Source organism: Limnohabitans sp. INBF003 (genome assembly GCF_055396645.1).
On the sequence record NZ_AP029222.1, the window covers coordinates 1,124,858 to 1,182,528 of the forward strand.

Annotated in this window: 26 protein-coding genes, 1 tRNA gene, 3 pseudogenes and 1 riboswitch (2 of these 31 running past the window's edge); of the genes and pseudogenes, 14 read left to right on the forward strand and 16 right to left on the reverse strand. The window is 61.6% G+C overall.

Annotated features, from left to right (window positions below; translation table 11 throughout):
- The 3 genes in view from ACZ5VE_RS05230 to ACZ5VE_RS05240 are tightly spaced (at most 59 nt apart) and all read right to left on the reverse strand, a layout consistent with a single transcriptional unit that may run on beyond the window.
- Window positions 1-28,004: the 5' portion of an Ig-like domain-containing protein gene (locus ACZ5VE_RS05230; RefSeq protein WP_464456982.1), read on the reverse strand. 20,755 nt of this gene lie to the left of the window's left edge; 28,004 of the gene's 48,759 nt are visible here — the first part of the coding sequence; it begins with the start codon at window positions 28,002-28,004; its stop codon lies off the left edge, out of view.
- 59 nt (window positions 28,005-28,063) lie between these two features.
- A complete protein-coding gene (locus ACZ5VE_RS05235) occupies window positions 28,064-28,822 on the reverse strand; it encodes an efflux RND transporter periplasmic adaptor subunit (protein WP_464456983.1) in 759 nt (252 codons plus the stop codon).
- Window positions 28,809-30,278, reverse strand: coding sequence for a TolC family protein (locus ACZ5VE_RS05240; RefSeq protein ID WP_464456984.1), 1,470 nt, complete (start codon window positions 30,276-30,278; stop codon window positions 28,809-28,811). Before ACZ5VE_RS05240 ends, ACZ5VE_RS05235 begins: the two co-directional genes overlap by 14 nt.
- A gap of 468 nt (window positions 30,279-30,746) precedes the next feature.
- Between ACZ5VE_RS05240 and ACZ5VE_RS05245 the strand changes: the two genes are divergently transcribed.
- Window positions 30,747-30,929, forward strand: coding sequence for a hypothetical protein (locus tag ACZ5VE_RS05245; RefSeq protein ID WP_464456985.1), 183 nt, complete (start codon window positions 30,747-30,749; stop codon window positions 30,927-30,929).
- Between the two features lie 139 nt (window positions 30,930-31,068).
- Here ACZ5VE_RS05245 and istB read toward each other — a convergent pair whose 3' ends face one another.
- Complete coding sequence (istB, locus tag ACZ5VE_RS05250; protein WP_464457442.1) at window positions 31,069-31,716, reverse strand: IS21-like element helper ATPase IstB; 648 nt, start codon at window positions 31,714-31,716, stop codon at window positions 31,069-31,071.
- A gap of 120 nt (window positions 31,717-31,836) precedes the next feature.
- Here istB and ACZ5VE_RS05255 point away from each other — a divergent pair, with 120 nt between their 5' ends.
- From ACZ5VE_RS05255 to ACZ5VE_RS05270, 4 genes and pseudogenes are all read left to right on the forward strand, one after another.
- Window positions 31,837-34,752 (forward strand): Tn3-like element IS1071 family transposase, encoded by a 2,916-nt coding sequence (locus tag ACZ5VE_RS05255; protein WP_003049965.1) that lies wholly within the window; start codon window positions 31,837-31,839, stop codon window positions 34,750-34,752.
- A 131-nt stretch (window positions 34,753-34,883) separates the two neighbouring features.
- Window positions 34,884-35,489: pseudogene (locus tag ACZ5VE_RS05260) on the forward strand (FAD-dependent oxidoreductase); the annotation flags it as partial.
- Between the two features lie 108 nt (window positions 35,490-35,597).
- Window positions 35,598-37,157: a transposase gene (locus ACZ5VE_RS05265; protein WP_464456986.1), complete on the forward strand. Its 1,560-nt coding sequence runs from the start codon at window positions 35,598-35,600 to the stop codon at window positions 37,155-37,157.
- Window positions 37,158-37,369: 212 nt separating this feature from the next.
- Window positions 37,370-38,848 (forward strand): transposase, encoded by a 1,479-nt coding sequence (locus ACZ5VE_RS05270; protein WP_464457443.1) that lies wholly within the window; start codon window positions 37,370-37,372, stop codon window positions 38,846-38,848.
- A 200-nt stretch (window positions 38,849-39,048) separates the two neighbouring features.
- Here the strand turns inward: ACZ5VE_RS05270 and ACZ5VE_RS05275 are convergent.
- Window positions 39,049-39,315, reverse strand: a pseudogene (locus ACZ5VE_RS05275) (NAD(P)/FAD-dependent oxidoreductase); the annotation flags it as partial.
- Window positions 39,316-39,387: 72 nt separating this feature from the next.
- Here ACZ5VE_RS05275 and ACZ5VE_RS05280 point away from each other — a divergent pair.
- Together ACZ5VE_RS05280 and ACZ5VE_RS05285 are read left to right on the forward strand one after the other, a co-directional pair.
- Window positions 39,388-40,617, forward strand: coding sequence for a sterol desaturase family protein (locus ACZ5VE_RS05280; protein WP_464456987.1), 1,230 nt, complete (start codon window positions 39,388-39,390; stop codon window positions 40,615-40,617).
- Window positions 40,614-41,204, forward strand: coding sequence for a hypothetical protein (locus tag ACZ5VE_RS05285; RefSeq protein WP_464456988.1), 591 nt, complete (start codon window positions 40,614-40,616; stop codon window positions 41,202-41,204). Before ACZ5VE_RS05280 ends, ACZ5VE_RS05285 begins: the two co-directional genes overlap by 4 nt.
- 4 nt (window positions 41,205-41,208) lie before the next feature.
- On the opposite strand, the gene cobA is transcribed toward ACZ5VE_RS05285, so the two are convergent.
- Genes cobA through ACZ5VE_RS05300 form a run of 3 tightly spaced genes read right to left on the reverse strand, consistent with a single transcriptional unit; the run spans window position 41,209 to window position 43,147 of the window.
- On the reverse strand, window positions 41,209-42,015 hold the full coding sequence (cobA, locus tag ACZ5VE_RS05290) for a uroporphyrinogen-III C-methyltransferase (protein WP_464456989.1): 807 nt from the start codon (window positions 42,013-42,015) through the stop codon (window positions 41,209-41,211).
- Window positions 42,012-42,917 (reverse strand): DNA-binding protein YbiB, encoded by a 906-nt coding sequence (ybiB, locus tag ACZ5VE_RS05295; protein ID WP_464456990.1) that lies wholly within the window; start codon window positions 42,915-42,917, stop codon window positions 42,012-42,014. Before ybiB ends, cobA begins: the two co-directional genes overlap by 4 nt.
- A gap of 23 nt (window positions 42,918-42,940) precedes the next feature.
- Window positions 42,941-43,147 carry a hypothetical protein gene (locus ACZ5VE_RS05300; protein WP_464456991.1) on the reverse strand — a complete coding sequence of 69 codons (207 nt, stop codon included), beginning with the start codon at window positions 43,145-43,147 and terminating at the stop codon, window positions 42,941-42,943.
- Here ACZ5VE_RS05300 and ACZ5VE_RS05305 point away from each other — a divergent pair.
- The 3 genes and pseudogenes from ACZ5VE_RS05305 to ACZ5VE_RS05315 form a co-directional block, all read left to right on the forward strand.
- Window positions 43,100-43,498, forward strand: a pseudogene (locus ACZ5VE_RS05305) (transposase zinc-binding domain-containing protein); the annotation flags it as partial. The gene ACZ5VE_RS05300 and the pseudogene ACZ5VE_RS05305 overlap by 48 nt on opposite strands.
- A gap of 144 nt (window positions 43,499-43,642) precedes the next feature.
- Window positions 43,643-46,558, forward strand: coding sequence for a Tn3-like element IS1071 family transposase (locus ACZ5VE_RS05310; protein ID WP_003049965.1), 2,916 nt, complete (start codon window positions 43,643-43,645; stop codon window positions 46,556-46,558).
- Window positions 46,559-46,733: 175 nt separating this feature from the next.
- Window positions 46,734-46,982: a hypothetical protein gene (locus ACZ5VE_RS05315; RefSeq protein ID WP_464456992.1), complete on the forward strand. Its 249-nt coding sequence runs from the start codon at window positions 46,734-46,736 to the stop codon at window positions 46,980-46,982.
- A 31-nt stretch (window positions 46,983-47,013) separates the two neighbouring features.
- Here the strand turns inward: ACZ5VE_RS05315 and ACZ5VE_RS05320 are convergent, their stop codons facing one another.
- Window positions 47,014-47,394, reverse strand: coding sequence for a c-type cytochrome (locus ACZ5VE_RS05320; protein WP_283224973.1), 381 nt, complete (start codon window positions 47,392-47,394; stop codon window positions 47,014-47,016).
- Between the two features lie 58 nt (window positions 47,395-47,452).
- On the reverse strand, window positions 47,453-49,675 hold the full coding sequence (locus ACZ5VE_RS05325) for a heavy metal translocating P-type ATPase (RefSeq protein WP_283224974.1): 2,223 nt from the start codon (window positions 49,673-49,675) through the stop codon (window positions 47,453-47,455).
- A gap of 153 nt (window positions 49,676-49,828) precedes the next feature.
- On the opposite strand from ACZ5VE_RS05325, the gene ACZ5VE_RS05330 reads away from it, so the two are divergent.
- The 4 genes from ACZ5VE_RS05330 (at window position 49,829) to ACZ5VE_RS05345 (ending at window position 51,473) form a co-directional block, all read left to right on the forward strand.
- Window positions 49,829-50,026, forward strand: a complete 198-nt coding sequence (locus ACZ5VE_RS05330) for a heavy-metal-associated domain-containing protein (protein ID WP_283224975.1) — start codon at window positions 49,829-49,831, stop codon at window positions 50,024-50,026.
- Window positions 50,010-50,513, forward strand: a complete 504-nt coding sequence (gene cueR / locus ACZ5VE_RS05335) for a Cu(I)-responsive transcriptional regulator (RefSeq protein WP_291940523.1) — start codon at window positions 50,010-50,012, stop codon at window positions 50,511-50,513. The genes ACZ5VE_RS05330 and cueR overlap by 17 nt, the downstream gene beginning before the upstream one ends.
- Before the next feature lie 187 nt (window positions 50,514-50,700).
- Window positions 50,701-51,252 (forward strand): response regulator transcription factor, encoded by a 552-nt coding sequence (locus tag ACZ5VE_RS05340; protein ID WP_464457444.1) that lies wholly within the window; start codon window positions 50,701-50,703, stop codon window positions 51,250-51,252.
- The gene (locus ACZ5VE_RS05345) at window positions 51,249-51,473 is read left to right on the forward strand and encodes a hypothetical protein (RefSeq protein ID WP_464456993.1); all 225 of its coding nucleotides are present in this window, start codon (window positions 51,249-51,251) and stop codon (window positions 51,471-51,473) included. The genes ACZ5VE_RS05340 and ACZ5VE_RS05345 overlap by 4 nt, the downstream gene beginning before the upstream one ends.
- A gap of 114 nt (window positions 51,474-51,587) precedes the next feature.
- Here the strand turns inward: ACZ5VE_RS05345 and ACZ5VE_RS05350 are convergent.
- The 6 genes from ACZ5VE_RS05350 to thiM all read right to left on the reverse strand — a co-directional run bounded on the left by ACZ5VE_RS05350 (window position 51,588) and on the right by thiM (window position 57,574).
- Window positions 51,588-51,663: transfer RNA gene (locus tag ACZ5VE_RS05350), tRNA-Asn, on the reverse strand.
- A 79-nt stretch (window positions 51,664-51,742) separates the two neighbouring features.
- The gene (locus ACZ5VE_RS05355; protein ID WP_464456994.1) at window positions 51,743-53,929 is read right to left on the reverse strand and encodes a TonB-dependent siderophore receptor; all 2,187 of its coding nucleotides are present in this window, start codon (window positions 53,927-53,929) and stop codon (window positions 51,743-51,745) included.
- Entirely contained in the window at window positions 53,926-55,203 is a 1,278-nt protein-coding gene (locus ACZ5VE_RS05360) for a purine-cytosine permease family protein (protein WP_464456995.1), read from the reverse strand. Before ACZ5VE_RS05360 ends, ACZ5VE_RS05355 begins: the two co-directional genes overlap by 4 nt.
- Before the next feature lie 13 nt (window positions 55,204-55,216).
- Entirely contained in the window at window positions 55,217-56,059 is an 843-nt protein-coding gene (gene thiD, locus ACZ5VE_RS05365; protein WP_464456996.1) for a bifunctional hydroxymethylpyrimidine kinase/phosphomethylpyrimidine kinase, read from the reverse strand.
- Between the two features lie 2 nt (window positions 56,060-56,061).
- Window positions 56,062-56,715: a thiamine phosphate synthase gene (thiE, locus tag ACZ5VE_RS05370; protein ID WP_464456997.1), complete on the reverse strand. Its 654-nt coding sequence runs from the start codon at window positions 56,713-56,715 to the stop codon at window positions 56,062-56,064.
- A gap of 16 nt (window positions 56,716-56,731) precedes the next feature.
- Complete coding sequence (gene thiM / locus ACZ5VE_RS05375; RefSeq protein WP_464456998.1) at window positions 56,732-57,574, reverse strand: hydroxyethylthiazole kinase; 843 nt, start codon at window positions 57,572-57,574, stop codon at window positions 56,732-56,734.
- A gap of 78 nt (window positions 57,575-57,652) precedes the next feature.
- A riboswitch (TPP riboswitch) is annotated at window positions 57,653-57,671 on the reverse strand (it continues 84 nt past the right edge of the window).

Consider the following 57,671-nt stretch of genomic DNA (forward strand, 5'->3'; position numbering starts at 1 on the left):
GTGGGGCCTTGCAGGCTGGTCGCTTCCGGGGCGATCGGGTCGATCACCACATAGAAGTTTTCACCGGTGTCACTGCGGTCGCCCGCAGCGCTGATGGCCACGGCCACGAAGCTGTGGGTGCCGGTGGGCAGGTTTTGCGTCACATCAAAGCTGAACGCGCCGTTGCTGACACTGACCGTGCCCTGCAACTGGCCTGCCCGGTAAATTTCGACCCATGCCGCGCTAGGGGCTGTGCCCGTCAGTGTGGGTTGCAGTTGGTGGGTGATCTGGTCACTGCCGCTGCGACCTGTGTCGGTGCTCAAGGTCAAGGCGGTGAGCGCGGGGGCATCGGGAATGACCGTGCTCAGCGCGAAATCCTGCGTGACCACGGTCGCATTGCCCGCAGCATCGGTGGCCGTCACGCGGACCTGCTTGTTGCCGTCTGCGCCCAAAAGCGCCAGGCTGCTGCTGTCCAGCGGCAAAGTCCAGCGGCCTGCGGCATCGGCTGTGGTTTGCAAGCTGGCCACCACGGTGCCCCCCACGCTGGAAAGGATCTCCACGCGAACAGGCAGATTGGCTTCTGCCGAGCCACTGAGCAAGATGCCTGCAGCTTTTTCGGTCGCATTGACCTGGTTGTCCACGGCCACGGCAGAGACAGCCACGGCGGGGCCTTGGGTGTCGATCTCCAGCTTCAGGGCCGCGCTGCTGGCGCTGACGTTGCCCGCCACATCGGTGGCGATGGCCGTCAGGGTGTGGCTGCCATCGGGCAGGGCAGAGCCCAAACTCAGGCGCCATTCGCCAGCCGCGTTGGCCACGCAGGTGCCCAGCACGGTCGTGCCTGAACGCAAGCTCACGGTGGCGCCAGCTTCTGCCATGCCGTCAAAGGTGGGCAGGTTGTTCTGGGTCAGGTTGTCGCTGTTGCTGTCGCCAGTGTCGGTGCTGAAACCGCTGATGCGCGGTGCAAACGGTGAAGTGTTGTCCACGGTCACCGTCAAGCTGCTGCCTGCGGTGCTGGTGTTGCCCGCCACATCCACCAGGCTGGCGGTGAGGCTGCTGCTGCCAGCAGGCAAAGGCTGGAGTGGCGAGATCACCACGCTGCCGGCCGCGACCATGGCATCGGTCAAGACCATGCTGGCGATTGGCGTGCCTGCGGCGTACAGACGGATTTCGTCCCCGGCCACGGCGTTGGTGCCTGTCAATGCGATGGCGAAGCTGGCCGAGCCTGTGCGGGTGATGTTGTCGGTGTTGCTGTCGCCGCTGTCGTCGGCGGCCACCAGGTCGGGCGTGATGCTGCCCGGAGCCAGCCTGTCGATCACGAGCGTGAGTGCAGGGGAGGCGGGGCTGTAGGTGGTGCCACTGCGCACTGCGCAGGCCACCACGTTGTAGCTGCCCGTGGCCAGGTCGGCGCTGGCATTCACCGTGACGCTGCTGGCAAAACCAGCCGCCAAAGTGAGCGAGCCCAGGACCGTGTTGGACGTGGTGTCAAACAGTTGAATCACGTCGCCTGCTGCCAATGCACTGCCACTGAAGCTGGTACCGGTCAGATTGACCGCAAAGCCCGGACGGGCCACAGCGGTTCGGTTGTCGCTGCTGCTGGTGCCGCTGTCTTGTGCGGTCGCCAGGTCTGGTGCGCCGGGCGCGCCCGGGACGCGGGTGTCCACCTGCAATGCCAGAGATTCCACAGCGCCGCTGGCCACGTTGGTGGCCGTGTTGCCATAGGTGTCGGTCAGCCGTGATTTGAGCGTGTAAAGACCATCGGCCAGACTGCTCAGGGCAAAGGTGTAGCTGGCGGCACCAATGTCGCCTGCATTCAGTGTGCGGCTTGCCAACACGCTGCCCGAAGCGTCGATCAATTCCAGAACATCGCCACTGACCGCAGCGCGCCCGGCCGAGCCGGACAAGGCCACGGAAATGCGAGGCGAAGCAATGGATGTGAGGTTGTCGGTGGTCGAGCTGCCGTTGTCATCAAGGGTCAGCAAGTCCGGCAAGCCGGGTGTGGCCAAAGCGGTGGTGAAGATGCTGATGGTTCGGTTGACGCTGGCGGTGTTGCCTGCAGCATCGGTGGCGGTCAGGCTCAAGGCCTTGCCCGTGCCTTCGCCCAAAGCCGCGTAATCGTCGGCCGTCAGGGTGTAAGACCAGGTATTGCCATTGAGCGTGGGCGTGACCGAGCGCTGGCTGTTGCCCGAGCCCAGGCTCAAGGCGATTTGCGCACCGGCTTCGGTGCTGCCGGTCAGGGTGATGCCGGTGGCTTTTTCGGCCGCGTTGATGACATCGTTGACCGCCACAGCGGCAAAGCTGGAGGTGGGCGCGACGTTGTCGAAAGTGAATGCCAAGGCGGTGCCCCAGCTGCTCAGATTGCCTGCCGCGTCAGAGGCTTTGCCTCTGACCGTGTAGCTGCCTGCTGTGGTCAACGGGGTGTTGAGTGTGGCAGTCCAGTTGCCATTGGCATCGGCTGTGACGGTCGCGAACGCGCTGGTGCTGGTGCCCAAATAGAGGGTCACGGAGCTGTCGGGTTCGGCTGTGCCGCTGAACACAGGCAGCGCGTTGCGCGTGAGCTTGTCGGTGCTGCTGACACCCGTGTCGGTGGCCACTGACAAATTGGCCACGGTCGGTGGCAGTGGGGGCACGGTGTCGACGGTGAAGAGTTGGGTTCGCAAAGACCCCAGGTTGCCTGCCGCATCTTCTACTTGCAAGCCGAGGTTGTGCTGGCCATCGGCCAGAATTTTGCTGGCGTCTGCGAAGCTCCAGACCCCGCTGCTGTTGGCCGTGACCATGGCCAATGGCTGACCATCCAGCCGCAGCCAGACATGGCTGCCGGCTTCGGCTTGCCCGGTCAGGCTCAGTGTGGCGGTCTTGGTCAGCTCCGCATCGGCGGTGCCGTTCAGCACCAGTGCGGTGACCGCATTGGGCGCGGCCTGGTCAATCGTCAGCGCGAAAGCCGATGTCAATCCACTGGCGTTGCCCGCCAGATCGGTGGCTTTGGCAAACAAAGTGTGGTTGCCCGCAGGCATCGCCAAGGGCGTCAGGTCCAGCTGCCAATGACCAAAATCATCGGCCACCACGCTGCCCACCTGATAGGGGGCCGTGCTGCCATTCAGGTAAACGCTGACCAGGGCATTGGCTTGGGCCGTGCCGCTCAGCTCGATGGCATTCAGGCGCGTCAAGGCGTCTGTGCTGCTGAAACCGGTGTCCGGTGTGATGCCCGAAATCACGGGCGTGGCGGGTGCCACGTTGTCCACCACCAGCGCGAAGGGCATTGACGGTTTGCTTTCGTTGTCAACCATGTCCAGCGACACGGCACTGAACACATAGGTGCCGTCGGCCAAAGTCACCACTGCGGTGTTGGCGGTGTAGCTGAAATTCCACAGGCCATTGCGGTCGGCCGTGGCGGTGCCCAGCGCACCGACCACACCTTCGCGGTAGATTTTCACTCGGCTGTAGGGTTCGGCTTTGCCTTCCAGAACCACAGCTCGGGTCCGGGTGACGGCATCGTTGGCGCTGCGGCCCGTGTCCGCAAAAACCCCTGTGATCTTGGGTGACTCGGGGACTTTGGTGTCAATGGTCAGGTTCAGCGCAGCGGTCTCTGCCGTGATGTTGCCCGCCAGATCGGTGGCGGTCAGAACCACGGCGTAGCTGCCGTCGGCCAGGTTGCAGCCGTTGGTGTCGAATTGCCAGGTGCCATCGTTGAGCGTGGTGGTGGTGCCCAAAAAGACATCGTTGGCGACGATGCGGATCACGCTGCCCGCTTCGGCCGTGCCCTGCAATTGCGGACGGCTGGTCTTGGAGTAAAAACTCACAAAGCCATTGATGTCGGTCGTGCCTCGGCTGTCCACTGTGGCCCAGGCGGGCAAGGTCGGGGCGACCGTGTCCAGCACCACGTTCAGAAGGCCTGACCAACTGGACACCAAAGAGGCATTGGTCCCGGTGACACTGCCTGCAGGCGCTTCCACGCGGGCCTTGATGCCGAAGCTGTAGCCGCTGGCCGTGGCCAGGTTGGCGTGGGTGATGTTAGGCAGGGTGACGATGGCCATGCCGCTGGCCACTTGCAAGGCGCTCAAGGTGACCGTGGTGAGAGGCGTGTCATCGGCCAGTGCGATCGTCAGTGTGTCGCCTGCAGAAATGCCGACCGGCAAGCCGATGGACACGCGCATGCTGTTGGTGCGCGTGTTGTTGTCGTTCGATGCGCGGCCGGTGTCATCTTCTGCCAGCAGATCGGGTGTGCCAGGTGTGGCAGGCGTGTTCAGGTTATCAACCCGGTCAGACGTGACGTAGAAATTGCTGGCGTCGTTGCCTGCATCGTCTTGCAAGGCCGTGCTGTCGTTGTTCAGACTCGGGTCGGTGTAGGCCAGCGTGATTTGCTGACCCCGGTACACCGCTTGTGCGAGTTGAAGGGTGATTTTTGTGCGGTCGTTGGTGTCGACTGTCACGGCGCTGACCGTGACCAGTTGGCCGTTGACTGCCACAGAAAATGCAGAGGCCGGCAGGCTGGTTTGAACCTGCTCGCTCATGGTCAGTGTCAGCGCCGTGCCATCGAACGAGACACCGCCCACCAGGGTGGGGGCGATGCGGTCTGACGGGGCGGTCGTGACGCTGGCGTTGTTCACGTTCAGTGTCAGTGTGGCCGTGCTGGCTTGGAGTTCGGCGTCGGTGGCCGACAGGTTGCCAGCAAAGTCCACTGCGCGGACCACCAGGGTGTGGTTACCTTTCACCAGCTCGGAGCCGGTGTAGGTGAAGTACCAGTTGTCGGCTTTGACACTGGCCTTGCCCAGCAAAATCAAGCTGCCATCGCTGAGCCGGTCAAAGACTTCAACGTACGCCACGCTCAGGGTGGAGTCAGCTGTTGCGGCGGCAGCAATCGAGCCTTGCAGCGTGAACAAGCGGTTGGCTGTGGTGGTGGCGGTGCGTGCCGCCAAACTGGCGACCGTGGAGGACGATGTGCCATCCGCTGTCACCAGATAAGGGACATAAGAGTCACGGGCCGGACGCGCATCCACTTGCAAGTTGGCAGCGCCGCCGGTGATGGCCCCCAACGAGAGGCCTTTGTAGGCACCGACGTTGCCCATCACATCGGTGATGCGGCTGGAGGCCCACAGGCGCATGTTGGGCAGCACGTTGGTGACCGCAAAATTCACATACCCAGCGCCCAGATCGGTGCTGTTCAGTGTTCGGGTCATCGCCTCGTACACGTAAGCAGCCGGGTTGACCGTGGTGCCGGTGTAGCTGGACGAGTAGCGCACATAAAACTCGACCGTGTCCCCCACACGCACATCGGTGGGCAGGTTCACTCGGAAGGTCGGCGTGGCATCGGCCGTGATGCGGTCGGTGGCGAAATAGCCGCTGTCATCGGCATTGAGCATCACCACCGAGCGAGGGGTCGGCGCGAGCTTGTCAATCGTCAAGGGCAGGGTGATGGCGCTGAAATTGCCGGCCTTGTCTTGTTGCACGACGATGTAATTGGCCGTGCCGACCGCCTGACTGATCAGGGCAAAGCTGTAGCTGCCGACATTGGGGTCGGCTGTGGCCGTGCTGGCCGTGATGTAGGTCACGCCTGTGTTGACCTTGACCAGCTCATTGGGTTCCGGAATGCCGTTGCCGTTGCTGTCGCGGTAGACCTCGATGCGAGCACCCATTTCGGCGGTGCCCGTGATCACGGGCAGGTTGTTTTTGGTGAGCGAGTCACCCAAGGTGCCGGTGTCGGTGGCGGCCGTGATGCTGCCCGTGAGGACGGCAGACGGACTGCTGTCCACCACCATGGGCAGGCGCGTGGTCGAGATGGCGCTGGTGTTGCCTGCGGCATCGGTGGTGCGGATGCCGATGCTGTGCGTGCCATCGGCCAAAGGCGTGCCACGGTAGGTGAAGTTCCAGACGCGGCTGGCGTTGATGCTGGCATAACCCAACGAGGTGGTCACACCGTTGAACACGTCAACCACTTCGACCTGAACGATGTCTGCGCTCAGCGGGTAGCCGGTGTTGTTGGCAAAGCTCAGGCTGGTGCCAAAGCGCACGATGTTGTCGGTGCCGCTCACGCCGGTGTCGTCGGCGTTGAGCAGGTTGATGTAGGTTGGTGGCGTGGGCGCCGTGGCATCGACCACCAATGCATTGGCCATGCTCACGCCCGTGCTGCGGTTGCCCGCGCGGTCGGTGTACCAGGCCGTGATGGCCGTCGCACCTGAATAGTTGGCAGCGCTCAATGCGCTGCTGGTCATGTCCACAAAACCTGCAGAGATGTCGTTGGCCGACAGGGTGATTTGTGCGATCAGGTAGCTGGCGCTGTAGCTGGTGTAACGCGTGATTTCGATCACATCACCGGCCGCGGCATTGCGGGGCAGCGCGACACGGAAGCTTTGCGTCGTGTTGGTGGTGTAGCCGTCGTAGGGGCTGAGGCCCGTGTCGTTGTTGGCCGACAGGGTGTTGGGCAGCAGTGCAATCGCCAAATTCGGGCTGGCCGTCCGGTCAAGCACGAAATTCAGCGGGGACGAAGACACGGTGCTGTTGCCTGCAGCGTCGGTGGTCACTGCACGCAGGTTGTATTCACCGTCTGTCAGGTAAACCAGGTCGTAGCTGAAGGCACCACTGGCATTGATGACCGGCGTGGCCACGGCACTGGCGCTGGCCACGGTGTAGAGCGTCATGGTCGGCTCGCCCGGGTCTTGTACGCCGTTGTTGTTGATGTCGTTGAAGACCATCAGGCGGCTGCCCGCCTCACCGGTGCCGCTGAGGGTGATGTAGTGCGGGCTGACCGTGAACCGGACGTTGCCATTGACATACTTCATGTCGGCACTGTCCACGGTCATGGTGGGCACCACGGGGGCTGTGGTGTCGATGGTCACGGGTGCCATGCCCGCCCATGCGCTGACATTGCCAGCGGTGTCCACGGCCTTGGCCATGAAGTAATGGCGTCCGTTGGGCAGGGTGCTGCTGTCCGACGTCCAGGAGAAGCTGCCATTGCTGGCGATGCCGGTGCGGCCCAAATAGGTGGGGGCGCTGTAGCCTCCGGACAAGCGAAGCACACCATAACCAGTGGCTGTGCTGGAGGTCGCCAATGTTTGAACGGTTGCGGTGCTCCAGGCGCTGTTGGCCTCGGATTCGGAGCCCGCAAAATTGCCAGCTTTGTATTTGGCATCGATGGCCCGTGCCATCAGGTTTCGATTGGCGTCCGTCGACAGTTCAACGCGAACCATCTTGGTGTAAACGGTGTCGAAAAAGGCAATGAACCACTGGTTGGTGGTTCCCGCGACGCGCCAGGCTGTGCCAGGGCAGGCGCCAATCGATGCGCCGTCCAGCTGTCCGCCGCTCAGCAGGATGTCGGGGATGTTGATGTTGGCGGGCAGGGTGATGCCGGTGCTGACAGCGGTGGTGGTCAGGAAGCCGGTGAATGTGTAGGCCGCGGCATTCTCGAGCTCTGCTGGTGCCCGGTAGATGTCGACCCATGCGGCCGAGGTGTCGGCTGTGCCGGTCAGGGTGATCTGGTTGTTTTTGCTTGTGATGTTGTCGGCGCTGCTCGGGCCAAAGTCATCGGAGCGCAACAAGCCCATGCCCGCAGGGGTGGTGGGGGCGGAGGTGTCCGACGACACGCTCGGCAGCGCCATCAGGCTGCCTGCGTTGCCTGCGGGGGCGGTGTAGCGGTACTGGTTGGTGCCATCACCCAAGCCCGTGACGGTCACGTCAACCCAGCCATCGGTGATGTTTTGTGCGCTCAGGGTCACGCTGCCAGCCATGGCTGTGCCAGTGACGGTGCTGCTGTTGTAAATCTGAACCACGCCACCGGCTGCGACCGCATTGGCTGCTGTGTTCAGGTTCAGGCGCAGCACTTGCTGGTAGGTGTTGCCGGTGCCATCGTTGCTCAGGTAACCGCTGTCCACCTGTGCCGCACTGAGCGATTTGGCTTGTGTGAGGCGGATGTTGTCAAAGTGTGCGCGTTGCTCGCCCTCCGACGCGAGCACGATGCGCATCGATTTGCCCACCAGTGCGGTGGCCACCGCAGTGTCGATCACCAAGGTGCTGGCATCTTTGAAACTGCCTGCGGGGGTGAAGTTGAAGGCATTGACCGATCCCAAGCCACTGGCGTGGCTGGTGCCGTCGGTGGCGATCAACTTGTAGGCAGAAATATTGCCTGCGGTCGTGTAAGTGGCGCTCCTGTTGCCCACCGAGACCGTGAGCCGGTACACCGTGTTGGCTTCAAAGGTGATGCCCAGGTCTTGATAGACAGAGCGTGCCGATGCAATCGTCAGCACGTCTGTGCCGCCGCCTGTGATGGTGTTGAAGTACTCCTCGGCAGCGTCTGTTGCCACGCCCGAAGACAGTGTCCACTCTGGCCCGATGACGTTGGTCCATTGACCTGCAGGCAGATTGGGCGACTGGATCTCGAACGAGGGATCGCGCACGTTGATCAGCTGCTGTCCGGTGGAGAGGCTGGCCCCGGTGATTGCGGGCGTGATGGCCGCGTTGGTGACCGTGACGGCGCTTCGTGTGCTTTCTTGCCCAGCATTGCCTGCGTTGTCGACCATGTAGGCCTGAACGCCCAGCGTCTGGCCCGGTAACAAGGCTTTGTCGGTGCGCACCTGAACGGTGGCGTAGCCATTGGCCAGGTCGTTGGCGTTGATGCGCTGACGTCCCAATTCGATGCTGCCATTGACCAACACGATCTGATCGCCCACGCCGCTGTCTGCGGGCAGGTTGATCCTGAAGCTGGGTGTGCTGGAGACGGTCAGGGTGTCGGTATCGAGCGTGTTGTCGGCATTCAGCAACTGCGGCTGTCCAGGCACCAGAGGTGCCGAGCGGTCGTGGTTGATCTCAAGTGCAGACGTGCTGGCCCCCAAAATTTGGCCAGCGGCATCGAAGGCGACCGCCCGCAGGCGGTTGATGCCGCCGGGCAGGGTGATTTGTTGGACGGCAAACAGACCGCGTGCATCGGTGGTAATGACCGTGTTGGCGTTCAGGCGCTCGTCCAGGTCGATCACACCGTTGTTGTTGCGGTCGTTGTAAAGCCAGACAGTGGCATTGGCGGCCATGCGGCCGGAGATGCGCACCACACTGTCGGTGTCGGTCAACACGCTGTCGTTGGGGTTGCGGGTGTCGTCCGAGGAGCTGACGCTGACAGGTTCAATCCACAAGGCGTTTTCGTAGGCGCGCACCGCGGCCAACGATGCCGACTCCACCGTCAGCACCAGTGCGGTCGAATGGGCGCTGGCGTTGCCTGCGGCGTCCACGGCGCGGGCCATGAAGGCATAAAGGCCATCGGCCAAGGCCTCTCCGGTGTACGTCCAGGTCCAGCTGGTGGCCGTGTCCACCACGGGGGCGCTGCCCATCAGGGTGTTGCCCAAATAGATGTCAACACGTGCCGCTTGTGCCGTGGTGACTGTGCCAGTCAGGCTGAAAGAAGTGTTGCGGGTGGTGATGTTGTCGTTGGTGATGGCACGCGAGTCGTCCGCCGCCAGCAGGCCGATGGTCGGCACATTGGGTGCCGTCACGTCGATCACGGCGCGGTCCAGCACGCGTGCGCCGCTCAGGTTGCCCGACAGGTCTTCGATGCGTGCGCTGATGGCGTTGGCGTAAACCCCTTCTGCCAGCATCCCCGGCAGGGTGCCCACCACCCGGATATCGGTGCTTGGGTTGGCACCGATGTCCACGACCGTGTTGCCGCCAAAAACCAATTGGCTCACAGCCGCAGGCAAGCCGGCTGTCCCTGCCACTTGGGTCGCTGTCAGCTGGGCATCCCAGGCGCGGTAAGACAGGATGTCACCCGTGAAATAGGTATTGTTGGCGTAACCCAAGCGCTGGTTGGTGTCCCAGTTGTAGTCCGAGGCGACCCTGGCACCCGACAGCACCAGCACGCCATCGACATAAATGCGTTGACCCCCTGGACCGAGGGTGAACACCACTTTGTGTTCGCGTCCATCGTTGAGGTTCAGACCCGTGCTGGTCAGTGTTTCAGACGTGTAGACGTAAGAGGCAATGTTGCCGTTGGTCGTGACCCAAAGACCACGGTCATAAGCACCGCTGGGGCTTTGCACCCCGAACAAACCACCGCCGGTGGTCGTCTTGAAGACAATTTCTCGGCTGACCAGTGTCTCGGGTTCGTTGCGGGTGATGTCGAGGTAGCCCGCACCCGTCAAGCGCAAGGCACTTGAAGGGGTGAAGTCCACATAACCTGCCACGATGTCGGCCCCCGTCAGGGTCAGGGTGCCGATGTTGGAGGTGGTGTTGTTGGCCGAGTACAGACGGACTTTGTCCCCCACTACCACGCCTTCGGGCAGGCTGACGCGCCAGGTCGGGGCCTGGTTGCTGGTGGTGTTGTCGGCATTGAACAGGCCCGTGTCGCTGCTGCTGAGCAGGTCGATGCGGGTAGGCACCGGCACCAGGTTGTCCACCTTGACGCTGCTGGCGGCGGACAAGCGCACATTGCCTGCGGCGTCGGTGGCCAGTGCGTAAAGCGTGTGTGTGCCCACGGGCAAGGCCATGTTGGCCAGCGTGTAGGTGGTGCTGCTCAGGGTGGCGGTGCCCAGCAGCTCGCCATCGTCCAGGCGTGCGTTGCCATTGCGGTCACGGAAAATTTGCACCGTGCTGCCCGCTTCGGTGGTGCCTGTGACGGTGATGGCGCTGGTCAGGCGGGTGATGCCGTCGTTGTTCACAGCGCCGGTGTCGGACGCCGCATGGAGGACTGGTGCGGTGACGTTGGGCGCGGTGGTGTCGGCGCTGGCCACCAGGGTGGATTGGGTGACCACGACTTGCTGCTCTTGCGAGAGCAGGCTCAGGTTGCCCGCACGGTCAAACTGCATGGCCCGAATGCTGTAGCTGCCTTGCGGCAGCGTGATGGCTTGGGTGAACACGCCGTTGCTGGCATTGGCCGTGGTGTTCCACGAGCGCTCACCCACGTCCAGGTTGCCATTGCCATTCGCATCTGCGAAGAGGAGCACACGGGCACCCGGGTCGGCAAAGCCGCTCAAAGTGGTGCTGCCGGTGTTGGTGAAAGTGCGGATCACAGGGTCGGCTGTGCCGCTGCGAGACAGCACCACGTTGTTGAAGTCGGCGTGGTTGTTGGTGCGGCTGTCCTGGCCTACGCCAAAGACGGTGCGCACACCCAGACCCATATCTGCGGCTTGTGCCGTGTAGCTCAAGGTGAAGTTTTTGAAGCTGCCATCCGAACCGAGTTCGGCCTCGCTGATGAAGCGTTTGGCCAGCACCACACCATCGGTTCGTTCGATGGCGATGTAAGTGCCGTTGGACAACATGTGTGCGCTGGCATTGCCACCACGGTTGCCCAGATCGACCGACAGCGTGAAGGTTTCGCCGCTTTGAGCCAACAAGGCATTGTTCTGGACGAAGCGGACTTCGCCGGATGTGGTGCCCCCGGCATAGGCAATGTTGCCAATGTTCAGGTAACCAGTGCCTGTGTACCAAGCCGAGGCCAGGTTGCTGGCGGGTCGCCAGTAGCCAGCTACGCCGGTGTTGCCGGTGATGGTCCATCCGGCCAGCACGTTGCCTCCGGTGTTGATGGCGGTGCCTTCGGTCAGAGGCTGAGCGTCAAAATCGCCGTTGCCTGTCCAGGTGGCGCGGGCTGGTCCGTTGGTGTCAAAAGTCACCCACAGCGGTGCGCTGAAGTCGGACCGGTTGCCCGCCATGTCGATGGCGCGGGCGTAGAACGCACGGGTGCCATTGGCATAAGGGGCGCTGGTGTAGTTGAACGTCCATGTCAGGGTGTCGAGGTTGACTTCGGCCATGCCCAGAGGGGTGGTGCGGTCGGTGTCGTCATACAGCTCAATGCCCACGATGTTGCCAGCCAAGCTGCCGCTGATCACAAAATTCGTGTTCCAGCGGGTGATGTTGTCGGTGTTGGTGCCGGTGCTGTCGCTGCCCGCCACACCTGTGCTGAAACTGTCGGAATCGGCGATCAGATCGAGGCCGGTCGGCACGGCCGGTAAACCCAACAGTGTCAGGTCGGGCAGGGTGTAGAAGGCACCTTCGTTGCCGGCTTTGTCGGTCACCTGGACCCGAATGAGGTTGGTGTAACTGCCTGACACGAGGGTGCCAGCTGCCACGACGAGGTCGGCATAGCCGGCAGACACTTGTGCGTTGGTCAGCGTGATGCGCGACAGCAGCGTGGTGTTGTTGTACAGGGCGACACTGTCACCGGCAACCGCGTCGCTGGCCAATGTCACGCGCAGGTTGAGTGGTCGGCCCGCTGCGGTGATGTGGTCGTCGTTTCGCAAGCCCGTGTCGCTGGAAGCCAGCAAGGCCAAACCCGTGGGGGCGTTGGGGACTTGCAGGTCAATGGTTATTTCTACGGCTTCGCTGGCTGCACTGGGGTTGCCCGCATTGTCAAAAGCCAAGGCCCGCAGACGGTGTATGCCTGCACCGAGGCTGATGCCGGTGAAGCTGAAGGCGCCATTGGTGGCGCTGGCGATCACTTCGGTGATTTCTTCGCCCGCATTGAGGATGCCGTTGTTGTTCAGGTCATTGAACAAGACCACGCGTGAATTGACCTCGGCCGAGCCGCTGAAGACCAAAGCGGTGGCGGTGCGGGTCAAACCGTCGGTGGTGCTGACGCCCACATCCATGCCGGAACCCAGGGCCAGGGAAGGGGTTTCGCTTTGGTTGTCAATGGTCACCTTCAAGGTGGCGGCCGCCCCTTCGTTGCCTGCCATGTCCACCCCGCGGACCGTGAACGTGTGCAGGCCTGCTGTGAGGTTGCCCGTGCTGAAGCCGAAGGTGCTGACCCCCAGATTCGCGCCGGACAGTGTGCCGATCAGCACCGTTTTGACACCGGTGAATGAACCTTCCAGGGCTTCTACGCCGAAGCCGGTGGCCGCTGCCGATGTGGCCACGCTGGTGGTGGCCGTTGGGCGTGCCCAGGCCGCATTGAGCACGGTGCCGTTGAGCGTGTGATCGCCTGTGCGGTACGCCGCAGCCGACGTGGCCGCTTGCAATTGCCCGTTCACGTCCAGCGACAGCCAGACTTCGACCATCTGGGTCTGGTCCAGCTCGCTGTTGTAAACGCCCATGAGCCAGCGGTCTGAGCTGCCGGTTTTGGCGGTCACCACGTCTGCGGGCAATGAGCCTGTGATCCCCAGGCCGTTCAGGGTGGCGGCCAAGAGACTGACGTTGCGCACATCGGGCGGGTAAATGCCCAATGCGGTGGCGCTGGTGCTCAGGAAGGTGCTGTTGTCAAAGAGTTCGACAACCGAGGGGTCGGTGGCCGTGTCATAGATGTTGACCGTGACCGCGTCAGCGGGCAGATTGCCCGTCAAGGTCAAGGCGTTGTTTTTCGACGTGATGTTGTCGGTGTTGCTGATGCCTTGGTCATCTTTGCTGGCCAGGTCAAAGCCTGTTGGTGCAGCAGGGCCGCTGGTGTCGACGACGGTGGTGTAAGGGGTGGGTGATTTTTCACCTTCGTTGCCCGCCATGTCCAGAATCGACGCGGTGAAGTTGTAGCTGCCATCGGCCAGCGGCATGGTGCTGGGGATGGTGATGTCGACACTGCGGGCCGCCACTTGCGAGGCGTTCAGACCCATCGAGAAAATCAAGGTGGCTCCGTTGTACAGACGGATTTGTTCACCGACCTGTGCATCGGCAGGCAATGACACGCGCAGCGTGGGGGTGTTGTCCAGGCTGACGCGGTCGGCTGTGCTGACCCCCGTGGGCGAGCCGGACACCGGGGTGTCGCTGGCGGCCAGCAATTCGACCACGCCGGGCTGTCCTGGTGGCGTGGTTTTGACGGTCACGGTCAATGCCTCGGAGACTTCGCCCATGGGCAGGCCCGTGGTGGCGTTGTAGGCATAAGCGCGGATGACGTTGGCACCGCTGCGCAGGGCCACAGACGCCACACTGAAAGCACCGGTGGTGCTGTTGGCCAAGACCGGCGAGCCCAGGGCTTCGCCGGAGGAGTATTGACCGTTGCCATCGCGGTCAACGAACAACTGCACGGTGGCACCCGGCAGCACCATGCCGTTGATGGTCACGCTGCCCAAGTTGGTGATGCCGTCGTTTTTGCTCAGCCCGGTCTCGGATGCCGGGGCCAGCTGCAATTTGCCTTGCTGCAGAAACGGGGTCTGTTCAGTCGGGTTGACGGTGAGCTGGATCACGTTGGAGCCGACGCTGATGTTGCCCGCTGCGTCAACGGATTTGGCCGTGATCCAATGCACACCTGCTGCCAGCTCGGGGCCGTCGTAGGTGAAGCTGAAGGTGGTGCCAGAGCCGGGGGCTGCGCTGCCGATGTAGGTGTCACCGTCGTACAGGTCGATGCGGCGCACTTCGGCCACGATGTTGGCCCCAGTGATGGTGAAGCCTGTGGGTTTGGCGGTGACTTTGTCGCTGCTGCTGCTGCCGGTGTCGTCTTGCGTGAGCAAGGACACGGTGTTGGGGGCGGCAGGGGCGGTGCGGTCAACGGTTAACCAGGGCAAGTTGCCGCGGGTGGTGGATATCGGGCTGGCGTTGCCTGCGGCATCGGTGATGCGCGCAAAAATGCCCCAGCCTGCTGCTGTGCCGTTGTAGTCACCCGAAAGTACCGTGGTGCTGGTCAGGTCCACCCAACCCCGAGACAGGTCCAACGCATCCAGACGCGTCAATCCGATTTGGTAAGCCAGGGTTCCGTTGCTGTAGCGGTACAGCTGGACGAGATCGCCCTCGACCACTTCGGGTGGCAAGCTGATGCGGAAAGTTGGCTTGGCGATCGATGTGATGGCATCGTTGCTGTACAGGCCATTGTCTTGGCCGGGTGCCAAAGTGACCCCCAAAGGTTGGGGCGCACCGGTGTCAATGCGGACATTCAACACATCGCTGGCCAGGCTGGTGTTGCCTGCCGTGTCGGTCTGGATGATGCGCAGACTGTGGTCGCCTTGACTCAATGAGGTGCTCAGTGTGAGTGCAAACGTGCCATTGGCGGCCACCAAGCCGTTGGTGATGTCGAGTTCTTCGCCCGTGTCCAAACGGCCATTGCCGTTGCGGTCATCAAACACACGCAAAGTGGCTCCGGGTTCGCCACGGCCTTGCAGACGCACGTTGTCCTTGATGCGGGTCAGGCCATCGCCTCGCGCACCGGTGTCGCTGGCGGCGACCAGCATCACGCCTTGGGGCGCTGCCACCGCGCTGTCGATGGTGATGGTCAGCGCGGTCGAGACCACGCTGCGCAGGCCAACACGGTCTTCTGCGATGGCGGTGATCTGGTAGGTGCCATTGGCCAGGGGGGCCGCGTTGGCACCGTAGGTGAAGGCCCAGGTGTTGTCGCTGTTCACGCCGGTGCTGCCCAGCAAGTTGCCATTGGCATACAGCCAAACCTGGGTGGTGTTCTGGTCTGCCGTGATGGTGCCTGTGATCAGGAAACCGTTCGCGCGTCGGATCAGGTTGTCGCTGGCGTGGTTGCTGTAGTAGGTGTTGCCGCGGTCATCGCCCGCAGCCAAATCCAAGGCGGCGGGGGCGCTCGGTGCAACGCTGTCGACGGTCAGTGCCGCGAGCACGGTTTTGGCGCTCTCTTGGGTGCCTGCGCTGGACAGCCGCAAGATGCTGGCCTGAACCGCTGTGGCGCTGCTGTAGGTGGTGCCCGCCTGGGCAGCGCCTGCGATCAGCGGAGTTTGTGGCTGCAGCCGCAGCCAGCCGTTGCCGATGTCTTGCGCCGTCAGGGTGACGCGGTTGATCTCGGTGGTGCCTTGCAGCAGCCGGACCACGTCGCCTGCCACCACTTGCGCGGTGTTCAAACCGACCTGGAAGACCGGTGCAGTTTGCGTGGTGGTGGCGTCGCTGTTCAGATAGCCGCTGTCGGATGTGGCGAGCATGCGCACATAAGTGGGGGCCAAGGGGTCGGTGACCACGGGTGTGACCAGCAGTTCACTGAGGGTGCTGTCCACGGCGCTGTTGCCAGCCAGATCGGTGGCTTGCACCACGATGCTGTAAGGCGTGGCGTTGGCGAGCAGGCTGTCTGCGCGAGGCAGGCTGAGTGACCAAGTGCCTGCGGTGTTGTTGAGGCTGAGGCCCGCCACCGTGGTGTAGCTGGTGCCCAGAATGCTCACGCTGCGACCCGCTTCGGAGCCATAGGCGCGGCCGTTGACCAGGACCAGCAATTGGTCGGTGTCGTTTTTGTCGTAAGTGCCCGTCAGGGTCTGGGGCACGTTGCTGTTGGGGGTTTGCAGCAAAGCGATGGTGGGGCGCACGGGGGCTTCCCGGTCGATGGTGACCTGCGTGGCATTGCTGGGGCTGCTCCACAGGCCTGCCGCGTCTTGTTGCAAGGTGCGCAGGTAATGCACCCCAGCGCCCAATGCGATGGCCGTGAAGTCGTATTTGCCCCGGGCATCGGCTGTCACGGAGGCCAGCAGTTCGTTGTCGTCTACCAGGCCATTGTTGTCGCGGTCGTCGTACAGGCGGACCACTGCATTGGGGTTGGCAAAGCCGCTGAAGGCCAGACCGCTCAGGGTGGATGTGACGTTGTCGGTGTTCAGGCGACCGCTGTCGCCAGCGGCGATCATGCTGGGTGCCCACAGCCGTGCAGGCGGGTTGGCGTCGAAAGTCACCATCAGCGGCAAGGAGCGGCGGCTGACGTTGCCGGCTTCATCGGTGGCGGTGAGGGTGAAGACGCGCGTGGTGGCGCTGTAGGCGGTGCCGGTGTAGCCGAAAGTCCAGCTGGTGGCGCTGAGCATTTGGGCAAACCCAAGCGAGGTGTCGCCGTCAAACAACTCCACCCGGCGTGTGCCCGCAGGCACGGAGCCATACAGGCTGAAGCCTTTGTTGACCACGGTGATGCCATCGGTGCGGCTGGTGCCGCTGTCGTCCATGCCTTCCAGCAAAGGGGCTGGCGGCAAGAACGGCGCAGTTGCAGGGTTGGGGGCGACGGTGTCGATTTGCAGGCTGGGCAGCACGTTCATGGTGCCGACGTTGCCCGCCAGATCCACGATGTAGCTGCCAATGTAGTAGCTGCTGGCGGTGGTCCATGCGCGGTCGGCCATGACCAGGCGGCTTTGGATGTCCACATACCCACGGCCACCGTCCACGATGTCGGCGGCATTGAGCAGGTAGGTGCCCAACACGTAGACGCTGTTGGGGTCGGTCATGTAACCGGCGTATGTCAGCCAGACCGTGTCACCGACCTGGGCATCGCTTGGCAGGGTGATTCGGAATGTCGGCTGGCTGTCAGCGGTCAAGCGGTCGTTGCTGCGCAGACCGGTGTCGGAGCTGGACAGCAAGGCGATGGCAGGCGGTGCCGATACGGGCTGGCGATCAACCGTCAAAGCCAAGGAGGCCGAGGCCAGGCTGGTGTTGCCTTCGGTATCAAAGGCCACGGCGCGCAGTTTGTGGTTGCCCGTGCCCAGGTTGATGGTGCTGGAAAATGCGCCCGTGATGGCGTCGGAGGTCACGGTGCTGAGCAACTCGCCATCGTCGATCAGGTTGTTGTCGTTCAGATCGTCAAAAATCTTGACGGTGACACCCGCGTCGGCTGTTCCGCTGATGCGCAAACCGCTGACCAGGTTAGTGATGCCATCGCTGCTGTCTGTTCCACTGTCGTCCAGCGGGTTGACCACCAAGCGGCTGGGCGGCGGGAGTTTGTCGTCAAAGGTGACGCGCACCGACGACATCAAACCGGGTAGACCCAACACGTCGGTGGCCTGTGCTTCCAGCAAATAACTGCCGGGCACGAGCGCAGTGCCCGTGTAGGTGAAGCTGAAACCATAGGGGATGTCGCTGTCAGGGAAGGCCTCACCCAACAGCACGCCATTGGCATAAATGCGCACGGACACCGCCGTGGCGCTGGCCTTGCCTGTGACCGTGAAACCGGTGGTGCGGTTGGTTCGGTTGTCGGTGTTGCTGTTGCCGGTGTCGTCTTCCGGAAGCAATTTGAATTCTGTGGGCGCGGCAATGCCGGTGGTTCGGATCACCAGCGAACGCATCTGCACATCCGGGCTGGCGTTGCCTGCCTTGTCGATCAGGCGCACCGAGAGTGTGCTGTAAGTGCCGTCTGTCAGGCGCGATGCGGCCGTGATGGGCATTTCGATGGCGGCGCTGGCCAAATCGCGCAGCGTGACGCTTTGCCGGATCAGCACGGTGGAGCCATTCAGCAGCACCACCTCGTCGCCCAGTTCAACCCCTTCGGGCAGGGTCAGGGTCAGGGTCGGGTTGGGGTTGCTGCTGACGGATTCACCCGCGTCGTTGAGCACTTCCAGACCGCCCACACTGCTCAGTTGGGCATAGTTGGGCGTGAAGGGGTAATCCAGGTCAACCCGGATGGCGACAGGGTCGCCGAGCAAGCTGGTCACGCTGACGCCGCCGGACATGAAGGTCTGGCGTGCCCGCAGGGTGTGCAGTCCGGTGCCCAAAATGACGTCCGCTGCAAAAGCCCCCGTGGCATCGGTGGTGGCACTGATGGCCGCCGCAGTCACGTTGGCCACGACCGTGGAGCCGTTCAAGTTGTAGGTGGTCAGCTTTTCGCCGCTGTCCATCACGCCGTCGTTGTCAAAATCTTCAAAAATTTCGACGATGGCGCCCGGGTTGGCGATGCCCCTGAAACTCAGCTGGGTCTTGTTGGTGATGCCATCGCTGTTGACGGGGCCGCTGTCGTCGCTGCTGTCGAGCCAGAACTGGTTTCGGTTGTAGGCATCGGCTTCGATTCGAACGAACAAGGGCGTCGAGGCCGTCCCTTCCAGCCCGTTGGCGTGAACACCGCGGGCGTAAATGGTGTAAACCCCTTCGGCCAAAGCGGGACCGGTGTATGTGAAAGTCCAGGTGCCACCTTGTGTGGCGGGCTGAACGGAGCCGAGCAGGGTGGTGCCTGCATAGATGTTGATCTGGCTGGCGGTGCTGACAATGTTGACGTTGTTGGTGCTGCTGCCGGAGACGGTCCAGCCGGTGGCTTTTCGGGTGACCAGATCGGTGTTGCTGGGGCCGGTGTCGTCAGCAGCCAAGAAGGCGATGCTTGGCGTGGTTGGGACCAGCGTGGGCATGGCGTCGATGCGCAGGTAGGCCTGGTCGCTGGTCATGCCGCTGGCGTTGCCTGCGGCATCCAGTGCGCGGGCATAAAACGAGAGGGGGCCTTGGGTCAGCACCTGTGTGCTGCGCAGGTCGACATAGCCGCGCACCAGGTCGGTGGCCGTCAGGCTGGTTGAGCCCATCAAATAGGCCGGAGCCGTCGTGGCGCTCTGGTAAACCTCGATGCGGTCGCCCACCATGGCTTTGGGGGCCAGCTGGACCCGGAAGGTCGGCTGCGCATTTTTGACCACGCCATCGGCGCTGAACAGGCCATCGTCCTGGCCCGGTGCCAAAAACACGCCCAGAGGGGCCTGTGGAGCCCGGTCAATGCGCATCACCAGCGGGTCGCTGGCCACACTGACGTTGCCCGCCACATCGGTCTGGATGACCCGCAAGCGGTGGGTGCCTTCGGCCAATTGGTTGGCGTCGATGCACAGTGAAAAGTTGCCTTTCCAGTCCACCCACTGGGAGTTGTTGGGGGTGTAGAGTGCCAGCTCTTCACCGGCGTCCATCAGGCCGTTGTTGTTGACATCGTCGAACACCCGGATGGTGGTGTTGTAGTAATAGGCGCTGCCAGCCCAGTACACCGAGGCATCGGCCTTGCCGGTGATGTACATGTACCCATCGACCGCGCGTGACGTGATGTTGTCGCCTTTGATGCCTGAGTCGTAGCTGTTCAGGATGGCCAGGTTGCTGGGTTTGCCAATGGCCGTGTCCACCACCAAACTCAGTGCGGTAGAGGCATCGCTGCGGTTGCCTGCGGCGTCAATGGCGATGACGGTGATGTCGTAGGTGCCATTGGCCAGTGCGGGTGCATTGGCGGGCAGGTAAAAGCTCCAGCGGTTGTCGGCTGTGGTGCCTGTGCTGCCCAAAAGGCGGCTACCGGCCCAGACCTCAACAGACACGGTGCCTTGGTTGGCGGTGATGGTGCCCGCCAAGCTGAATTGGTTGCCACGGTTGATGCGGTTGTCGGTCGTACCCTGCGAAACCAGCGGGTTGCCCCAGTCGTTTCCGCGTTCCAGCACCGGTGCTGCCGCTGCTGAAGGGGCCACATTGTCCACCGACAGCGTTTGCAGCGTCGCCATGGCGCTGCCCTGGAAGGCCCCGTTGTTGACCCTGAGCACCTGTGCGCTGATGGCGTTGTTGTTGGCCGTGTTGTAAACAGTGCTGCCACCGAACAGGATGTGCGCTTGCAGGTCTACCCAGTAAGCGGGCGAGGTCGATGTGCCGCGGTTGACGAGATCGGCCGCCGTGAGTGTGTGGCGCAGGATTTCAGTGCTGCCTGTGGCCAGGCGCACGATGTCGCCGGCCTGCACACCGCTTTGCAGGGTGATGCGAAGCGCTGGCGCCAGCTGGCGCGTGATGTTGTCGCCAACCAGAGCGCTGTCGCCGGATGCGGCCAAAGCCATGCTCAAGGGCGTGAGTTCACTGCGCACAAAGCTGTAGCCCACACCCGTCGTGGCCGTGGAAGTGACCCCATTGCGCGTGCTGGCGGGTGAGCTGCCCGAGGGCATGACCATCACCGACAAGGTTTTGGTTTCGCCCACGGCCACAAAGCCTGCATGAACGGCGGCCACGCTGAGGTTGGTGTTCAGGTCGTACAGGTCGGAGCCCTGAACCGCGAAGCTCCTTTGCGCCTGACCTGTGATGGTCATGCTGTAGAGCTGCCCAATCTGGCTGGCGTAGGCACTCAGGTTGAGGGGCGTTGAAATCGGGATGCCCGCGCTGGCGGTTTCAGCGTTGCTCAACAGCAATTGGTCCCGTGTGGTGCTGAGCACGCGGTTGCCGGCCTTGTCGGTGGCCATCACCGTGACGGTGTAAAGGGTGCCCGACAGTGAGGGGCTGAGTTCGCGTTCGACGGGAATGCTCAAGCTCCAGGTGCCGTTGGCCGCGTTCAGAACCAGCCCGGACAGCGTGATGGCTGCGCCGTTGCTGTCGATCGTGACCGAGGTGCCCGCGTTGACGGCGTAGACCTGGTTGTTGACGCGCACCACCAGCTGCTCTGTGTTGTTGGCATCGTAGGTGCCTGAGAGGGTAGGTGTCCGGGTGTTGCCTGCACTGAACAGCACGGTCGGCGTGGCAGGGGCTTGTGTGTCGACCTCGACACGCAAGGCTGCGCCAGGCTCACTCCAGTTGCCTGCAGCATCGTTTTGCACCACACGCAAATAGTGCACGCCCGGCGCCAGGTTGAGGCCGCTGAAGCTGTAAACCCCCAGCGTGTTGGCGGTGACCGAAGCCACCCAGAGGCCGTCAACCGGTTCGCCCAAGCCGTTGAGGCCTGATGCTCCAGGGTTGTTGCCGTAGTCGATCAGGCGCAGGTTGGCCGAAGGTGTGGCAACACCGGAGACCAGCATGGCGGTGCTGGTTTTGGTGATGCCGTCGCTGGTGCTGAACCCTGTGTCGTCGGTGCTCGACAAGCTGGGCGCCATCGGCCGAACGGGGGCTTGGGTGTCGATGCTGAAGTTCAGCGCCACACTTTCGGCAGACCAATTGCCAGCCAGGTCCATGGCTCGCGCACGCAGGGTGTAGTTGCCGTCGGCCAAGGCGTCGCCGGTGTAGGTGTACGTCCAGTAGTAACTGTCCGAGAAGGACACTTGCGCCAGTTCGATGTTGGTGCCATCGGGTTTGTAAAGGCGGATGGCCACCAGACGCGTGTCGGTGCTGCCAATGCCGTGCACACTGAAACCCGTGTTGCGTGCGGTGACGTTGTCGGCGCTGGAGCGGCCAGAGTCACTGTTGAGAAAGAGCTCCAGTGGCGTGGCCCCTGCGTTGGGATTGCCATAGGGGATGGTGGGGGCTGTGGTGTCTATCCGCAGCACGGGAATGGACCAGTTGTTGTCGGTCGTGCTGATGTTGCCGGCCACGTCCGTGATCACGCCCCGCCATTGTTGGAAGTACGAACCCTCGCCAATCGCGGTGTCGGGCACGATGTCGACATAACCCCGCTCGATGTCACTTTGGGTCAGCACGCGTGAGGCCTCAATGAGGCTGAGGCGGCGCAGTTCGAACTTCATGCCCGCCATGGCGGCATAAGCGGCGGGTGTGCCGTTGGCCACAGTGGGCAACTGGAAACGGAAGGTGGGGAGGGTGTTGTTGGTGATCAGGTCGCCGCCCAGCAAACCGGTGTCGCTGGTCAAGCCATTGTCATTGACCAGCGTGGCCACAGCCGGGCTTGAGGTCGATTCCAGGTCGACCGTGATGACCAGGGCCTGGCTGATGGGGCTGCGCGCGCCGTCACTTTCGACCTGAACGGCCATGATCCGGTGTGTGCCCGACCCCAGATCGATGTCCAGCGTGAACAGGCCGTAGGTGTTGGTGGCGATGTTGGTGGCCAACACCTCGCCCTCGTCCATTTGACCGTTGTTGTTGAGGTCGTTGAACAGCCAGACTTTTTTGCCGGCTTGGGCCACACCCGAAATCGTCAGGTTGCTGGCGTTGCGCGTGATCGCGTCACGGTTGCTGCTGCCCGTGTCATCTGCGGCCGCCAATGACATGGAATGGGGCTGTGGCAGCGTGGCCGAGTTGCTGGCCAGGCTGAGGGTCACAGGCACCTGGCCCGCCATGGGGCTTTGGTTTGTGACGATGCTGAAGGTGCTGGCCGCGTTGCTGACGGCGGTGACACTGGGCAGCGTGAGGCTGCTGAAACTGCCGGTGGGCGCTGCGCTGCTGTTGATCAAGCGCCAGGCGCCGCCGGTCAAGTCGGCAAAACTCGACAAGCCATTGACCACCAGTTGGCCCGCCAGGCTGACGCTGGTGGCGCCCAGAATCTGGTCGTCCGTCAGGCTGTTGCCGTTGGGGTCGAGGTCCATCACCAAGGTGCTGCCTGCGGCCAGCGTCAGGCTGTTGCTGATGGTCAATTGGCCTGGCAATGAGCCAGTGCCCAGGCGCTGGCCCGGGCTGAGTGTGCCGCCCGACAGCACGGTGACGCTGCCATCGGTGCTGCCCGAACCGGCCAGTGTGGCACCGGTGTTCACGCTCATGGCGCTCAGGGCCAGGCTGCCATTGAGTTCCAGCAAACCACCGTTCAATGTGGTGGCCCCTGTGTAGGTGCTGGCCCCTGTCAGTGTCTGGTTGCCCGTTCCGGTTTTGGTCAGACCACCCGTTCCCTGAATCACGCCGCTGAATTGGCTCGACAGGTTGTTGCTGCCAGTGGTGAGGGTGCCCGCGCCCAAAGTCACGGTACCTGCACCTGCCAGTGAGCCCACGCGCTGCGCGACGCCACCGAGGGTGAAGGTGGCCCCGTTGGCCACACTCAGTGCGGTTTGGTCCGACAAGCGGTTGCTGCCGGACAGTGTCAGCCCCCCCACGTTGATGCGGGTCTCACCGCTGTAGGTGTTCAAACCCGACAAGGTCAGAATGCCGGTGCCATTTTTGCTCAGGTTGCCGCTGCCCAAAATGCTGCCAGAAAACGTGGTGTTCGTGCTGTTGCCGACCGTGATGACGGCTTGGGCGCTGGCGCCGGTTTGCAGTGTGCCGCTGCCTGCGATCGAGCCCAGTGTTTGAGACTGGCCGTTGGTGTCCAGTGTGGCGCCCGCATTCAGGGTGTAGTTGCTGGTGACCGACAGGATTTGTGCGGAACCTGTGATCAGGCTGCCGCCGTTGACAGTGGTGGTGCCGGTGTAGCTGTGGGCGGTGTTGCCTGCCATGGTCAGCGCGCCTGCGCCATTCTTTTCGAAGGCGCCTGCGCCGGATACGGGGGCGTTGAAGTTGCTGGCATCGCTGCGGTTGAAGCGCAAGATCGCGCCCGAAGCCAGGCTGACCGATGCGGTGGACAAACTGCCGGTGGTGGCACCATTGCCGATTTGCAAAACGCTGGAGGCGACCACGGTGGTGGTGCCCGTGATGTTCACACCCCCGGTCAAGGTGACAGCGGTGGTGCTGGCGCTGGTGATGACCAGGTGGCCGTTGCCTGTGATGGCACCACTCAGGCCCAGCGTGCCGTTGGCACTGCTGGCGTCCAATGACAAGGTCGTGCCGCTTTGGACGGTGAAATTGTTGGCGATGGTGCGCTGAATCACGGTGGCGCTGGCCACGGTTTTCAAAGTGCTGTTGCCACTGACCGTGATGGTGCCTGTGCCCATGGCGGCGCTGGCCGCTGCGTTGGCCAGCAAGACGGTGCCGTTTTCGAGCACGGCCCCGCCGCTGTGGGTGTTGCCACCATTGAAGGTCAATGTGCCCGTGCCGCGTTGCACCCATTGGCCACTGCCGGTGATCAGGCCATCGCCCACAGTCAGGCTGCTGCTGGTGTTGAAAACCAGCGAAGCCCCCGCGGCCACGTTGACCGAGGTGGTGGCGAGCATGGTGGCGGTGCTGCCGGAACCGATGGCCAGGTTGCCGCTGTTGATGCTGGTGCCGCCGGTGAAGGTGTTGACGCCCGTCAAACTCAAGGTGCCGCTGCCACGCTTGACCAGCCCGCCGGTGCCGGTGATCGCGCCACTGAACGTGGTGCTGGCGTTGTTGCCGCCCACATCCAGTGTGGCCGTGCCCAGTTCAAGGGTGCCCGCAGAGGCGCTGGCAAGACCGCCCACGCGTTGGTTGAAGCCGCCGAGCACCAGCTTGGCGCCCGCGTTCACATTGAGCGTGGTGCTGGGGGACAGCTGGTTGGCCATGCTCAATTGAAGAATGCCACCGGTGACCGTGGTGTCTCCGCTGTAGGCCTGAACGGCCGACAAAATGAGGGTGCCGGAGCCCACCTTGGTTATGCCCAGTGTGCCGCCGGGTGTGCTACCGTTGGCCGTGCCGTCGGACAAGGTGCCTGCAAACGTAAAGGCCGTAGTGCCGCCGTTGCCCAGTGTCAAGGTGCTGCTGGAGCCAGCCAGCGCGTTGGTCACGCTGCCGCTGCCGGTCAGGGCGTTGACGGTCAGGCTTTGACCATTCAGGTCCAGGGTGCCGCCCGTGTTGAGCTCCACATTCGATATGGTGCCGATTTGAGACGTGCCTGCGCCTGCGATGCGAACGGTTGCCCCTGCATTGATTTGCAAAGACACCACACTGGCCGAGGCCGACAGGGCATAGACGTCGGCAAGGCCAGCGGCTTTGTCCAGCACAAGCGTGCCGGCGTTAGCCACGGCGCGGCCCGTGGTGTTGCTGGTGGCACCGCTCAAGGTGAACGTGCCAGTGCCTTCCTTGACCAAGTGACCGTTGCCCGCTGTGCCCAGTGTGCCGGTGCCGGTGGTCGAGAAAACACCGCTGAATGTGGTGTTGGTGTTGTTGCCGCCCGTGCGCAACATGGCTGTGCCCAGCGTCAAGGTTCCTGCCCCGGCCAAGGACCCAATGCGTTGGTTGAAGTTGTTCAAGCTCAGGGTACCCGACTCGCCGATGGTCACTGCCGTGTTGACGGCCGCAACGCCATTGCGCGTGTCAGGTCCTAAAGCATTGTTCGCGGCCAGGGTCAGTGTGCCTTGGGCAATGAGGGTTTCGCCGGTGTAGGTGCTGGCACCTGTGAGCGTGAGTGTGGTGGCACCCACTTTGCGCAGACCGCCGTCGCCGCTGATGACGCCTGCAAACGTCAAGTTGTTGCCGTTGATTTCCAGCAACCCCCCCGTGCCCAAGGCCAAGGTGGCGCTGCCTGTGCCCGTGCCTTGGATGACTGACAACAGGCTTTGGCGTTTGCCATTCAGGTCAAACGTCGCACCGGGGTTGATGGTCAGTGCCGAGTTGGCGCTGTAGGCCTGGTCGACGCCCATGCGCAAGACACCGGTTTGCAAGGTGGTCGGGCCTGTGTAGGTGTTGTTGCCAGACAGCGTGAACGTGCCTGTGCCGACCTTGACCAGTCGCCCTATGCCACCGATGGTGCCGCTGAAGGTGGCGCTGCCCGCGCTGTTGCCAGGGCCTGCCAAGAAATTGTTCACGCCCACGGTGAGGCCCGAATTGGCATAACCCGCAAAGCCCATCTGCACCAAACCGTTGCCCGTCAGGGCATCGACCCGGACATCGGCTTCGACGGTATTGAACACGGCATTGGCAGCCACATTGAGGCTCGACAGGTTGTTGGTCCAGTTTTCGTTGGCCGATGAGCCACCGACAAACTCGCCCCCTTGAACATCGATCAGACTGCCGATGCCCATGGCAAATGTGGCGGCCCCCACGCCCCAAAACACAGTGCCTGCGCCTGTCTTGCGCAAAACGCCGTTGCCGCTGAAGCTGGTGGTGCCGTAATCCAGACGGCTATCGGTGTGCAGTTGAAGCACAGCGCCTGTGGCGATGGCGAATGAGGGGGTGCGGTAGCCGCCTTCGCTCAGCATCAGGATGCCGGCATTGACACTGGTGGCACCCGTGTAGGTGTTCAAGCCACTCAGGGTCAGGGTGCCTGAGCCGGTTTTGGTCAAGGCCAGCTTGCCACCTGCAGTGCCATCGCTGATGACGCCGCTGAACGCTGCTGTGTTGCCGCTCACCGTCAGGGTCGCGGTCACGCCTGTGAGTGCGCCGCTGGTGACGCTGCCCGCGCCGTCAATCGAGGCCACGGTGTCACTTACATTGAGTTGGTAGGTCGCACCTTGCGCCACTTTGACGGCGGTGGCATCGGCCAGACTGCCGCTGACGGCGAGTACACCGGCCTGGATGTCGGTGTTGCCCGCATAGCTGTGGGCGCCGCCCAGCAACAGTGTGCCTGCACCGGTCTTGACCAGGCCGCTGCTGACGTTGGCGCCGCTGATGGCGCCGTTGTAGGTGGCGGTGAAACCGCTGGCCACTTCGATCGTGCCCTGGCCGCTGACGCGGATGCCGCGTTCGGCATCCAGTGTGAGGGTGGCGTTGATCTTGAGTTTGCCGCCATCTTCGATGACCAAGCGGCCCGCCGTCGCGGAGACCACATCGGGGCCCAATTGCAAATCACTGGTGATGGTGAGTGTGCCGTTGCGCACCACGGTGTTGCCGGTGTGGGTGCTGTTGCCCGTCAGGACCAGTTCACCGTTGCCGGTTTTGATGAAGTCGCCCGAGCCGGTGTAGCCACCGTTGAAGTTCAGGCTCTGGCCTTCGCCCACTTCGATCTGTGTGAGCAAGGGATTCAGACCCGACGGCGTCAGGGCGTTGCCTGCTGCGTCGCGGATCACCGCACCGTTCAGGCTGATCTGTCCCAGTTGCACGCCTTGACTGAAGTCGCTGCCGCTGTAGCGGTAAACCAGTTTGCCGGTGGTGAGGTCGGAGTCTGCCGCCACAAAATTGGCGCTGCGGGCCATGCCGCCCGTGGTCAGCGCGAGTGTGGAGTTGGCCAGATCGGTGCTGGTTGCCACGCTTTCTGTCAGATTGACCGTGACGGTGATGGCCGCACCTGTGAAACTGATTTGTGTGGTTGCGGCGGCCGGTGGTGTGGTGTCCAGCAACAGGCCCAAGGCGTCGAGCAGCTCGGTGTCCAATACCGTGGTGGCCTCAACCTGACCCAAGTGCAACTCCAAGCTGCTGTCGCCCCCCAGTTGGCGGCTGCCGGTGTCATTGGTGGACGCGGCCACGTCGGCCCCGGTTAACCCTTGCAGGGTTTGCAAAAAGACGCTTCCAGTGTTGCCAGAACCCACATCGCAGCCATACAACAAAATGTCCGCGCTGTCGGTCAAGGCCCGTTGCCAACTGCGAATTTCATCTTGTCGTGCTTGCAGTGTGGCGTTGTCCAGGCGCAAATCGCCCAGGAGCAAGGTGCCAGGCTCACCGTGGCTGATGATGTGCAGTGCTTCGATTTGGCTGCGATTGGCCAGCAGTTGTGAAATTTGAGTCAGTGCATCGGTGCCTTCCTCGAGTTGCACCACTTCGCCTTTGTTGGCCAGTCCCAGCTGAATGCGCTCGGACTGCGGCAGGGCAGCGCTGACCACAATCAAGCGGCCCGGTTGTGGCGGCAGTGCCTGCGGTGTGAAAAGGTCTTGTGTTTCCCGGTTCAACAGGTCGGTGCTGCTGGTCGCGTTGCGATCATTCAGCAGGTCGGCGGTGGACAGCGCAGCGCCGTCGAACATCATCCGCTGTTCCAGCACAAGCATCTCGGCCGCTTGACGCACTTTGCGTTTGCGCTGCGGCTTGACCGTGGCCTCTGTGGTGGGATTTGTCTGCTCTGGCGCATTGGACAAACTGACGGGGGTGTTTTTTTTCTGGACCATGCGGCTCATCCGGTTTGTTCAGGGTGCAAAGGCCGACACCGGCCTTTGTTATTCATTGATCAGGGCATTTGAAGGCGGCCACTCATGCCTGCCTTGAGATCGGCCATCGGGCCTTCAAGGTTGGCGGTGACCTTGATGGACTGACTCACGGGGTCAATCCGGGGGCTGATGCGCACAATGCGTGCGATGCCATTTCGACGCACTTCGTCGATGTTGATGCGCACCACCATGCCCACGCGCAAGCGCGACAGCCAAGTGGAGGGGGCTAAAAATTCCAGTTCATAACCCGAGTCGTCCAGCACATCCACCAACGGAGTTCCGGGCTGCACATATTGCTGTTCGCGGATGCGTTGCTCTGCCACGATGCCTGCAAACGGCGCTTTGATTTCGCATTTGGACAGCTGGGTTTCGCTGATGCGCAGTTCGGCTTGTGATTTTTCCACCGCGTTTTTGGCCAAATCCAGCTCCATCAGACCGGCCGCGTTCAGCTCGGCTAGGCGTTGATTGGCTTCCAGGCTGCGCTGGGCTCCCGCCAGTTCGGCGACCGATTTGGCGCGCTGGGCTTCGTGCAAACCACAGTCGAGCTTGACCAAGGGGGTGCCTGCAGAAAAGCGATGCCCCTCTTTGACCAGCATGCTTTGCACCACAGCACCAATCTCTGCCGACAGCGTGGTGTAGCGCACAGGCCGAAGCTGCGCGCGAATTTCTTGCCGATCCATGCCCGATGTGACGGGTGTTTGCGCATGCCCGCACGCCATCATCAGCAGCAAAGCCAGACCGAAAAAACGATCTCGCAAAATGGCATCAGCGTGTCGCATGGTTGACTTCCGGTGTTTTGAGTTCACTCAATGACGGTGCCTGGCTGACCTTGTCGATGATGTCTTTGAGCGGCAAGCGGTCAACGCCCGCATCGTCAAATTCCACCCCGATCACGGCACGCAGACGGCTTTCTGCCACCTGAATTTGGGCGACGGACTGGTAACGCCTGAATTGGCTGAGTAGCGCGCTGGCTTGGGCATTGACCGTTTCCAGGCGACCCCGCATCAGGGCTTTTTCACGCGCAGAGGCGAGTTTGGCCAAACGGTCATCGACCGACCAGATTTGGTCAGCCCTTTGGGATTGTTTTTGGGCGTTCAGCCAGTTCAGTCGTCCCAAGTGAACTTGGGTCATCACCGCCATTTGCATGACCATGCGACGCTGATCGGCCAGTGCCACACCGGCATCGGCTAGGCGCATTTGGGCCGGACCGGTGAACAGGTTCATCAGGTTGAAAGACAGTTGCAAACTGGCATCGTCCCAGCCCTTGTGCACTTGGTAGCTGTCGGTGTCGTATTTGGCCGAGATGTTGAAGTTCAGGCTTGGGAACATGCGCGCCAGCACTTTGCGTGTCTCGTCGCGTGCAATGCGGCTTTGGTGTTGCACTTCGCGCAGATCGGCATTGCGTTCGAGGGCCATGCTTTCCAGGCTCTCTATTGGCGTGTTCATTTGCGCGCGCAATTCAGGCCACTTGGCATCCAACGTCAGTGGCTGTCCGGCAGGCGCATTGATCAAGGTCGCCAATTCCACCTGTGCCGGTGCCAGGTCCTGGTCGATCAACTCCAGCGTGCGCAGGCTCTCGAGCAATTGTTTTTGGTAAGTCAAAGACTCTGTGGGTGCCCGGACCCGCTCGCTTTCCACTTTGCGGGAGTCCTCGAGCGCGTCTTCTGCTTGGGCAATGGTGTTTTTCAGTTCCTGGCGCATGGCTTGGGCGCATGCGGCCCGCCAGTAAGCACTGCGAACATCCTGAATCAGGGTATGGACCAGTTTGCGCCGACGTTCGTTGGCAATCTGCACACGTTCTCGGGCTTGTTTGGCGCTGTAATAGCCGACGCCAAATTCCAACAAATTCCAGGAGGCTCCCAGCTCGTGAACATTGTGGTTGCGGTCGGAGGTTGCGTTGCTTGCTGTGCCGTTGGAGTTGCGCGTCACGCGTTCTTCGCTGCGGTTGCTGCGTTCAATTTGGGCACGCGCTTTGGGCAGCATGTCCTGCAGGGCAGATTCAAATTGACCCGAAGAAATCTCAAGTTCGAGTTGTTTGGCGCGGCGGTCCAGGTTGTACTTCAGGCCGCGTGCAATGGCTTCGTCCAAAGACAAGCTGCCCTGGATGGGCTCAATCTGCATTTGTGCCAGTTCTTGTTGCCAACTGTTGCGTGTTGGTGCCAGCAGCGGTTGCTCAGGCGTGAGTTGCGCGCACCCCACCAGCAAGCCCGGTAACACCAGCAGGAATCGTCCCATTTTTCTTTTCACGCTTCACCTCTGCACAAGCAACTTAAATCGTTATTGGTTTTGTTGTTTTATTTGCTGTAATTATTAATGGTTCAAATTGGCATTGAAAATTCAATAATTTCAGCTTAAACAAAAGTATCGAAAGTTTTACAAATGTGGCTTAAGATGTATATACCTAATTGGGGAAAAACGAGGGTTTTCTCCGTGATATAATGAATATTAATGTTTTCATTTATGATTTTTGGCAGTACCTGTCAAATGCCATATTGGGCCAGTCAGATGCTGGGTTCAGTGCCTTCAAGTCATTGACGACGGTGACTTGAAAGACGATAGCGTGCGCAGGGCCTTGTACCTGTTCTCGCAGAGGCATTGACTGAAAGGCCTCGTCGTCAGTGGTTTCGACATCCCCAAAAGGGGGTATCCATACGGGGTATGAAAACCTAATATCAACAACTCTGATAATTTTGTGTTGTGTCAATGAACCCCTCGACCTGCGGTCATGTCTACGTTGTCGACGACAACCCCGATATCCGCTTTTATTTGACCGATTTGCTGCGGCAGCTGGGTTACAGCATTGAGGGCTACGACAGCGCGCAAGCCTTCTTGCAGCAGTCCATCGATATCTTTCCTGCCGTTTTTGCGTATTCCAGAACCTATTGACCATCCGCTCCAATCCCTCGTGACCATCAATTCCAGTCAAAGCTGACCACTCAGTCCAGCAAGTTGACCAAAGAAAAAAGTATGGCGATTTGACCAGATAGTAGTCAGACTGACATGGTCAATCTGACTACTCAGACTATCAGCTGGATTGCATTTTTTTGCGAGCCATTGTTTTTCGCATGGACTCCCCTTTCAGAGATAACCGATGCGATTGATGCACCACGCGATCCAATATCGCATCAGCCAACGTGGGATCAGGAAAAAACCCATGCCATTGGTCAGTTGGGTATTGCGTTGTAATGAGCAATGATCCTGTGCGCATTCGCCGATCAATCACATCAAGCAAGAACTGCGACGCATGTTGATTCATCTCACCCAAACCCAGATCGTCAAGTATCAACATACTTGGTTTGCTCAATGACAGCTTCAGAGCGGGCAATGAGCCATCAAGCAATGACTCTGTGATTGCCCCATAAAGATCACTGGCGCGATAGAACAGGACTGGCATTTTTAGCCTGCACGCCTGCTGGCCAAATGCACACGCAAGCCACGTCTTACCAACACCCGTAGCGCCTTGGATGATCAGATTTTGCTGACGCCTTATCCAATCACAGCTTGCCAAAGATGCCAACTGTGCCTTGTCTAGTCCACGGTTTACCTTGTATTCCACATCCTCAAATGAAGCCAATTCAGGCATCCCTGCGCCTCGGATCAAACGCTTCAACTTTCGGCCCTCTCGCTCGGATGCCTCGTGATCAACAAGGGGTCTCCTCGTTTTCAGTGCAATAAGTGACGGTACGCAAAGCTAGCACTGGCGCGGGGGTGGTCTGGGTAGACCGTTGATTTCATTGACTTTCCTGTTCGCTTTGTAAACGGGTATGGTGGCCTCCCACTTTTGAGGTTCACGATGCAGGGTTGGCACACAACGTTTTTGGGGATGCGTGGGCTCCCCCGCGATATCAGCGACTTCGAGATGAAGGCATTTTTCACCTTCGATGGTGCCGAGCGCGACGCAATCAATGCACGCCGAGGTGATTCCCACAAGCTTGGTCTGGCGCTCCATATTGGTTTCCTGCGCATGAGTGGGCGTTTGCTCGGTGCCTTTCGGGTAATTCCAGTAGCCTTGTGGCGCCACCTTGGCAACGAGCTTGGCATTGCAGCACCAGAAGTCGCCTCGCTGAGAGCCATGTATGAACGCGGGCGCACGCTATTCGATCACCAACAAGTAGCCTGCACGGTCCTTGGATTCCAGTGGATGAGCGAGCACCAGCGCCGCTCACTGGTACGTGAACTGCGCGACGAAGTGGCGCGCTGCGCCGACCGCGATCAGCTACTCGTGCGGGCGCGTCAATGGCTGTACAAGAACAAGCTGGTGATCGTGCACGAGCGGGCAATTCGGACACTGATTGCGGCGGCACTTGCCCAGCTTGAAGTTGAAACAGGCACCGCCATCGCCGCCAGCGTTGATCCAGCAACACTTGATCGCTGGCGAGCCTCAGTTTCAGAGCTGCGCCCAGATGGACAAACCCAGCAGAGTTGGCTATGGGCTGCACCGGCGAAACACTCAACCCGCCAAATCAGCGAGGTACTGGAGCGCATCGACCTGCTTTACACGCTGGACGTTCATAAGCACCTGGCAGACATCCCCGATCTCATCTTGCGCCGCTACGCGCGCCGACTTGTCTCCAGGCCGCCCTCAGCCGGAGCCAAGATCAAAGAGCCAGCGCGCACCGTGGAGGTCGCATGCTTTCTTCGGTATTGCCTGTTCACCACCACAGACCAGTTGATCCTTATGGTGCAGCGCCGGATCGCCGATCTGTGGCGTCAGGCTGCCGCCGATGTCCCCGCTACCGTCAATTGGGCCGCAATGTACAAAACGCTGCTCGGCGAACTTGTTGCCTTGAGCGCGCAAGGTGCGGTGCCAGATGCTGAGTTGCGTGCCCGTCTTGAAGCCTTGATCACCGAAACCCAGAAACGCAAACCACCGAGCAGGGCCTCCCTGGTCCGCGAGGGATTGATTGATGGAATTCGCCCCGTGCGGTCGTTGCTCGTCGCCATTGCAAAGCTGCCCTGGCAGGCCACCGGCGAGCATCCTGCCATCGAGTACCTTGCCAAGCTGCAAGCTTTATATCTCAAAGGATCCAGAAAGCTGCCAGTTGAAGTGGTGGCACCAAGTCTGGGAATGATCTGGCAGGTTTCGATCTCCAGCCCAGACCGGGAACGGGCGTTTCAGGCGTTGGAGGTGGCCACCCTGTTTGCCCTGCGCCGCGCGGTGCGCAATGGCTCGGTCTGGATTGAGCACAGCCTGAGCTTTCGGGGTCGTGCGCGCTTGTTCTTCACGGACGAGCGTTGGCAGGCAGAGTCCAAGAAACACTATGCCCGTCTATCGTTACCCAGCAAGGCTGCCACTTTCTTGAAGCCTTTGCTGGCCAGAGTAACTGCCGGTGTCGATGCGGTGGCCGCTGCAGCCCGCAGTGGCGTACTGCGCGTGGATGATGAACTCCATTTGTCGCCATTGCCCGCAGAGGACGAAGACCCAGAAGTGACCAAGCTGCGCGCGGCTTTGGATCACCGCATCGGTGAGGTTCAATTGCCGGAAGTGATTCTGGCCGTTGACGCCCAGGTGCGCTTTAGCTGGATCATGCTCGGACGTGAGCCGCGCTCTACCGACGAGCTGCTGATGGTCTATGCCGGCATCATGGCCCACGGCACCAGTCTGACTGCGGTCGAATGCGCGCGCATGATTCCGCAATTGTCTGCCACCAGCATTCGCCAGGCCATGCGCTGGGCGCGGGACGAACGGCGTCTGAGCCAGGCCTGCCAGGCTGTGCTGGAATTCATGCAGCGACACCCGATTGCCGCCACCTGGGGGCGGTCCGATTTGGCATCTTCTGACATGATGAGCATGGAGACCACCAAACGGGTGTGGCAAGCCCGGCTTGATCCTCGGCGCAACACACCTTCCATTGGAATCTACTCCCATGTAAAAGACCGGTGGGGCATCTTCCATGCGCAGCCCTTTGTGCTCAATGAGCGCCAGGCGGGCGTGGCCATTGAAGGTGTCATCCGCCAAGAAAAGCTGGAGACCAGCCAGCTTGCTGTGGATACCCATGGCTACACCGACTTTGCCATGTCACATGCCCGTTTGCTTGGTTTTGATCTTTGCCCGCGGTTGAAGGAACTCAAACAGCGCCACCTCTTTGTGCCACGCGGCACCAAAGTGCCCGCAGAAATCGCTGCGGTGTGCGAAGCCAATGTCGACGTCGCTTTGATCGAAAAGCATTGGGATAGTCTGGTGCACCTGGCAGCCTCGGTCATGAGCGGACATGCCAGTGCGGTGGCAGCTCTTGCGCGGTTCGGTTCTGCCGCCCAGGGCGATCCAATCTATGAGGCTGGCGTGCAATTGGGGCGGTTGCTGCGTACGGCGTTTTTGGCTGACTACTTTGTCAAGGACGCTTTCAGGAACGAGTTGCGCCGGGTGCTCAATCGGGGCGAGGCTGTTAACGCCCTCAAGCGCGCCATTTATACCGGCCGGATCAGCCCGGCGCAGGCCAAACGTGTCGATGAAATGCAGGCTGTGGCCGATGCGTTGAGCCTGATGGCCAACATCGTGATGGCGTGGAATACCTCACAGATGCAGGCGGTCCTGGATCGCTGGTCGAACCGCCGCCAGGTCATTCCACCGGAACTGATCGGGAAGATTGCGCCCACCAGGCTGGAGAGCATCAACTTGCGGGGTGTGTTTCGCTTCCCGGTTGACCGCTATGCTGACCAAATCCTGCCTTCGCGGCCAAATGCATCGATAACTGGCACCAATGGATGAAACCGACCACGGTTTGACGCCACGAATCGCAGATTTGAAAGTGAACAGGAAAGTCAATGAAATCAACGATCTACCAACACCACCTCCGCGCCAGTGCTAGCTTTTCGTACCGTCACTTATTGCACTGAAAACGAGGAGACCCCAACGTGGACATCCAGATGCGCACCAATGTGCCGCACATCTTCGCCATCGGCGACATCGTGGGCCAGCCCATGCTGGCGCACAAGGCGGTGCACGAGGCGCATGTGGCGGCGGAAGTGATCGCCGGCGAATTGCAGGGCAACAAGGAACTGGCCAGCGCCGCCTTCAACGCCCGCGTGATCCCCAGCGTGGCCTACACCGACCCCGAAGTGGCCTGGGTGGGCCTGACCGAAGACCAGGCCAAGCAGCAGGGCATCAAGGTCAAGAAGGGCCTGTTCCCCTGGGCCGCCTCCGGCCGTGCCATTGCCAACGGGCGCGACGAAGGCTTCACCAAGCTGCTGTTCGACGACAGCCCCGAAGCAGGATCAGGAGACGGCCATGCTGGCCGGGGCCACGGCAAGATCTTGGGCGGTGGCATGGTCGGCACCCACGCGGGCGACATGATCGGAGAGATCGCGCTGGCTATCGAGATGGGTGCCGACGCAGTGGACATCGGCAAGACCATCCACCCGCATCCAACCCTTGGCGAATCCATTGGCATGGCGGCGGAAGTGGCGCATGGCAGCTGCACGGATGTGCCGCCTGCGCGCAAGTAAGTCCGCAGCCAAGCTACCCTGCCAAGGCCCGAACTGGCGACGGTTCGGGCCTTGTGCTTTGCGTACCCAAACAATCGCCGCAGAATACTGTGCATTTGTACAGTATTCATGTCAGCCACTTCCAAGCCCAAGCTCTACAACCCACGCCACCCCGAACGCACGCTGCTCTACCAAACGGTAGCCGAGCACTACGAGACCTGGCTAGAGTTGGCCAGCGCGGGTCAGTTCGACGGCCAGGGCGACCACCACACCCCCAAGCCCTTCGTGCGCAAAGCGTTTGCCAAGTATCTTGAGTGCGGCATCTTTGCCCATGGCTTTGCCCGCGCTCGCTGCGGCGACTGTGGGCACGACTACTTTGTAGCCTTCTCCTGCAAAGGCCGTGGAGTCTGCCCCTCGTGCACCACGCGGCGGATGGTGGAGACGGCGGCACACCTGAGCGACCACGTCTTCCCCCGCCTGCCGGTGCGCCAGTGGGTGCTCTCCGTGCCCAAGAGGTTGCGGTACTTCATGCAACGCGACGGAGCGGTGCTGAGCATGGTGCTGCGCATCTTTCTGCGGGTGATCGCACAAACTCTGCAGACCCACAGCCCCGGTGCGGCCCATATGGACAAGGCAGGCCTGCACATCGGTGCCATCGCCTTCATTCACCGATTCGGCTCCAGCCTCAATGAACACGTCCACTTCCACGTTTGTGTGGTGGACGGGGTGTTTGAGGAAGTGGCAGGCGAGGGCAGCGCTGATGCCGCAATGCAAGTCTCTGCGTCAGGTGTCGTATTCCACCCTGCCACCGGCATCGATGCGACACCCGTGGCACAAGTGCAGACCACACTGCAAAAACGTATCCTGCGCGCCTTTGTGGGCCGCGGGCTGCTGGAGAACTTCGAGGCAAAAGAGATGCTGGGGTACAAACACAGCGGTTTCTCGGTGGATGCCGGGGTGTGCATTGAATCCCACGACCGTCCAGGCCTTGAGCGGCTCTTGCGCTATTGCGCCCGCCCACCCTTTGCGATGGACAGGCTGCGCAAAGAGGGAAGCAAACTGGTGTACCGCTGCGGCAAGCAGCGCAGCGAACCCACCAGCGACAAGCGCGGTGCCAAGGTTGATGAGCTGCACCTCACACCGCTGGAGCTGATCGACCGCATTGCCGCGCTGGTTCCCCCGCCACGCACCCACCGGCACCGCTATTTTGGCGTGTTGGCACCCAACTCGCCGCTCAGGGCTGCGGTGACGGCGCTGGCGACACCGGCGCAAGCCGCTCCCGTGCTGGGCGCGTCGATCAGCACGGGGGAGTGCGCGCCTGGTGTGGTACCGATGAGCAGCGCGCTGCCATCCCAGAGCGAGCCGGTGCTGCCCAAGCGTGCAGCGCACTACCTGTGGGCGGTGCTGATCGCCCGCATCTACGAGGTGTTCCCCCTCTTGTGTCCGCTGTGTGGTGGGCATATGCGCATCATCGCGTTCATTACGCACAGCGCTGACATCCGGCACATCCTGGACCACATCGGGGCAGATTCAGAGCCACCCCGCATCTCCCCGGCGCGCGGGCCACCGCTGTGGGATGACTGTAGTGATGCGCAGATGGATGACGGGGCGCAAACCGAGCCAGCAGACTGGGACCTAGCGGCGCAACCGGCACCGGACTTTGAGGTCGATCAGCGCATCAGTTGGTGAATGAACAAAGCGGCGATTTTGACTTGCCGCGAACTGGCTCTGCGCCCGGTACACGCCGAGCGCCGCAAATCACTCTCCTGAACGCCAAACCCTGGTGGTGAACCTGACACCTGGGCGGGAAAATCGAGTGTCTCAGCCGGCTTGATGGCGCTTCCGCGGTGCGATACTTGGCCTCATGCGGTTAAAACGCCTATCCGTACCCCGAGCGGACTCTGCTGTACCAAACCATAGCCGAGCACTTCGAGACTTGGCATGAACTTGCCAGTGCCGGCCAGTTCGACGGCCAGGGCGACCACCACACACCAAAGCCCTATGTCCGCCAGGCGTTTCGCAAATATCTGGAATGCGGCATCTTTGCCCACGGCTTTGCCCGGGCGTGGTGTGATGACTGCGGGCACGACTACTTCGTGGCCTATTCCTGCAAAGGCCGGGGCGTGTGCCCCTCGTGCAACACCCGGCGCATGGTGGAGACGGCGGCGCACCTCTGCGACCACGTCTTCCCCCGTCTGCCGGTGCGCCAATGGGTGCTGTCTGTCCCCAAACGGCTACGTTACTTCATGCAGCGTGACGGGGCAGTGCTCAACATGGTGCTGCGCATCTTCCTGCGGGTCATTGCGCAAAGCCTGCAGACCCACAGCCCCGGTGCGGCAAATGTGGACAAGGCGACCCTGCACATCGGCGCCGTGGCGTTTATCCACCGGTTCGGCTCCAGCCTGAACGCTCATGTGCACTTCCACGTATGCGCAGTCGATGGGGTGTTTGAGGAAGTGCCGGGCATCGTCTTCCACCCGGCCAGTGCTATCGATGAGACCGCTGTGGCCCAAGTGCAGACCGATTTACGCCGACGCATCCTGCGGGCCTTCGTCGGCCGGGGCCTGCTGGAGAAGGCTGATGCCAAAGAGATGCTGGCCTACCAGCACAGCGGCTTCTCGGTGGACGCCGGTGTCTGCATTGAAGCAGACGACCGCGCCGCCCTGGAGCGGCTGCTGCGCTACTGCGCCCGTCCGCCCTTTGCCATGGAACGTCTGCGCAAAGAAGGTGCTGAGCTGGTGTACCGCTGTGCCAAGCAGCGTAGCGAGCCCACCAGTGACAAGCGTGGCGCCAAGGTGGACGAACTGCACCTCACAGCGCTGGAGCTGATCGACCGCATTGCCGCCCTGGTGCCACCACCGCGCACCCACCGGCATCGCTACTTTGGTGTGCTGGCGCCGAACTCGCCGCACAGAGCAGCGGTGACGGCGCTGGCGACACCTGCACAACCGGCCAAGCAAGTCGTGGTGCAGACCGATCCAGCCACCACGGGGGAGGGCGCGTTTGGTGTGGCACCGCTGGGCAATGTGCTCCCAAGCCAGAGCGGGCCTGCACAGCCGGTGCCGCCCAAGCGCCCAGCGCACTACCTGTGGGCCGTTTTGATCGCTCGCATTTACGAGGTACTCCCTCTGCTGTGCCCAAAGTGCGGTGGCCAGATGCGTCTGATTGCCTTCATCACCGATGGCGTACAGATCAAGAAGATTCTCGATCACATCGGGGAAGACTCAGATCCCCCGCACATCTCCCCGGCGCGGGGGCCACCGCTGTGGGATGACTGTAGTGATGCGCAGACGGATGAGGGGGTGCACATTGAGCCCGATTGGGACCTGGCGGCGCAACCGGCACCGGACTTTGAGGTCGACCAGCGCGTCAGTTGGTGAGAGGTCAAGACGGCGACTTTGATGCGCTGCTGGGTAGGCCTGCGCGGTCCACCGCAAATGATTCTGTCCCCATGCGAATTTTGGTGACGGCTCGCCCAGGAATCACGCTGTAGTGAGAATCACGAAGATTTTTGCGCAGGGGTGGTGGCCAATCAAAGGTGCGATACTGGCCTTGAGGCGGTTGAAAGGCTTATCCGTCCGTGTTTTTTGACCAAAGCCACGAAATCGGCCGGGGTGAAGCGAGACAGGGCCGATTTGGCAAAGCGCGGGTTCTCGCTCAGGAAGTTGGCCGCCGTGACGTCCACGTTGGTGAAGTTGGCACGGCCACCGCCCGAGATGCGGATTTTTTCGGCCACCTTTTCGCTGTGGTCCAGCACCAAAACCTTCAAACCCAATTGGCCGGCTACCCCGGCACAAAACAGGCCGGCCGCACCGGCACCCACGATCACAACATCAAAACTTTGCATGGGCTGCAGTGTATACTTTCAACGATGACGGTGCCCGGTACAGAGGCGCTGCATAACGAGAGAGACAAAACCATGAATCCCATTGTTTACGCCATACCCGTATTCATGCTTACCATCCTGCTCGAGGCCTGGGTGGCCCGGCGACGCGGTGTGGCGGTCTACGACATTCCCGACGCCATCACCAGCCTGCACCATGGCCTGTTGAGCCAGGTGACCAACGCCTTCACCAAGATCGCCACGCTGGGCATCTACATCGCGGTGTATGAGGCCTACCGCTTTACCGAATGGTCCATGAGCAGTATTCCGCTGTGGATTCTGGCCCTGGTGCTGTACGACCTGTGTTACTACTGGGCGCACCGCATGTACCACGAGGTCAATGTCATGTGGGCCTCGCATGTGGTGCACCACTCATCGGAGTACTACAACCTGTCCACCGCACTGCGGCAGACCTCTACCGGCGCGTTATTCGGCTGGGTGTTTTACCTGCCCCTGGCGGTGCTCGGTATCCCATGGCAGATGCTGGTGATCGTGGGCCTGATCGACCTGCTGTACCAGTACTGGGTGCACACCGAGCTGATAGGCCGCATGGGCGTGCTGGACCGCATTCTGGTCACGCCCAGCAACCACCGCGTGCACCACGGCCAGAACGACTACTGCATCGACAAGAACTACGGCGGTATCCTGGTCCTGTGGGACCGTCTGTTCGGCACTTTTGCCGACGAGCGCGATGACGAGAAAATTTGCTACGGCATCCGCAAGCCGCTGCACAGCTTCAGCCCGATCAAGGGCAACCTGCACTACTACGCCGACCTGTGGCAGATGTCCCGTGCGGCAAAGGGCTGGCGCGCCAAGCTGGGTGTCTGGGTGGCGCCACCGGGCGGCTGGACCGACGAACCCATCGAACATTTCGAGCCCCGCACCTTTACCCGCTTTGATGTGCAAACCCCCGCGCCGCTGCGTTGGTACGTGGCGCTGCAGTGCGCGGTGCTGGTGCCTTTTGTTTCGCATTTCATCGGTGTGGCCAAGGGTCTGGACAGAGGCACGGCCGCGGTGTACGCGCTGGGCATTCTGGTCACGGCGGTGGCGCTGGGGGCGCTGCTTGAGCGTTTTGTCTGGGGCAAGTGGCTGGAGCAGGTGCGTCTGCTGGCGCTGGGTGTGTCGTTCGCCGCCGTGCCGCAGTGGTTTGGCTTTGAGGCGCCGCTGCTGCTCAAGGGTGCATTGCTGGTGTTGTGTGTGGGCAGTGTGGTCTGGCTGAATCGCCAGTCCGTCGCCCCTGCCAACGCGGTGGGAGTGGCAGCATGAACCCGGACGCCTTGTCGGATCTGGTGCTGCTGCTGGTGTGTGCTGCCATCCTGTGGTTTCATCTGCGCCAGCGGCCTGCTGTGGCAGTGGCTGCCGGCCTGATCGGTTTGGCGGCCTGCCTGGGTGTGCTGCGGTATTCGGGCTGGGCCGAGATGCTGGGGCCGCACCGTTTCACCAGCCTGCTGGCCGCCTGTGCTGCGTTTCCGTTGCTTGCATCAGGCCTGCGCTGGCCGGATGCGCCGCTGGCCACACGTGGCGCGGCGGTCGGGCGTTTTGTGCTGGTCGTGGGAGGCGTCGGCATCGTGCTGACGCTGGCCGGTCTGGCGCTCTGGTCGCAGGTGGTGCCGGGTGTGTGTGCGCTGGTGATTGCCTGGACGGCGGTGCAGCAGCGCAATACCTGGGGCATGGCGGGCACGCTGGCTTTGTTGGGCAGCTTTGTGGTGGCGGCTACTGGCAAGGCCGACAGCAACTACCTGGGACTCTTTAACAACGTGCAGTTGATGCACTACAGTCTGGCGCTGGCCTTGGCGCTGCTGGCGGTGGGGGCCACGCGCTCACCACAAAACCAGCAGCTCGCGGCTGCCTGAACGCTCAGGCGGTGCGCGTCTGGCCCAGGGGTTCCCGTTCGGGGACCTGGGCTGCGGCCAGCAGGCCCTGCATCACATCACCGACCACGATGACGCTGGGGCTGGCCAGGCCTTCGCGGGCGATGGTGGTCTGCAGCTCACCCAGCGTGCAGACCGCATGGCGCTGCGTGGGCAGGCTGGCGTTGTGCACGATGGCCACGGGGGTGGTGTCGGGCAGGCCGTACAGCAGTTCGTCTTGGATGTGGGCGGCACCGCTCACACCCATGTAAATCACCAAAGTCAGCTTGGCCTGGTAGGCCGTGTGCGCCAGTGCGCGCCAGTCGGTACCGGTGTCGCCGGGCTTGGCGTGGCCGGTCACAAACACCACGCCATGCGCGTGCTCGCGGTGCGTCAGCGGCACGTTCAGTGAGGTGACCGCGGCCAGGCCGGAGGTGATGCCATTGATGACACGCACGCGGATGCCGGCAGCCTGCAGGTTCTCTACCTCTTCACCACCACGGCCAAAGATGAAGGGGTCACCGCCCTTGAGGCGCACCACGTTTTCGCCTTCGAGTGCGGCGGTGACCATGAGCTTTTCGATAAACGACTGCGGTGTCGACTTGCAGCCCCCGCGCTTGCCCACGTGCACGATGCGTGCTTCGGGGGATGCGTAGGCCACGATGGCTTCGTTGACCAGGTCGTCCACCATCAGCACCGTGGCGGCCTGGATGGCTTTGAGCGCTTTGAGGGTCAGCAGCTCCGGGTCGCCCGGGCCGGCGCCGACCAGGGTGACCTGGCCTGCCGCGTTGGAGTCGGAGAGATCGTGTTTCATAGTGATTCGACTAACTGCAAGATGTGGGCCACCTGTTGCGCAATGGGGGCGGGTACGGGCTGTGCGCCGGTCATCACACTTTGAATATAGGCTGCGGTGGTGGCTGCGTCCAGTTGCGTGGGCAGGTTGGGCAGGCTGGTCAGCGGGCCGGCCTGGTGCTCCTGCAAGGTAAAGGTCTGACCGTTCACAAAGGCCTGCATCGTGGGCGTGCGGCGCGGGTCGGCCACGGCCTCGCCCTCGGTGCCGCGCAGCAGCAGGGCGTTGGCCTGGGTGAGTGCAAAGGTGGCGGCCATGGAGATGGCGTATTCGGGGTGCGTGTAGCTGCTGACGATGAGGCTTTTGCCCACGCACGGGTTCATGAGCTTGACCAGGCTGTGTGCCGGGTTGCGCAGGTTCACCACGCGGCGCACCTCCAGCAGACGCTGCAGCCCGGGGCTCAGCAGGGCGGTGGGGACAAACGCCACCTCACCATTTGCTATCTTTTGAATAGCTGCTTGCGCAGGTATACCAAGGGCTGCGAGCACTTCTGACGTAAAAACCCGGGTGGACTCGGTGGCCGTGCCGTGGATCAGCACCGGCAAGCCCTCACGGGCCAGCAGCAACGCCAGCAGCGGTGTAAGCAGCGGAAGCTTGCGCGCGCCGTTGTAGCTGGGGATGACCACCGTGGGCCGGTCGCTGGCGGGCAGGTGCTGCAGGCGCGCAGCGGTGGCGTCCAGAAAACCGGCCATTTCTTCTGCCGTTTCGCCCTTGATGCGCATGGCCAGGCAAAAGGCGCCAATCTCCAGATCGGTCACTGTGCCGTCCAGCACCTGACCGAACAGGTCCGTCGCCTGCTCGCGGTTCAGCGCGCGGGCACCGTCCTTGCCGCGTCCGATTTCCTTGATGTACTTGCCAATGGCCATAGGGGGCTTGTCTCTGTTCTGGGTCAGGCCTGAAACTGCGCCAGGTCCTGGGCGGAATAATCCCCTCGCAGCGTGCCAACGCAGTACTGCAGCCAGGTCTTGGAGAGCTGGCACAACACGCCCGGTGTTTCTCCGGCAGCGGCATCAAAGCGCACCACCGCGTCCACCATGGAGGGAGCTGCATTGTGCGGCATGTCTTTGCCCGCGCTCGCTGCGGCGACTGTGGGCACGACTACTTTGTAGCCTTCTCCTGCAAAGGCCGTGGAGTCTGCCCCTCGTGCACCACGCGGCGGATGGTGGAGACGGCGGCACACCTGAGCGACCACGTCTTCCCCCGCCTGCCGGTGCGCCAGTGGGTGCTCTCCGTGCCCAAGAGGTTGCGGTACTTCATGCAACGCGACGGAGCGGTGCTGAGCATGGTGCTGCGCATCTTTCTGCGGGTGATCGCACAAACTCTGCAGACCCACAGCCCCGGTGCGGCCCATATGGACAAGGCAGGCCTGCACATCGGTGCCATCGCCTTCATTCACCGATTCGGCTCCAGCCTCAATGAACACGTCCACTTCCACGTTTGTGTGGTGGGGTCTCCTCGTTTTCAGTGCAATAAGTGACGGTACGCAAAGCTAGCACTGGCGCGGGGGTGGTCTGGGTAGACCGTTGATTTCATTGACTTTCCTGTTCGCTTTGTAAACGGGTATGGTGGCCTCCCACTTTTGAGGTTCACGATGCAGGGTTGGCACACAACGTTTTTGGGGATGCGTGGGCTCCCCCGCGATATCAGCGACTTCGAGATGAAGGCATTTTTCACCTTCGATGGTGCCGAGCGCGACGCAATCAATGCACGCCGAGGTGATTCCCACAAGCTTGGTCTGGCGCTCCATATTGGTTTCCTGCGCATGAGTGGGCGTTTGCTCGGTGCCTTTCGGGTAATTCCAGTAGCCTTGTGGCGCCACCTTGGCAACGAGCTTGGCATTGCAGCACCAGAAGTCGCCTCGCTGAGAGCCATGTATGAACGCGGGCGCACGCTATTCGATCACCAACAAGTAGCCTGCACGGTCCTTGGATTCCAGTGGATGAGCGAGCACCAGCGCCGCTCACTGGTACGTGAACTGCGCGACGAAGTGGCGCGCTGCGCCGACCGCGATCAGCTACTCGTGCGGGCGCGTCAATGGCTGTACAAGAACAAGCTGGTGATCGTGCACGAGCGGGCAATTCGGACACTGATTGCGGCGGCACTTGCCCAGCTTGAAGTTGAAACAGGCACCGCCATCGCCGCCAGCGTTGATCCAGCAACACTTGATCGCTGGCGAGCCTCAGTTTCAGAGCTGCGCCCAGATGGACAAACCCAGCAGAGTTGGCTATGGGCTGCACCGGCGAAACACTCAACCCGCCAAATCAGCGAGGTACTGGAGCGCATCGACCTGCTTTACACGCTGGACGTTCATAAGCACCTGGCAGACATCCCCGATCTCATCTTGCGCCGCTACGCGCGCCGACTTGTCTCCAGGCCGCCCTCAGCCGGAGCCAAGATCAAAGAGCCAGCGCGCACCGTGGAGGTCGCATGCTTTCTTCGGTATTGCCTGTTCACCACCACAGACCAGTTGATCCTTATGGTGCAGCGCCGGATCGCCGATCTGTGGCGTCAGGCTGCCGCCGATGTCCCCGCTACCGTCAATTGGGCCGCAATGTACAAAACGCTGCTCGGCGAACTTGTTGCCTTGAGCGCGCAAGGTGCGGTGCCAGATGCTGAGTTGCGTGCCCGTCTTGAAGCCTTGATCACCGAAACCCAGAAACGCAAACCACCGAGCAGGGCCTCCCTGGTCCGCGAGGGATTGATTGATGGAATTCGCCCCGTGCGGTCGTTGCTCGTCGCCATTGCAAAGCTGCCCTGGCAGGCCACCGGCGAGCATCCTGCCATCGAGTACCTTGCCAAGCTGCAAGCTTTATATCTCAAAGGATCCAGAAAGCTGCCAGTTGAAGTGGTGGCACCAAGTCTGGGAATGATCTGGCAGGTTTCGATCTCCAGCCCAGACCGGGAACGGGCGTTTCAGGCGTTGGAGGTGGCCACCCTGTTTGCCCTGCGCCGCGCGGTGCGCAATGGCTCGGTCTGGATTGAGCACAGCCTGAGCTTTCGGGGTCGTGCGCGCTTGTTCTTCACGGACGAGCGTTGGCAGGCAGAGTCCAAGAAACACTATGCCCGTCTATCGTTACCCAGCAAGGCTGCCACTTTCTTGAAGCCTTTGCTGGCCAGAGTAACTGCCGGTGTCGATGCGGTGGCCGCTGCAGCCCGCAGTGGCGTACTGCGCGTGGATGATGAACTCCATTTGTCGCCATTGCCCGCAGAGGACGAAGACCCAGAAGTGACCAAGCTGCGCGCGGCTTTGGATCACCGCATCGGTGAGGTTCAATTGCCGGAAGTGATTCTGGCCGTTGACGCCCAGGTGCGCTTTAGCTGGATCATGCTCGGACGTGAGCCGCGCTCTACCGACGAGCTGCTGATGGTCTATGCCGGCATCATGGCCCACGGCACCAGTCTGACTGCGGTCGAATGCGCGCGCATGATTCCGCAATTGTCTGCCACCAGCATTCGCCAGGCCATGCGCTGGGCGCGGGACGAACGGCGTCTGAGCCAGGCCTGCCAGGCTGTGCTGGAATTCATGCAGCGACACCCGATTGCCGCCACCTGGGGGCGGTCCGATTTGGCATCTTCTGACATGATGAGCATGGAGACCACCAAACGGGTGTGGCAAGCCCGGCTTGATCCTCGGCGCAACACACCTTCCATTGGAATCTACTCCCATGTAAAAGACCGGTGGGGCATCTTCCATGCGCAGCCCTTTGTGCTCAATGAGCGCCAGGCGGGCGTGGCCATTGAAGGTGTCATCCGCCAAGAAAAGCTGGAGACCAGCCAGCTTGCTGTGGATACCCATGGCTACACCGACTTTGCCATGTCACATGCCCGTTTGCTTGGTTTTGATCTTTGCCCGCGGTTGAAGGAACTCAAACAGCGCCACCTCTTTGTGCCACGCGGCACCAAAGTGCCCGCAGAAATCGCTGCGGTGTGCGAAGCCAATGTCGACGTCGCTTTGATCGAAAAGCATTGGGATAGTCTGGTGCACCTGGCAGCCTCGGTCATGAGCGGACATGCCAGTGCGGTGGCAGCTCTTGCGCGGTTCGGTTCTGCCGCCCAGGGCGATCCAATCTATGAGGCTGGCGTGCAATTGGGGCGGTTGCTGCGTACGGCGTTTTTGGCTGACTACTTTGTCAAGGACGCTTTCAGGAACGAGTTGCGCCGGGTGCTCAATCGGGGCGAGGCTGTTAACGCCCTCAAGCGCGCCATTTATACCGGCCGGATCAGCCCGGCGCAGGCCAAACGTGTCGATGAAATGCAGGCTGTGGCCGATGCGTTGAGCCTGATGGCCAACATCGTGATGGCGTGGAATACCTCACAGATGCAGGCGGTCCTGGATCGCTGGTCGAACCGCCGCCAGGTCATTCCACCGGAACTGATCGGGAAGATTGCGCCCACCAGGCTGGAGAGCATCAACTTGCGGGGTGTGTTTCGCTTCCCGGTTGACCGCTATGCTGACCAAATCCTGCCTTCGCGGCCAAATGCATCGATAACTGGCACCAATGGATGAAACCGACCACGGTTTGACGCCACGAATCGCAGATTTGAAAGTGAACAGGAAAGTCAATGAAATCAACGATCTACCAACACCACCTCCGCGCCAGTGCTAGCTTTTCGTACCGTCACTTATTGCACTGAAAACGAGGAGACCCCTAATCGAGCGCTGCTTTCCCAAGGGCACCCGGATGACCGAACCCCAAGGGGGCTACTTTGTCTGGCTGGAGTTGCCTGGGGGAGTGAACACCCTGGAAATTCACCACCAGGCCATGGCCCAGTCCATCAGCACGGCGCCTGGGGTATTGTTCTCGGCCGACCGGCGCTTCACGCGCCATTTGCGGCTGAATCTGGGGCATCCCGTGACCCCACAGATCAAGGCGGCCCTGAAGCTGCTGGGCACCTTGGCCAAGGCACAAGCACACCGCAACGCCCAGTGAGACGGATACAGCCCCGTCTCTGCAACAGGCTCTAACGAATACCCACCTTGCGCTGCTGCTGACGCACGTAGGCCGTGATGTGGACCACATCGTCCGCCGACAGCCCGGACACTGGCGGCATGTCGCCAAACTTCCAGTGGTGCGCCCGGCTGCCGTAGCGCACAGCCGCCTGAAAAGCAGCATCGCTGTGATGCGAAGGTTCATAGACCGGGTGCAGCAACGGTGGCCCCCGGTCAGAACCCTTCAAGTCCAAGCCGTGGCAGGCGGCGCAATGCTGCGCGAACAGCCGCTGGCCTTGGGCAGGCTGAGGCATCAGCCCCGGTGCAGGCTGGGGCAGCGGCAGGGTTTGCGCCAGCGCCATGTTCGCCGCCAAACTCAGCCAGAGGGTAAAGGTCTTGTGTGTGAAGTGCATGTTAAACAGGTTAGGATCAAAAGCGGCACGGCACGGCACGGTGGGGGGCCGTGGCCTTTCAGGGCCGCCAGCGCCGCAGCAGTAGGGCATTGCTCATCACGCTGACCGAACTCATGGCCATGGCCGCCCCTGCGATCACCGGATTGAGGTAACCCAGCGCTGCCAGCGGGATGCCGGCCACGTTGTAAATGAAGGCCCAGAACAGGTTCTGCCGGATCTTGGCCACGGTACGGCGCGACACCTCGAGCGCCGCAGCCACCAGGCGCGGGTCACCCCGCATCAGGGTGATGCCGGCTGCATGCATGGCCACATCGGTACCATTACCCATGGCCAGGCCGACGTCGGCTGCTGCCAACGCCGGCGCGTCGTTGACACCGTCGCCAACCATGGCTACCACGCGGCCGCCCTGCTTGAGAGCCGCCACCTGCGCCGCCTTGTCGCCCGGCAGCACCTCGGCCAGCACCTCACCCTCTTCCGGACGCAGACCCAGGCGTCGCGCCATGGCCTCGGCCGCGCCACGGTTGTCGCCCGAGATCATCAGGGTGCGGATGCCGCGCGCTCGCAGCGCCGCCAGCGCCTCCTGCGCGCCAGGCTTGGGTTCATCGCCAAAGGCCAGTAAGGCACAGGGGGTCAGCCCGGCAGTGGTTCGCTGCACCAACAGCGACAGGGTGGCGCCCTGCTGTTGCAGCGCTGCCGCGCGCGGCGCCAGTGGGCCCAGCGCCACACCCAGTTCGTCCATCCAGCGCAGGCTGCCGATCAGGTAGCTGGCCACGCCCACCTCGCCCTCGCTGCCGCGCCCGGGCACGGCGCGCACATTGTCCGGCACCTGCACGGCCAGCCCACGCGCCTGCGCGGCCCGCTCCACGGCGCGTGCCAGCGGGTGTTCGCTGCCGCTTTGCAAGCTGGCCACGACCGCCATCAGTGCCGGCTCGTCTTGCCCGTCGGCCACATCAAAGGCCAGCAGGCGGGGTTGACCCACGGTCAGGGTACCGGTCTTGTCAAAGGCCACCACATTCACCCGGTGCGCCAATTCGAGGGCCTGCGCGTCCTTGATCAGGATGCCGTGTTTGGCCGCCACCCCCGTGCCGGCCATGATGGCGGCCGGTGTGGCCAGTCCCAGCGCGCAGGGGCAGGCGATCACCAGCACCGCCACCGCATGGATCACGGCGGCCTCGGTCGGGGCACCGGTCCACAACCAGCCCAGCAGCGTGAGCAGCGCGATCGCCAGCACCACTGGCACGAACACCGCCGAGACCTGGTCCACCAGGCGCTGGATCGGCGCCTTCGCCGCCTGCGCATCCTCCACCAGGCGAATGATGTGGGCCAGCACCGTCTCGCCACCCACCGCGTCCACCTGCATCACGATGCGGCCCTCGCCGTTGATGGAACCGCCGGTCAGCCTGGCACCGGCATCTTTGGCCACGGGCAGCGGCTCACCGGTGAGCATGGATTCGTCGACTTGGGTGTGGCCTTCGAGCAGACTGCCGTCCACCGGCAGGCGCTCACCCGGGCGCACCACCAGGCGGTCGCCCACCAACACTTCAGCCACGGGCACATCCACCTCGCCTTCGACGCTCATCAGGTGCGCGACATCGGGTCGCAGCGCGTGCAGCGCGCGGATGGCGGCCGTGGTCTGGCGTTTGGCGCGCCCCTCCAGCCACTTGCCCAGCAGCACCAGTGTGACCACCACCGCCGAGGCCTCGAAATACAGGTGCGGCATGCCGCCATGCTCGGCGTGGCCGGCGAACAGCCAGAGCCAGACCGACAGCGCCCAGCCCGCGCTCGTGCCAATCGCCACCAACAAGTCCATGTTGCCGGTCAAGGCCTTGAGGGCATGCCAGCCCGCCTTGTAGAAACGCGCGCCCAAAATGAATTGCACCGGCGTGGCCAGTACAAACTGCAACCAGGGGGGCAGCATCCAATGCACGCCGACCAGATCGGCCAGCATCGGCAGCACCAGCGGCAGCGACAGCGCCAGGCCCACCGCCACCGGTGCAAAACCGGCCCAGGGCGACTCGTCGGCTTCTTGCGCCAGCGCGTCGGCCGCGCGTGGCTCGTAGCCGGCATCGCGCACGGCGCGCCGCAATCGAGCTTCGACCTGATCTCCGGGCGCAAAACGGATGCGCGCCGATTCGGTGGCGAGGTTGACCGTGGCTTCGGTCACTCCAGGCACTTTTTTCAGCGCTTTCTCCACGCGAGTGACGCAGGAGGCGCAAGTCATGCCGCCAATGCCCAGGTCAAGCGTAGCGGCAGGGGAGGAAGAAGGATTTGTCGTGTTCATGTATTCATTCTCAACCTTACCATGATGGTAGAGTCAAGTCCCTTGTCGTATCTGAGGCTGAATAAAGAAATCTCACCCATGACTTGACCTTCCCACCATGGCAGGGTTCAGGATATGCTTTCCTTCAATCTCTTTTACCCAAGGAAGAACACCATGAACCAGACCTTTACCGTGACCGGCATGCGCTGCGACCATTGCGAAAGATCCGTGACGCGCGCCCTGCAGCAGATCGACCCGCAGGCCGAGGTCAAGATCGACCGTAGCCAAAACCGGGTTGAAGTTCAGACCCAGCAGCCGCGCGAGGTGGTGGTCAAGGCCATCGCCGATGAAGGCTATGCCGTCGCTGTCTGAGGCCTGCACCATGCGCAGCGCACATTGGCCCGTCAACATCGGCACGGCCGCCGAACTCTCCAAGGTTTCAGCCAAGATGGTGCGCCATTACGAATCGCTGGGCCTGCTGCCGCGCGTAGCTCGCACCGACAGCGGCTACCGACAGTACAACGAGGCCGATGTGCATACCCTGCGCTTCATCAAGCGCGCACGCGATCTGGGCTTTGCCATGGCAGAGATCGGCGAGTTGGTGGCGCTGTGGCAAAACCGCCGCCGTGCCAGCGCCAACGTCAAGCGCATCGCACAAAAGCATGTGGATGAGCTGTCACAGCGCATCGAAGCCATGCTGGCGATGCAGCGCAGCTTGCTGCAACTGCTGCACCACTGCCACGGCGACGACCGGCCCGACTGTCCCATTCTGGACGATCTGGCCCGGCCGCCAGAAGATCCCTCAAAAACCCTGCCTCCGTGTTCAGCGGATACCGGACATTGCAGCGTTCCACGGTGAATCGGGGCATCTTGCCTGTCACACCAGTTGCAGGAAATACTTCGTGAGGCAGTAGCACCGTTTAGGGAAACGATCAGACCGCAACGGTCTTGAAATCTATTCAGCGTCCTTTTGCAGACTGCCTATTGGCGCTACGAGTCGCTAACGACTGCTATCGAGAGCGTCCCTAGCTGACGGCTCATGGCCGATAGCTGTCGATGGTTACAACAATTGGACTAGTTGGTCACGTTGCTGGGTTGATTGGTCAACATCACTGGAATACGCAGTTTTGGTGCTTGACGTTCGGATGCCAGGCATGTCGGGTGTTGATCTCCAGGAAAAAATGAAATCACTGGGCCGCAATACACCCATCATCTTCATCAGTGGAGAGAGTGAGTCAGAAGAAATCATTCGTGCGATGAAAGGGCGGCCCATCGAGTTTCTTTGGAAGCCTTTTCAAATCCAGGACCTGATAGACGCCATCGACAGGGGGTTGGCTGTAGACGGGATCAATCGCCAGGACTTCATCCAGAAAAATGAGATTCGCCGCAAATGGCTGGCATTGAGTGCGCGCGAACGCGATGTTTTTGTCTTGATGTTGGCAGGGCATACCAACAAGGGCATCTCCGAACGTCTTGACATCCTGCCTGACACGGCCAAGAAACACCGCGCCAACATCTTGCAGAAGATGCAGGTGCCTCATTTGGCCGATTTGATGGCCCTTTGCAAAGGCCTTGACATGGAGGCGCTTGAGCGATGACCGATCCTTGGACCGAAGAGGAGGCATTGCTGCTTCAACAGCTAAGGCAGAAGGCCGGGCTGGACACCTCCCGGTTCGCCACAGAAAATGCGATTTCTCTCGTGCAGTTGCTGCAGCTTGAAAACGGCGGAGATACTTTGTTTTATTCAGCCGCCATCAAGGCGCATTTGGGTCGAAAGCTGATTGCGAAATTGCAAAAACGACCTGATGCCACGATTTGAATTGTTCAACATGGACGACACGTGAACAGGCTTGCTGCATTCGTTGGTTGAGAAAACCCAAGAGAAAATCCCAAAGAAAAAGCCCCTGCAATCACTTGCAGGGGCTTTACTTTTTGGCTCCTCGACCTGGGCTCGAACCAGGGACCTACGGATTAACAGTCCGGCGCTCTACCGACTGAGCTATCGAGGAATAGCTTTGAATTATAGAGTGATTTTTGGGCTGTTTTGAGAGGAGACACAAGATTTTTTAAAAATCTTGTGCTTCCGGTTCAGAAGCTGGCTTTGACACCCGCGCGAACGGTTCGCGGTGCGCCGGGATACAAATAATAGTGACCGAACTGTTTGGGCGATTCACGCCAATACTGGTGGTCTGCCAGGTTGTCGATGGCCAGCGTCCATTGCATGCGGGTGCCATCGATCCGTGTGTCGTAGTGCGTTGCAAAGTCGAGCGTGGTCCAGCCGGGCAAGTTGATGCTGCCGTCTTCGGTCACGCGTCGCGGTCCTTCGTGGCTCAGACGCAGGCTTGTGCGCAGTCCGGGGATGTCGGTGAAGCGGTATTGGGCCAGGGCACGCAGGGTGTATTTGGGTACGTTGAGTGGGCGGTTGCCAATTTCAGGATGCTGCTCGACATCGGAGATGCGGGCTTTAACGATTTGGGCTTGGCCTTGAACAAGCCACGACGTATTGCGCCAGGATGCGTTCAAGTCCACACCTCTGTGCTGCTGTTGCCCGTCTTGATAGCGTGTGAACGTGTACGAGGTGTTATCCCAGATGTCGTATGCAAGCGGTTTGGTAATTGCAAATGCAGTTGCGCTCCACGCAACTCCATGCGCTGGAGTCGGGCTGCGCAGTCCGACTTCAATTTGACGACTTTTGGCCACGGCCAGCAATTGGCCTGCATTTGTGAACAGTGGAGTATTGGGTACGGCTGACAGTTCAACCCCTTCGCCATAGGATGCGTAAAGTTGATGGTCATTGATTTGCTGTTGTGCGCCTATCCATGGTGTGGTAATGCTGCCTTCACTTTTATTGAGACCAGTGTGTGGAGCCTCAACGCATTCATAGGTTATGGGGTCGCATGAAGCATTGCGCTCACTGCTGCGAACGTATTGAGTACGTCGAGCACCAATCCATACCGATGTTTCAGGACTTAGCTGAATACGATCACGCAGGCTAAGTTCGGTGTTGTACTCAGACTTGTTGGTGTTGGGTGACAAAGGAGTGGGTTGAGCTTGACTGCTCGAGTCGCCAGACATGTTGGCCCAACCGGCGGTATTCCAAGCCTGCATGGATGGAAGTTGGTCGAGTTGTTTGTAGCGCAACAGCCCAATGCTGATGTTGTGTTGAGTGTTGGCAAATGTGGTTTGCCCTGTAACTTCTGTTTTAAGCGCATCGACTTTGCGTCTTTCGTTGTTGCTTCGGTAATCGTCTATTTCGAATACGCCATCTGCGCGATAGCGGTCGCATAAGCTGACAGGGCCCCCCAAGGTTGCAAAACAGTTGTAGCCGAAACCGTATGTCAAGTTGTCATCCGTCTTCAACCGCTGTCCCCCATATTGCGTGGTCCACAGCCAGCCGCCTTCCAGGTTCTGCTTGAATCGAATCGACCCGGTCGTGCCTTGGAACACGCCGGGCACCGACCAAGCTTGGCGGGTGAGGTTGCGGGTGCCGTCCACGGGGGCGGGCAGGGTGTCGCCCAGCAGGCTGTAGCCGTTCACGCCAAATTGCTGGCGTTCACTGCGTTCGATTTCCCATTCCAGTTTGCTGTCGGGGCTGATGCGCCAGTCCATGGCCAAGGCAAACAGTTTGCGGTGACCTTCGGTGTTTTTGATGTACGGGTCCAGGTCTTCATAAGCCACATTGAATCGGTAGCCCAAGGCCTGGTCCTGGCCAAAGCGGCCGCCCAAGTCCAAACCGGTGCTGCTGCTTTTGCCGGGGCCATAGCTGGCACTGACCGAGCGGATGGTTTCGTCCTTGGCCGATGGCGGGCGCTTGACCACGTAGTTGACCAAGCCGCCAGGGGCGCTGGTGCCCGCCTGGATGCCGCTGGTGCCTTTGAACAGCTCAATGCGCTCCTTGTTGTCCATGGGGATCATGGTTTCGGCGGAAATCGGCAGGCCCTCGCGGCGGTAGTTGTAGCGGTTGTCCAGGGTGTAGCCGCGCACGCTCAGCATGTCCCAATACGCGGGTGAGTTGTAGCTGTCGGCCACGCTGGCATCGAGTCGCAGGGCGTCTGAGACACGCTGTGCGCCGATGTCTTGCAGGGTTTGCTGGTCGATGGTGACGGCGCTGAAGGGCGCTTTGCTCAGCGGCACATCGCCAAAGCCGCTGACCTGTGAAGGCGCGGTATCGGTGATGATGATTTCTGTGGTGTTTTGCGCGTGGGCGTTGCCCAGTACCAGCAGGGCCATCGCACTGGCGATGTGGGAGGCGCGCAAAGTGTTGAACGTGTTCATTGGGGGGCAGATTCTGGGTTGGAAGGACGCGTGGCCAAAGCCAACGCGAAGGTGATGATCAGGCTCGGAATGGCCGAACCCCATTGGGGGGCCCAGTTGGCGCAGGTGTGAAACACCGCAATGCCGACAAGCCAGATGGCAGCGGCCAGCATATTCACGCTTTTGGAGGTCGGGACTGTTGGGGGCGATTCGGTGCCCAGGCGCGCGAGGATGACGCCATACAGTGGCACAAAAATCGAACTCAGCATCAGCAGGAAAGGCTCCAGGCTGTGCATGGGCAAGACAAGGGCCAATACCGTGCACAAAGCCGCGATGGAGACGCCCCAGCGGCGCAAAGACCAGGTGGGTTGCAGGCTGCGCGACGATACCGCGCCGGAGTACACATCACCATAGGCGTTGTCGAGTTCGTCTAGCAAGATCAAACTCAAGGCAAGCAAGCCGCCTTGCGCCAGCAGCAAGGCCGTCACCAGATCAGTGCCGGGCTCAGACACGCTGGCGACCAGTACACCGAGGCCATAGCACCAGACATTGGCCAGGGCATAACCGATCCAGGTGCCGCGCAAAGTGCCGACACCGCTGCGGCCATGCCGTGCATAGTCCGCCACCAGGGGCAGCCAGGATACGGGCATGGCCATGACCAGATCAATGGCGGGCAGCATGCCCATCGAGCCGTCACCGGGGCGTGCCATAAAGGCCGCCCAGCCTTGTTGTTGTGCCAGGCCCACAAAATGCCAGCTCAGCCAGAGCAGTGACAAGATAACCAGCGGCAATCCCACGCGGCTGAGAAAACGGCGAACGAGGGTGAGCATGGAGCCGGTCATCAGCAAGGTCAGCACGCCGCCCCACAGCAAAGTGGTCCACAGTGGCGGGAGATCAAGGCCAAAGGCTTTTTGGGTGATGGCGTGGGTGCCGTCACGCATGACCACCAGCTCGAACGTGGTCCAGCCGATGAGCTGCACGATGTTGAGTAGCACGGGCAGTCGGGCGAATGACGGACCATAAACTTGGTGGATCAGGCCCGCGCTGGACAGGCCGCTGTCGCAACCGATTTTGGCGACCCAGGCGAGCAAGCCCGAACCCAGCAAGGAGCCGAGCACGATGGCCAGCAGGGCGTCTTGCGTGCCCATGGCGGGCACCAGGTAAGCGCCGACCTGCATGACCAGCAGGCCCACGCCCAGGCTGAACCAGAGGGAGGCGTGCGATACGCCCGTGAAAACGCGTTCGGCGGCCGCAACCGGCTTCAGCGCTTCATTGGAAGGGGTTTGGAGGGACATGGGGTTTCTCAATTCAGAGGGGTAACAGTTGCATGGGGCGCGGGGCTGCCCCGTGGTTCAGCGGGCCGCTGCCTGCGCCTGTGCGGACGCTGGCGCCTGCGGCCAGGGCGGTACGGACAAAGGTGTGTGCAGCGCGCACGGCGTCTGGCAACGAATCGCCCAGGGCCAGGTGGGCCGCAATGGCCGATGACAGGGTGCAGCCTGTGCCATGGGTGTTGGGGCTGGCAATGCGGGGCGCGCGCATCCAGAAGGATTCGCCATGGCGGGCCACGAACAGGTCGCTCACCACATCCCCGGCCAGGTGCCCGCCTTTGAGCAAGACAGCTTGTGCGCCTTGGTTCAGCAGTTGCCGGGCGGCAGCTTCAATGTCGCTTTCGTTGTGCAGCGGGTGGCCGACCAGCAAGGCGGCTTCGTCCAGGTTGGGCGTGATCAGGGCAGCTTTGCCAAACAGTTGGCTGGCCAGCTCGGCCACAGCGTCATGGCTGATGAGCACGGCACCGCTGGTGGCCACCATGACCGGATCGAGCACGATGCGGCTCAGGTGGTGTTTGTCGATGGCCTGCGTCACGGCTTGCACGATGTCTACAGAGTGCAGCATCCCGATCTTGACGGCATGAACGCCGATGTCTTCGACCACCGCGTCAATCTGGTCGAGCAGCATGGCGGGTGGCGTGCCTTGAATGGACCGAACGCCCTTGGTGTTTTGAGCCGTCAAGGCGGTGATGGCGGTCATGCCGTAGCAGCCCAGAGCCGCAAAAGTTTTCAGGTCGGCCTGGATGCCTGCGCCGCCGCCGCTGTCCGATCCAGCAATCGACAAGACGCTAGGGTATTCGTGGGTGAAGCTTGGGGTGCGCATGGTCAATTGCTCTCCTTAAAATGGGCTTGGCTCAAGGCCTGCAGCTGGGCGGCGGCCTGGCGTGGATCGTCGGCTGAACAAATGGCGCTGACCACGGCGAGCCCATCTGCACCGGCTTGCAACACCTCCTGGGCATTGCCCGTGTGGATGCCGCCAATGGCCACCAGCGGCAAGGTGGTGGCTTGTCTGACCTGACGCAAACCGTCAAGCCCCCAGGGGGTTTGGGTGTCGGTTTTGGTGGGGGTCGAGAACACGGGGCTCACGCCCAAATAGTCCACCGGCAAGCTGTGGGCGCGTGCGACATCGGTCAGGGTTTCGACCGACCAGCCAATGAACACATTTGCAGGCAAGAGCCGCCTGGCTTGCACCACCGGCAAGTCACTTTGGCCCAGGTGCACGCCATCTGCACCACAGGCCAGAGCGATGTCGATGCGGTCGTTGATGACCAAGGGCACCCGGGTGGTGGACAGCACGGCCTGGATGGCCAAGGCCTGGGCCAGAAAATCCCGCGAAGACAGGTTCTTTTCGCGCAGTTGCACACAGGTCACACCACCTGCAACGGCCGCCTTGACCACATCGGTCAGGGTGCGGCCCTTGGACAGGGCGTTGTCGGTGACCAGATAGAGGCGAAAACTTTCGCTCTTCCAGTTTTTCATGATGGCGAGCGTTGGTTTAGAGCGAAGCGGTTTGCAGCCTCAGGCGGGCCTTGAAAGTGGCCTCGTCCAGCAGCTGCAATTCGTCCAGCAGCAAGACGGCCATGCTGCCCACGCCTTGGCCGCAGGCCTGGGCTTTTTCTGCGGCCACTTCGCCCGCGATGCTCATCAAGGCCATTGCTGCGGTGGTGGCGCGCCAGGCATCGGCTTGCACGGCACAAAAGGCGCCGATCAGTGCAGTCGACGAGCAGCCCACGCCAGTGATTTTGGTCATCCAGACATGGCCGTTGGACAGGCGTGCCCAGCGCTGTTGGGCATCCACGATGTGGTCGGTTTCGCCGCTCACGCACACGGTGCCAAGGGTGCGGGCGGTCAATGTGCGGGCTGCGCCCAAAGCATCGTTGGCGTTGGCGCTGCTGTCCACACCGCGCGTCTGAATGGCCGCGTTGGCGGTGCTCATGATTTCAGAGCCGTTGCCACGGATCACGCTGGGGCTGGCCACGTCCAGCAATTCGTTCAGGGTCTGGTTGCGGTAGGGCGTGGCACCAGCACCCACAGGGTCCAGCACGGTCGGGATGCCGCGCAGGTGCGCTGCAGCCAGGGCGATTTTCATGCTGTCCACCCCATACGGGTCGAGCGTGCCGATGTTCAGCACAAGTGACTGCGCAATGCCCACCATGGCTTTGACTTCTTCATGGGCATGGGCCATGACGGGCGATGCGCCTGCGGCCAGCAATACATTGGCGTTTAGGTTCATGACCACCAGGTTGGTGATGCTGTGCACCAGGGGCGACTGTGTACGAACAGCCTCAATGTCGGTCCACAGGTCGTGGGCGGTGATGTCGGGCGAAAAAAATGCCATGACGTTTTCCTTTAACGTAATGGCAGGTCGGCTGGCCGGGAACGTGGCACGCCCGAGGCGATGTGCTCGTGGTGCGACGTTCTTTTGAACGAGCTTC

Excerpts from the sequence above, each read along its gene's own strand:
- ACZ5VE_RS05315 (WP_464456992.1), top strand. The coding sequence starts at position 46,734 with ATGACCGAACCCCAAGGGGGCTACTTTGTCTGGCTGGAGTTGCCTGGG.
- ACZ5VE_RS05280 (WP_464456987.1), top strand. The coding sequence starts at position 39,388 with ATGAATCCCATTGTTTACGCCATACCCGTATTCATGCTTACCATCCTG.
- ACZ5VE_RS05360 (WP_464456995.1), bottom strand. The coding sequence starts at position 55,203 with ATGTCCCTCCAAACCCCTTCCAATGAAGCGCTGAAGCCGGTTGCGGCC.
- thiD (WP_464456996.1), bottom strand. The coding sequence starts at position 56,059 with ATGCGCACCCCAAGCTTCACCCACGAATACCCTAGCGTCTTGTCGATT.
- ACZ5VE_RS05255 (WP_003049965.1), top strand. The coding sequence starts at position 31,837 with ATGCAGGGTTGGCACACAACGTTTTTGGGGATGCGTGGGCTCCCCCGC.
- ybiB (WP_464456990.1), bottom strand. The coding sequence starts at position 42,917 with ATGGCCATTGGCAAGTACATCAAGGAAATCGGACGCGGCAAGGACGGT.
- ACZ5VE_RS05265 (WP_464456986.1), top strand. The coding sequence starts at position 35,598 with ATGTCAGCCACTTCCAAGCCCAAGCTCTACAACCCACGCCACCCCGAA.
- ACZ5VE_RS05240 (WP_464456984.1), bottom strand. The coding sequence starts at position 30,278 with ATGGGACGATTCCTGCTGGTGTTACCGGGCTTGCTGGTGGGGTGCGCG.
- ACZ5VE_RS05320 (WP_283224973.1), bottom strand. The coding sequence starts at position 47,394 with ATGCACTTCACACACAAGACCTTTACCCTCTGGCTGAGTTTGGCGGCG.
- ACZ5VE_RS05355 (WP_464456994.1), bottom strand. The coding sequence starts at position 53,929 with ATGAACACGTTCAACACTTTGCGCGCCTCCCACATCGCCAGTGCGATG.
- thiM (WP_464456998.1), bottom strand. The coding sequence starts at position 57,574 with ATGGCATTTTTTTCGCCCGACATCACCGCCCACGACCTGTGGACCGAC.
- ACZ5VE_RS05285 (WP_464456988.1), top strand. The coding sequence starts at position 40,614 with ATGAACCCGGACGCCTTGTCGGATCTGGTGCTGCTGCTGGTGTGTGCT.
- ACZ5VE_RS05325 (WP_283224974.1), bottom strand. The coding sequence starts at position 49,675 with ATGAACACGACAAATCCTTCTTCCTCCCCTGCCGCTACGCTTGACCTG.
- ACZ5VE_RS05330 (WP_283224975.1), top strand. The coding sequence starts at position 49,829 with ATGAACCAGACCTTTACCGTGACCGGCATGCGCTGCGACCATTGCGAA.
- ACZ5VE_RS05310 (WP_003049965.1), top strand. The coding sequence starts at position 43,643 with ATGCAGGGTTGGCACACAACGTTTTTGGGGATGCGTGGGCTCCCCCGC.
- thiE (WP_464456997.1), bottom strand. The coding sequence starts at position 56,715 with ATGAAAAACTGGAAGAGCGAAAGTTTTCGCCTCTATCTGGTCACCGAC.
- ACZ5VE_RS05345 (WP_464456993.1), top strand. The coding sequence starts at position 51,249 with ATGACCGATCCTTGGACCGAAGAGGAGGCATTGCTGCTTCAACAGCTA.
- ACZ5VE_RS05235 (WP_464456983.1), bottom strand. The coding sequence starts at position 28,822 with ATGCGACACGCTGATGCCATTTTGCGAGATCGTTTTTTCGGTCTGGCT.
- cueR (WP_291940523.1), top strand. The coding sequence starts at position 50,010 with ATGCCGTCGCTGTCTGAGGCCTGCACCATGCGCAGCGCACATTGGCCC.
- ACZ5VE_RS05245 (WP_464456985.1), top strand. The coding sequence starts at position 30,747 with ATGAACCCCTCGACCTGCGGTCATGTCTACGTTGTCGACGACAACCCC.
- cobA (WP_464456989.1), bottom strand. The coding sequence starts at position 42,015 with ATGAAACACGATCTCTCCGACTCCAACGCGGCAGGCCAGGTCACCCTG.